Annotated in this window: 56 protein-coding genes and 1 tRNA gene (1 of these 57 running past the window's edge); 28 read left to right on the top strand and 29 right to left on the bottom strand. The window is 66.9% G+C overall.

Going from position 1 to position 54,518, the window contains the following annotated elements; genetic code table 11:
• Positions 1 to 790: the 5' portion of a PhoH family protein gene (locus tag AAHM44_RS12850; RefSeq protein ID WP_184161239.1), read on the bottom strand. It extends 212 nt beyond the left edge of the window; only the first 790 of its 1,002 coding nucleotides appear in the window; it begins with the start codon at positions 788 to 790; its stop codon lies off the left edge, out of view.
• Positions 791 to 1,015: 225 nt separating this feature from the next.
• Between AAHM44_RS12850 and AAHM44_RS12845 the strand changes: the two genes are divergently transcribed.
• A complete protein-coding gene (locus AAHM44_RS12845; RefSeq protein ID WP_342250221.1) occupies positions 1,016 to 1,450 on the top strand; it encodes a hypothetical protein in 435 nt (144 codons plus the stop codon).
• Here the strand turns inward: AAHM44_RS12845 and AAHM44_RS12840 are convergent.
• Positions 1,447 to 2,280, bottom strand: a complete 834-nt coding sequence (locus AAHM44_RS12840; protein WP_342250220.1) for an oxidoreductase — start codon at positions 2,278 to 2,280, stop codon at positions 1,447 to 1,449. The two genes, AAHM44_RS12845 and AAHM44_RS12840, sit on opposite strands and share 4 nt — an antisense overlap.
• Positions 2,281 to 2,354: 74 nt before the next feature.
• On the opposite strand from AAHM44_RS12840, the gene AAHM44_RS12835 reads away from it, so the two are divergent.
• On the top strand, positions 2,355 to 2,792 hold the full coding sequence (locus AAHM44_RS12835; RefSeq protein WP_269573916.1) for a MerR family transcriptional regulator: 438 nt from the start codon (positions 2,355 to 2,357) through the stop codon (positions 2,790 to 2,792).
• 8 nt (positions 2,793 to 2,800) lie between these two features.
• Here the strand turns inward: AAHM44_RS12835 and AAHM44_RS12830 are convergent, their stop codons facing one another.
• Positions 2,801 to 3,664 (bottom strand): GGDEF domain-containing protein, encoded by an 864-nt coding sequence (locus AAHM44_RS12830; RefSeq protein ID WP_342250219.1) that lies wholly within the window; start codon positions 3,662 to 3,664, stop codon positions 2,801 to 2,803.
• A gap of 277 nt (positions 3,665 to 3,941) precedes the next feature.
• Here AAHM44_RS12830 and AAHM44_RS12825 point away from each other — a divergent pair, with 277 nt between their 5' ends.
• Positions 3,942 to 4,685 carry an SDR family NAD(P)-dependent oxidoreductase gene (locus AAHM44_RS12825; RefSeq protein WP_342250218.1) on the top strand — a complete coding sequence of 248 codons (744 nt, stop codon included), beginning with the start codon at positions 3,942 to 3,944 and terminating at the stop codon, positions 4,683 to 4,685.
• A gap of 80 nt (positions 4,686 to 4,765) precedes the next feature.
• On the opposite strand, the gene miaB is transcribed toward AAHM44_RS12825, so the two are convergent.
• The 10 genes from miaB to AAHM44_RS12775 form a co-directional block, all read right to left on the bottom strand.
• Positions 4,766 to 6,100 (bottom strand): tRNA (N6-isopentenyl adenosine(37)-C2)-methylthiotransferase MiaB, encoded by a 1,335-nt coding sequence (miaB, locus tag AAHM44_RS12820; protein ID WP_342250217.1) that lies wholly within the window; start codon positions 6,098 to 6,100, stop codon positions 4,766 to 4,768.
• 162 nt (positions 6,101 to 6,262) lie between these two features.
• Positions 6,263 to 7,093 carry a lysophospholipid acyltransferase family protein gene (locus AAHM44_RS12815; protein ID WP_342250227.1) on the bottom strand — a complete coding sequence of 277 codons (831 nt, stop codon included), beginning with the start codon at positions 7,091 to 7,093 and terminating at the stop codon, positions 6,263 to 6,265.
• Positions 7,094 to 7,151: 58 nt separating this feature from the next.
• The gene (locus AAHM44_RS12810) at positions 7,152 to 7,574 is read right to left on the bottom strand and encodes a Fur family transcriptional regulator (protein WP_184161227.1); all 423 of its coding nucleotides are present in this window, start codon (positions 7,572 to 7,574) and stop codon (positions 7,152 to 7,154) included.
• 126 nt (positions 7,575 to 7,700) lie between these two features.
• The gene (locus AAHM44_RS12805) at positions 7,701 to 8,114 is read right to left on the bottom strand and encodes a MucR family transcriptional regulator (protein ID WP_342250216.1); all 414 of its coding nucleotides are present in this window, start codon (positions 8,112 to 8,114) and stop codon (positions 7,701 to 7,703) included.
• Between the two features lie 108 nt (positions 8,115 to 8,222).
• Positions 8,223 to 8,708 (bottom strand): GNAT family N-acetyltransferase, encoded by a 486-nt coding sequence (locus AAHM44_RS12800; protein ID WP_342250215.1) that lies wholly within the window; start codon positions 8,706 to 8,708, stop codon positions 8,223 to 8,225.
• Entirely contained in the window at positions 8,705 to 9,349 is a 645-nt protein-coding gene (gene tsaB / locus AAHM44_RS12795; protein ID WP_342250226.1) for a tRNA (adenosine(37)-N6)-threonylcarbamoyltransferase complex dimerization subunit type 1 TsaB, read from the bottom strand. Before tsaB ends, AAHM44_RS12800 begins: the two co-directional genes overlap by 4 nt.
• Positions 9,336 to 9,929, bottom strand: coding sequence for a malonic semialdehyde reductase (locus AAHM44_RS12790; protein ID WP_342250214.1), 594 nt, complete (start codon positions 9,927 to 9,929; stop codon positions 9,336 to 9,338). Before AAHM44_RS12790 ends, tsaB begins: the two co-directional genes overlap by 14 nt.
• Before the next feature lie 30 nt (positions 9,930 to 9,959).
• Positions 9,960 to 10,532, bottom strand: a complete 573-nt coding sequence (locus tag AAHM44_RS12785; protein WP_342250213.1) for a NifU family protein — start codon at positions 10,530 to 10,532, stop codon at positions 9,960 to 9,962.
• Between the two features lie 252 nt (positions 10,533 to 10,784).
• Complete coding sequence (locus tag AAHM44_RS12780; protein WP_269573923.1) at positions 10,785 to 11,054, bottom strand: hypothetical protein; 270 nt, start codon at positions 11,052 to 11,054, stop codon at positions 10,785 to 10,787.
• A 49-nt stretch (positions 11,055 to 11,103) separates the two neighbouring features.
• Complete coding sequence (locus AAHM44_RS12775; protein ID WP_269573924.1) at positions 11,104 to 11,934, bottom strand: aspartyl/asparaginyl beta-hydroxylase domain-containing protein; 831 nt, start codon at positions 11,932 to 11,934, stop codon at positions 11,104 to 11,106.
• 248 nt (positions 11,935 to 12,182) lie between these two features.
• Here AAHM44_RS12775 and AAHM44_RS12770 point away from each other — a divergent pair, with 248 nt between their 5' ends.
• Positions 12,183 to 15,077, top strand: coding sequence for a M16 family metallopeptidase (locus AAHM44_RS12770; RefSeq protein ID WP_342250212.1), 2,895 nt, complete (start codon positions 12,183 to 12,185; stop codon positions 15,075 to 15,077).
• 173 nt (positions 15,078 to 15,250) lie between these two features.
• Here the strand turns inward: AAHM44_RS12770 and AAHM44_RS12765 are convergent, their stop codons facing one another.
• Complete coding sequence (locus AAHM44_RS12765) at positions 15,251 to 17,068, bottom strand: AMP-dependent synthetase/ligase (RefSeq protein WP_342250211.1); 1,818 nt, start codon at positions 17,066 to 17,068, stop codon at positions 15,251 to 15,253.
• A gap of 42 nt (positions 17,069 to 17,110) precedes the next feature.
• Positions 17,111 to 18,829: a gamma-glutamyltransferase gene (ggt, locus tag AAHM44_RS12760; protein WP_269573927.1), complete on the bottom strand. Its 1,719-nt coding sequence runs from the start codon at positions 18,827 to 18,829 to the stop codon at positions 17,111 to 17,113.
• A gap of 129 nt (positions 18,830 to 18,958) precedes the next feature.
• On the opposite strand from ggt, the gene AAHM44_RS12755 reads away from it, so the two are divergent.
• Positions 18,959 to 19,531 carry an HdeD family acid-resistance protein gene (locus tag AAHM44_RS12755; RefSeq protein ID WP_269573928.1) on the top strand — a complete coding sequence of 191 codons (573 nt, stop codon included), beginning with the start codon at positions 18,959 to 18,961 and terminating at the stop codon, positions 19,529 to 19,531.
• Here AAHM44_RS12755 and AAHM44_RS12750 read toward each other — a convergent pair.
• Positions 19,528 to 20,502 (bottom strand): quinone-dependent dihydroorotate dehydrogenase, encoded by a 975-nt coding sequence (locus AAHM44_RS12750; protein ID WP_342250210.1) that lies wholly within the window; start codon positions 20,500 to 20,502, stop codon positions 19,528 to 19,530. The two genes, AAHM44_RS12755 and AAHM44_RS12750, sit on opposite strands and share 4 nt — an antisense overlap.
• Before the next feature lie 270 nt (positions 20,503 to 20,772).
• On the opposite strand from AAHM44_RS12750, the gene AAHM44_RS12745 reads away from it, so the two are divergent.
• The 12 genes from AAHM44_RS12745 to AAHM44_RS12690 all read left to right on the top strand — a co-directional run bounded on the left by AAHM44_RS12745 (position 20,773) and on the right by AAHM44_RS12690 (position 29,019).
• A complete protein-coding gene (locus AAHM44_RS12745; protein ID WP_269573930.1) occupies positions 20,773 to 21,684 on the top strand; it encodes a helix-turn-helix domain-containing protein in 912 nt (303 codons plus the stop codon).
• 79 nt (positions 21,685 to 21,763) lie between these two features.
• A complete protein-coding gene (locus AAHM44_RS12740; protein ID WP_269573931.1) occupies positions 21,764 to 22,240 on the top strand; it encodes an SUF system Fe-S cluster assembly regulator in 477 nt (158 codons plus the stop codon).
• A gap of 2 nt (positions 22,241 to 22,242) precedes the next feature.
• The gene (gene sufB / locus AAHM44_RS12735) at positions 22,243 to 23,706 is read left to right on the top strand and encodes a Fe-S cluster assembly protein SufB (RefSeq protein WP_269573932.1); all 1,464 of its coding nucleotides are present in this window, start codon (positions 22,243 to 22,245) and stop codon (positions 23,704 to 23,706) included.
• Positions 23,706 to 23,906 carry a hypothetical protein gene (locus AAHM44_RS12730; RefSeq protein ID WP_269573933.1) on the top strand — a complete coding sequence of 67 codons (201 nt, stop codon included), beginning with the start codon at positions 23,706 to 23,708 and terminating at the stop codon, positions 23,904 to 23,906. Before sufB ends, AAHM44_RS12730 begins: the two co-directional genes overlap by 1 nt.
• Positions 23,903 to 24,466, top strand: coding sequence for a hypothetical protein (locus tag AAHM44_RS12725; RefSeq protein ID WP_342250209.1), 564 nt, complete (start codon positions 23,903 to 23,905; stop codon positions 24,464 to 24,466). The genes AAHM44_RS12730 and AAHM44_RS12725 overlap by 4 nt, the downstream gene beginning before the upstream one ends.
• The gene (locus AAHM44_RS12720) at positions 24,463 to 24,777 is read left to right on the top strand and encodes a hypothetical protein (protein WP_342250208.1); all 315 of its coding nucleotides are present in this window, start codon (positions 24,463 to 24,465) and stop codon (positions 24,775 to 24,777) included. The genes AAHM44_RS12725 and AAHM44_RS12720 overlap by 4 nt, the downstream gene beginning before the upstream one ends.
• A complete protein-coding gene (locus tag AAHM44_RS12715) occupies positions 24,777 to 25,151 on the top strand; it encodes a hypothetical protein (protein ID WP_342250207.1) in 375 nt (124 codons plus the stop codon). Before AAHM44_RS12720 ends, AAHM44_RS12715 begins: the two co-directional genes overlap by 1 nt.
• 8 nt (positions 25,152 to 25,159) lie before the next feature.
• The gene (gene sufC, locus AAHM44_RS12710) at positions 25,160 to 25,903 is read left to right on the top strand and encodes a Fe-S cluster assembly ATPase SufC (RefSeq protein ID WP_269573937.1); all 744 of its coding nucleotides are present in this window, start codon (positions 25,160 to 25,162) and stop codon (positions 25,901 to 25,903) included.
• Positions 25,900 to 26,985, top strand: coding sequence for a SufD family Fe-S cluster assembly protein (locus AAHM44_RS12705; protein WP_269573938.1), 1,086 nt, complete (start codon positions 25,900 to 25,902; stop codon positions 26,983 to 26,985). Before sufC ends, AAHM44_RS12705 begins: the two co-directional genes overlap by 4 nt.
• On the top strand, positions 26,982 to 28,193 hold the full coding sequence (locus AAHM44_RS12700) for a cysteine desulfurase (protein WP_342250206.1): 1,212 nt from the start codon (positions 26,982 to 26,984) through the stop codon (positions 28,191 to 28,193). The genes AAHM44_RS12705 and AAHM44_RS12700 overlap by 4 nt, the downstream gene beginning before the upstream one ends.
• On the top strand, positions 28,190 to 28,666 hold the full coding sequence (locus AAHM44_RS12695) for an SUF system Fe-S cluster assembly protein (protein ID WP_184161165.1): 477 nt from the start codon (positions 28,190 to 28,192) through the stop codon (positions 28,664 to 28,666). Before AAHM44_RS12700 ends, AAHM44_RS12695 begins: the two co-directional genes overlap by 4 nt.
• Entirely contained in the window at positions 28,666 to 29,019 is a 354-nt protein-coding gene (locus AAHM44_RS12690; RefSeq protein ID WP_184161162.1) for a HesB/IscA family protein, read from the top strand. Before AAHM44_RS12695 ends, AAHM44_RS12690 begins: the two co-directional genes overlap by 1 nt.
• Positions 29,020 to 29,064: 45 nt before the next feature.
• On the opposite strand, the gene AAHM44_RS12685 is transcribed toward AAHM44_RS12690, so the two are convergent.
• A complete protein-coding gene (locus AAHM44_RS12685; RefSeq protein ID WP_269573940.1) occupies positions 29,065 to 30,132 on the bottom strand; it encodes a glycosyltransferase family 2 protein in 1,068 nt (355 codons plus the stop codon).
• A gap of 99 nt (positions 30,133 to 30,231) precedes the next feature.
• Here AAHM44_RS12685 and mgrA point away from each other — a divergent pair, with 99 nt between their 5' ends.
• From mgrA to AAHM44_RS12670, 3 genes are read left to right on the top strand one after another with little or no spacing between them, the layout of a single operon-like run.
• Positions 30,232 to 31,293 carry an L-glyceraldehyde 3-phosphate reductase gene (gene mgrA, locus AAHM44_RS12680; RefSeq protein ID WP_342250205.1) on the top strand — a complete coding sequence of 354 codons (1,062 nt, stop codon included), beginning with the start codon at positions 30,232 to 30,234 and terminating at the stop codon, positions 31,291 to 31,293.
• A complete protein-coding gene (locus AAHM44_RS12675) occupies positions 31,290 to 31,757 on the top strand; it encodes a GreA/GreB family elongation factor (protein ID WP_342250204.1) in 468 nt (155 codons plus the stop codon). The genes mgrA and AAHM44_RS12675 overlap by 4 nt, the downstream gene beginning before the upstream one ends.
• Positions 31,758 to 31,782: 25 nt before the next feature.
• Entirely contained in the window at positions 31,783 to 33,960 is a 2,178-nt protein-coding gene (locus AAHM44_RS12670) for a penicillin acylase family protein (protein ID WP_342250203.1), read from the top strand.
• Between the two features lie 93 nt (positions 33,961 to 34,053).
• Here AAHM44_RS12670 and dinB read toward each other — a convergent pair whose 3' ends face one another.
• On the bottom strand, positions 34,054 to 35,121 hold the full coding sequence (gene dinB, locus AAHM44_RS12665) for a DNA polymerase IV (RefSeq protein WP_342250202.1): 1,068 nt from the start codon (positions 35,119 to 35,121) through the stop codon (positions 34,054 to 34,056).
• Between the two features lies 1 nt (position 35,122).
• On the bottom strand, positions 35,123 to 35,722 hold the full coding sequence (locus AAHM44_RS12660) for a TetR/AcrR family transcriptional regulator (protein ID WP_269573946.1): 600 nt from the start codon (positions 35,720 to 35,722) through the stop codon (positions 35,123 to 35,125).
• A gap of 171 nt (positions 35,723 to 35,893) precedes the next feature.
• Between AAHM44_RS12660 and AAHM44_RS12655 the strand changes: the two genes are divergently transcribed.
• The 5 genes from AAHM44_RS12655 (at position 35,894) to AAHM44_RS12635 (ending at position 46,300) form a co-directional block, all read left to right on the top strand.
• Positions 35,894 to 37,078 (top strand): efflux RND transporter periplasmic adaptor subunit, encoded by a 1,185-nt coding sequence (locus tag AAHM44_RS12655; protein WP_342250201.1) that lies wholly within the window; start codon positions 35,894 to 35,896, stop codon positions 37,076 to 37,078.
• A gap of 11 nt (positions 37,079 to 37,089) precedes the next feature.
• Complete coding sequence (locus tag AAHM44_RS12650) at positions 37,090 to 40,344, top strand: efflux RND transporter permease subunit (protein ID WP_342250200.1); 3,255 nt, start codon at positions 37,090 to 37,092, stop codon at positions 40,342 to 40,344.
• Positions 40,341 to 41,756, top strand: a complete 1,416-nt coding sequence (locus AAHM44_RS12645) for an efflux transporter outer membrane subunit (protein ID WP_342250199.1) — start codon at positions 40,341 to 40,343, stop codon at positions 41,754 to 41,756. The genes AAHM44_RS12650 and AAHM44_RS12645 overlap by 4 nt, the downstream gene beginning before the upstream one ends.
• A gap of 321 nt (positions 41,757 to 42,077) precedes the next feature.
• Positions 42,078 to 45,176 carry a TonB-dependent receptor gene (locus AAHM44_RS12640; RefSeq protein WP_269573950.1) on the top strand — a complete coding sequence of 1,033 codons (3,099 nt, stop codon included), beginning with the start codon at positions 42,078 to 42,080 and terminating at the stop codon, positions 45,174 to 45,176.
• Between the two features lie 65 nt (positions 45,177 to 45,241).
• On the top strand, positions 45,242 to 46,300 hold the full coding sequence (locus tag AAHM44_RS12635; RefSeq protein ID WP_342250198.1) for an alginate lyase family protein: 1,059 nt from the start codon (positions 45,242 to 45,244) through the stop codon (positions 46,298 to 46,300).
• On the opposite strand, the gene AAHM44_RS12630 is transcribed toward AAHM44_RS12635, so the two are convergent.
• The gene (locus AAHM44_RS12630) at positions 46,297 to 47,082 is read right to left on the bottom strand and encodes a hypothetical protein (protein ID WP_342250197.1); all 786 of its coding nucleotides are present in this window, start codon (positions 47,080 to 47,082) and stop codon (positions 46,297 to 46,299) included. The two genes, AAHM44_RS12635 and AAHM44_RS12630, sit on opposite strands and share 4 nt — an antisense overlap.
• A 189-nt stretch (positions 47,083 to 47,271) precedes the next feature.
• Here AAHM44_RS12630 and AAHM44_RS12625 point away from each other — a divergent pair, with 189 nt between their 5' ends.
• The gene (locus tag AAHM44_RS12625) at positions 47,272 to 47,673 is read left to right on the top strand and encodes a hypothetical protein (RefSeq protein WP_342250196.1); all 402 of its coding nucleotides are present in this window, start codon (positions 47,272 to 47,274) and stop codon (positions 47,671 to 47,673) included.
• A 44-nt stretch (positions 47,674 to 47,717) separates the two neighbouring features.
• Positions 47,718 to 47,906, top strand: coding sequence for a hypothetical protein (locus AAHM44_RS12620; RefSeq protein WP_269573954.1), 189 nt, complete (start codon positions 47,718 to 47,720; stop codon positions 47,904 to 47,906).
• A 111-nt stretch (positions 47,907 to 48,017) separates the two neighbouring features.
• Here the strand turns inward: AAHM44_RS12620 and AAHM44_RS12615 are convergent, their stop codons facing one another.
• From AAHM44_RS12615 to AAHM44_RS12605, 3 genes are read right to left on the bottom strand one after another with little or no spacing between them, the layout of a single operon-like run.
• Entirely contained in the window at positions 48,018 to 48,731 is a 714-nt protein-coding gene (locus tag AAHM44_RS12615) for a gamma-glutamyl-gamma-aminobutyrate hydrolase family protein (RefSeq protein WP_342250195.1), read from the bottom strand.
• Complete coding sequence (gene epsC / locus AAHM44_RS12610; protein WP_269573956.1) at positions 48,728 to 49,684, bottom strand: serine O-acetyltransferase EpsC; 957 nt, start codon at positions 49,682 to 49,684, stop codon at positions 48,728 to 48,730. Before epsC ends, AAHM44_RS12615 begins: the two co-directional genes overlap by 4 nt.
• An 8-nt stretch (positions 49,685 to 49,692) precedes the next feature.
• On the bottom strand, positions 49,693 to 50,334 hold the full coding sequence (locus tag AAHM44_RS12605) for a peroxiredoxin (protein WP_342250194.1): 642 nt from the start codon (positions 50,332 to 50,334) through the stop codon (positions 49,693 to 49,695).
• 191 nt (positions 50,335 to 50,525) lie between these two features.
• Here AAHM44_RS12605 and AAHM44_RS12600 point away from each other — a divergent pair, with 191 nt between their 5' ends.
• Entirely contained in the window at positions 50,526 to 50,705 is a 180-nt protein-coding gene (locus tag AAHM44_RS12600; protein WP_446745986.1) for a hypothetical protein, read from the top strand.
• A gap of 14 nt (positions 50,706 to 50,719) precedes the next feature.
• Here AAHM44_RS12600 and AAHM44_RS12595 read toward each other — a convergent pair whose 3' ends face one another.
• The 6 genes from AAHM44_RS12595 to infA all read right to left on the bottom strand — a co-directional run bounded on the left by AAHM44_RS12595 (position 50,720) and on the right by infA (position 53,973).
• Positions 50,720 to 51,817 carry a LacI family DNA-binding transcriptional regulator gene (locus tag AAHM44_RS12595; RefSeq protein WP_342250193.1) on the bottom strand — a complete coding sequence of 366 codons (1,098 nt, stop codon included), beginning with the start codon at positions 51,815 to 51,817 and terminating at the stop codon, positions 50,720 to 50,722.
• Between the two features lie 73 nt (positions 51,818 to 51,890).
• Positions 51,891 to 51,966: transfer RNA gene (locus tag AAHM44_RS12590), tRNA-Phe, on the bottom strand.
• A gap of 30 nt (positions 51,967 to 51,996) precedes the next feature.
• A complete protein-coding gene (locus AAHM44_RS12585) occupies positions 51,997 to 52,182 on the bottom strand; it encodes a DNA gyrase inhibitor YacG (RefSeq protein WP_269573959.1) in 186 nt (61 codons plus the stop codon).
• A 1-nt stretch (position 52,183) separates the two neighbouring features.
• A complete protein-coding gene (locus AAHM44_RS12580; RefSeq protein ID WP_342250192.1) occupies positions 52,184 to 53,128 on the bottom strand; it encodes a ribonuclease in 945 nt (314 codons plus the stop codon).
• Entirely contained in the window at positions 53,121 to 53,690 is a 570-nt protein-coding gene (locus AAHM44_RS12575; protein ID WP_269573961.1) for a Maf family protein, read from the bottom strand. The genes AAHM44_RS12580 and AAHM44_RS12575 overlap by 8 nt, the downstream gene beginning before the upstream one ends.
• 64 nt (positions 53,691 to 53,754) lie before the next feature.
• Positions 53,755 to 53,973 (bottom strand): translation initiation factor IF-1, encoded by a 219-nt coding sequence (gene infA, locus AAHM44_RS12570; RefSeq protein WP_003049127.1) that lies wholly within the window; start codon positions 53,971 to 53,973, stop codon positions 53,755 to 53,757.
• Positions 53,974 to 54,518: the final 545 nt, after the last annotated feature.

Below are 54,518 nucleotides of genomic sequence, written 5' to 3'. Positions count from 1 at the left end.
TGAGGAACATCTTCATCTGCGCCGGCGTGGTGTTCTGCGCCTCGTCGAGGATGACGAAGGCATCGGCCAGGGTGCGGCCACGCATGAAGGCGATCGGCGCGATCTCGATCTCGCCGCTGGCGATGCGCCGCTCGACCTGCTCGGCGGGCAGGCAGTCATAGAGCGCGTCGTAGATCGGGCGGAGATAGGGATCGACCTTCTCCTTCATGTCGCCGGGCAGGAAGCCGAGCCGCTCGCCGGCCTCGACCGCGGGGCGCGACAGCACCAGCCGCTGGACGCTGCCGGTGATGAGCTGCGCCACCGCCTGGGCGACGGCGAGATAGGTCTTGCCGGTGCCCGCCGGCCCGAGCGCGAAGATCATGTCGTTCGACACCAGCTCGCGCATGTAGTGCGTCTGGGCGACCGAGCGGGGTACGATGGTCTTCTTTCGGGTGCGGATCATGATCGAGGCGGGGGCGTTGCCGTTGTCCGCCTTGACGATGCCGGTGAACATCGGCTCGCTCGACATCGCGATCACGGCGTCGATCAGGCCGGTGTCGATCACTTCGCCGCGGATGACCCGGGCATGGAGTTCCTGCAGCACCTCGCGGGCATGGGCGACGGCTTCGGTCGTCCCCTCGATCTGCACGCGCTGGCCGCGGGCATGGATATAGACGCCCAGCCGCTCCTCAAGCGCGAGGATATTGCTATCGAACTCGCCGAAAAGCTGGGGCAGGAGCTGGGGCTTGTCGAAATTCACCTCGGCGCGGGAGCGTTCACCGGACTGGGCGGGGACAGGCTTGCGGCTCATGCGGCTCCTTCGCGCTGAAAAATGTTGAATCTCTTGAGTGTCCCACGCGTATGCGAGGTCGCCAGTTGCACGGCGCACGTAGCGGCGCTGCGTGTCAAAGCGAAGACGATGCGGGCGGTTCCCTGTCGCATGCGATATGGGGAGAGTGACAGAGGTTTTCCAACTTGGACAGCGCCAATTTTGGCCTGACTTCAAGGAAGCCGGGGACTGTGCGATAGAGGCCACATGACCAGAGGTCGCCCGCCTGAGCAGAAGTCGCCGCAGCAGAAAAAGGCGCTGTCCTATGCGAAGGATCGCCGCAACGCCTATGGCGCCAACGACAAGGCGGCGCGCAAGGCCATCCCGGCACGCAAGGCCGGCGAGAATCGCAAGGTGCGGCGCAAGGCGGTGCATGCGCTCGCGGTGATCGAGCGGCTCGACGAAAGTGGGGCCGAGGCCGTCGAGAGCGCGCTTGCGCACGATATCGAACGCGTCAACGGCTGGACGAAGAGCGCGGACATGCCGCTTGGCGAACATGTCGCGGAGCAGACGCTCCGGGCGGAGCGCCGCACCGACAGCATTGCGCGGGTCCGCGCCGAGAAGGAGCGGCAGCGCGCCGCGCCCGATTTCGACGGCAGCATCGTGATCGGGAGCGGCGTTCGCTTTCCGCCCGGGGATTAGTCGATCCTGCCCGACTGACTCGCCTGCCACATCATCGCATCGAGCCAGCGATCGGGCAGCCAATGCGCCAGGAACAGGAAGACCGGCGCGCCGCCGCCGGTGCCGTAGCGGATGCGCGGACGGCGTGCGGCGGCGGCGCGTGCGATCGTCCTCGCCACCACCTCAGGCGGCGAGGCGAAGCGCATCGCATTGGCATTGCCGAGCATCGCGGCGTGACGGAGCGCCCAGGGCGCATAGGCGCTCTTGCCCGAGCGCTCGACCAGGCTCTGATGGGCAATACCGCTCCATTCGGTGCGGATCGCGCCGGGCTCGATCACCACGACGCGGATGCCGAAGGGGCGCAGCTCAAGGCGCAGGCAATCGCTGAAGCCCTCCACCGCGAACTTGGTGGCATGGTACCAGCCGCCGAACGGCTCGCCGAACTTGCCGCCGATCGAGGTGACGTTGACGATCGTCCCCGATTTCTGCGCGCGCATCAGCGGGGTGGCGAGCTGGCAGAGCCGGGCGAGGCCGAACACATTGACCTCCATCTGGCGGCGGGCCTCCTCCATCGGCACATCCTCGATCGCGCCATAGCTGCCATAGCCGGCATTGTTGACGAGCAGGTCGAGCCGGCCGGCGGCGGCGCGGATCGTCTCGATCGCCGCGACGATCGAGGCGTCGTCGGTCAGGTCGAGGTCGATCAGCTCGGCGCCGAGGCGCTTGAGCGGGGCCATCCGATCGAGGCGGCGGGCAGCGGCGAAGACCTTGTAGCCATCCTGGATCAGGCGCTGGACGGTGGCTTCGCCGATTCCGGCCGAGGCGCCGGTGACGAGGGCGGTTTTCTGCATTCTGGGCTCCGGTTGCGAGGTGGAGCCTGGCCATATAAGTGTGGACCATAGTCCATGGTCAAGGGATGAATCGCATGCTGATCTCTGAATTCGCCCGGCGGGCGGGCATGAGCACCGACACGGTGCGCTTCTACATCCGCAAGGGGCTGCTTGCGCCCGAAACGGGCGTGAAGGGCGGCTCCAACCCGTACCAGATCTTCACCGAGGAGCATCTGGAAGCGGCGCGGATGGTGCGGATGGCGCAGAGCCTAGGCTTCTCGCTGCGCGAGATCGCGACGCTGTCGGCCGAATATTATGCCGGCGGGATGACGCCCGAGCGCAGCCTGGAGCTGATGCGGATGCAGCTTGCCCGGCTGGAGGAGAAGGCAGCGCAGCTCAATGCGATGGTCGACTATACCCGTGCCAAGGTGAAGTGGCTGGAGACCGGGCAGAAGGGTTCGGAGCCGGTGTTCGGCGCGTTCGACGGCTGCTGGGCCGAGCCGGTGACGACATCGGCCAAGCAGGCCGCCTGAGCGGGTCCTCAGGCGTCGAGCATCCGCGCCTCGTCGAGCTCGATCCGATCGCGGCCGGCGCGCTTGGCGGCGTAGAGCGCCTTGTCGGCGCGCTGCATCGCCACCGCGATCTGCTCGGGCCCGCGCAGGAAGGCGAGGCCGCAGGAGAAGGTGACCGGTTCTTCCGGATTGGGACCGATCGGATCGGCATGGAGCGCGGTGCGTAGCCGTTCGATCAGCGCGCGGGCGTCGCGCGGGCCCATGCCGGGGATCAGGATGGCGAATTCCTCTCCGCCCCAGCGCGCGACCAGATCGGAGCGGCGCATCGTCTCGGTGAGGCGACTGGCGAATTCGCGCAGCACCAGATCGCCTTCGTCATGGCCGAAGATGTCGTTGATCCGCTTGAAGAAATCGATGTCGACCAGCGCGAGCGTGGCGCGGGTGCCGGCGCGCAGATGCGCTGCTGCGTCGAGGAAGCCGCGCCGGTTGCGCAGGCCGGTGAGCAGGTCGCGCTCGGCGGCATCGCGCAGCTGGCTGATCCGCGTATTGGTGGCGATCGCGGCAAGGCCGACGCTGTCGAGCAGCTCGCCGGCGAGATCGCGGCCGCCGGCGGGGACGTCGACCACGGGTTTCCCGTCCTGTACTTCGCGCAGCATCGCCGAGGCCTGGCGGATCGGGGCGAGCAGGGCGCCGAGCGCATAGATGGCCGCGAGGGTGCCCGCGAGCGTGGCGAGCAGCAGCGGCACGAAGATCTGCCATTCCCATTCGCCGATCACCGCCTGGCTGGCGATGAAGGTGATCAGCGGCAGGTGCACTGCCACGAAGCAGATGGTGAAGATGCGCAGGTGGAAGTGGCGCGGGAACAGGAACCGCGTGGCGAGATAGAAGCGCATTCTGGCGCGACCCCCTTCTTGTCTTTTGCGTCCGGCCGAATGGCGGGCGTTGGGACATAAGGAGCTAGGTTTCCGAAACTTACCAGGTGCTTGCCGGGGATCGTTAACGCGTCGGAGCGATGCGATACGGCGACGATTCGGAAAGGCGGCCCTCCGCGCCTCGCGCTTCGGTCCCTCGCAATCGGAAACACTGTGTTTCGCAGCCGTAATGGCGACTTTGCCGCCGCTCGGTGCGTTCCCCGAAGACCCTGGGGATCGACTAGCAAGGACGAAGATAATGCAGGATTTTGAAGGCAAGGTCGCCATTGTGACGGGCGCGGCGTCGGGCATCGGCGCGGCGGTGGCAAAGGACCTTGCGGAGCGCGGGGCGAAGGTGGTGGTCGCCGATTTCGACGGGGCGCATGCGAAGAGCTTTGCGGATAGCCTTGGCGGGAACGCGCGGTCGTTCCAGCTCGACGTCGCCGATCCCGAGGCGGTGCGTGCCATGGTCGACTTCGCGGTGGCCGAGTTCGGTGCGCTGCACCTGGCGGTGAACAATGCCGGCATCGGTGGGCCCGCCGCGCCGATCGCGGACATCTCGCTGGAGGATTGGCACCGGGTGATCGATGTCGACCTGAACAGCGTGTTCTACTGCCTGAAGTACCAGATCCCCGCGATCGTCGCGGCTGGTGGCGGTTCGATCGTCAACATGGCCTCGATCCTCGGCGCGGTCGGCTGGGGCGGCTCGGGCATCTACGTCACCGCCAAGCATGCGCTGCTCGGCCTCACCAAGAATGCCGCGATCGACTATGCCGACAAGGGCGTGCGCGTGAACGCGGTCGGCCCGGGCTTCATCCACACGCCGGCGATCGCGGCGAACATGACCGACGAGGCGATCGCGGGCCTGGCGGGCAAGCACCTGCTGGGTCGGCTGGGCACGCCCGAGGAAGTCGCGGCGCTGACCAGCTTCCTGCTCTCCGACAAGGCGAGCTTCATGACCGGCACCTATTATCCGGTCGATGGCGGCTATCTGGCCCGCTAGGCCTTGGCGCGCGCAGCGAACCCGTTGCTCAAGCTGTTCCCCGGCCTTCGCCGGGGAACTAAAATTCCGCACAAGCAGGTTCAGGCCGCGGCCTTGACCTTTTCCACGCCGGTCAGCGAGTTGCCGAAGCCGCCGGTGATCTCGACCTCGACCATGTCGCCGATCTTCGCGTCGGTGTTCAGATACACCGACTGGAGCCAGGGCGACTTGCCGAGCATCTGGCCGGGGAGCTTGCCCTGGCGCTCGATCAGCACGGCGCAGGTCTTGCCGATGGTCGCCTGGTTGAAGGCGAGCTGATCGCGGTTGAGCGCGGCCTGGAGGCGCTGGAGGCGCTCGTCCATCACTTCGGCGGGGATATACTGGTCGCGCAGCTCGGCTGCTGGGGTGCCGGGGCGCGGGCTGTACTTGAAGCTGAAGCATTGCGCGTAGCCGACCGCGTCGACCAGGCTCAAAGTCTCCTCGAATTCGGCATCGCTCTCGCCGGGGAAGCCGACGATGAAATCGCCCGACAGCGCGATGTCCGGGCGGGCCGCGCGGACGCGGTCGAGGATCTTCAGGTAGGAATCGCGGCTGTGGCTGCGGTTCATCGCCTTGAGGATGCGATCGCTGCCGGCTTGCACGGGCAAATGGAGGAACGGCATCAGCTTGCCGACCTCGGCATGGGCGCGGATCAGGCCCTCGCGCATGTCGTTGGGATGGCTGGTGGTGTAGCGGATGCGCTCAAGCCCCTCGATCCGGTCGAGCGCGTGGATCAGGCCGTGGAGGCCGGTGCCCGCGTCATCGTCCCAGGCGTTGACGTTCTGGCCGAGCAGGGTGATCTCGCGCGCGCCGGCATCGACCAGCGCCCTGGCCTCGTCGACCAGCTCGGCGAAGGGGCGGCTGATCTCGGCGCCGCGGGTATAGGGCACCACGCAATAGGTGCAGAACTTGTCGCAGCCTTCCTGCACGGTGAGGAAGGCGGTGGGGCCGACCTTGCGGCGCCTGGGCAGCGCGCCGAACTTGCTGTTGGCGGGCATGTCCGTGTCGAGCGCGGAAGTGCCGGCGGCGGCCTTGGCGACCAGTTCGGGCAGGTTGTGATAGGCCTGCGGGCCGACCACGACATCGACCTTGGCGCGGCGGACGATCTCCTCGCCCTCGGCCTGCGCGACGCAGCCGGCGACCGCGATCATCGGCGCGGCGCGATCGGCGGCGGCGGCCTGCTTGCGCAGGCGGCCGATGTCCGAGAACACCTTCTCGGTCGCCTTTTCGCGGATATGGCAGGTGTTGAGCACGATCAGGTCGGCACTGTCGGCGTCGGCAGTCGAAGTCATGCCCTGCGCGGCCATCAACTCGGCCATGCGCTCGCCGTCATAGACGTTCATCTGGCAGCCGAACGACTTGATGTGGAAGGTCTTGGGATTCTTGGGAGCGTTCATCGGGCGGGCATATAGCTGCGAAAATCGACAACATTAAGCCCCTCCCTGGAAGGGAGGGGTTGGGGTGGGTCGATGATCGCGATGCGGCTGGGGTGCGCGCATGGCTTCAGTATCGCCAGGCCGCCACCCACCCCCGACCCCTCCCTTCCAGGGAGGGGAGTTTCAGGACGTCGCCCCCGGCTTCGGCTTGTAGCCGATCGGGTCCTCGGCGAAGCGGAAGGTGCGAAGCGGCTCGCCCAGAACCTTGACCAGCGCTTCCTCGATCCGGCGGCGGCTTTCGGCGGCGATCACCTTGCGGCCGGGGAAGTCGCGCGGGTGGAAGGGCTCGAGGAAATGGACGTCGAGGCGGAAGCTGCCCTTGCGGCTGAGGATGCGCCTGGCGTTGTTGAGGCCGGTTTCCTGGCCGATCCAGCAGATGTCGTCGGCCGCCGCGCCATAGTGCAGCATCACCGGCTGGACCATCACGCCGGGCGGCGGCGGTTCGAGCACGCGCAGCATCGGCGTCTTGAACGGGAGCAACGACTTGCCGTCGGTCGTCGTGCCTTCGGGAAAGACGGTGATCGCCCAGGTCTCGGCCAGCGCGTCGCGCAGCTCGTTGATCTGCTCGGCGACGCCGAGGCGGTTCTCGCGCTTCACATAGACGGTGCGGTTGAGCCCGGCGAGCCAGCCGACCACCGGAGCGGTCTCGATCTCGGCCTTGGCGATGAAGGCGGTGCCGCTGGCGCCGCCCAGCGCGAGGATGTCGATCCAGCTCAAATGGTTCGAGATGTAGAAGACGTCGCGCTTCAGGTGCGTGCCGACGCGGTTGACCCGCGCGCCGCAGATCCGCGCGGCGGTGCCGAGGAAATGGCGCGGCCAGGGGGAGGGCAGGCGGAAGAGGCGGAACAGATAATGGAGCGGCACGAAGACCAGCAGCGCCAGCACCAGCCCGGCGATGCGCAGGCCCATGCGGCACTTGCCGGCGAGGCTGATTGGCGTGGTGAGTCCCTCCATCGCCTCTTCACGGCGACGGGCGGCGCGCTGTTCCCTGGTCTCGCCCGCGGGCGCCACCTCAGTTCTTGCGGTCGAGGGCGACGCCGTAGAGTTCCATCCGGTGATCGACCAGGCGGAAGCCCAGTCGCTCGGCGATCTGCTTCTGCAGCAGCTCGAGCTCCGGATCGACGAACTCGATCACTTCGCCGGTCTCGACGTTGATCAGGTGATCGTGATGCGCTTCGGGCGCGGGCTCGTAGCGGGCGCGGCCGTCGCCGAAATCATGGCGATCGAGGATGCCGGCTTCTTCGAACAGGCGCACGGTGCGATAGACCGTGGCGATCGAGATGCCCGGGTCGATTGCCGAGGCGCGCTCATAGACTTTCTCGACGTCCGGATGATCCTCCGCATCGGAGAGGACGCGCGCAATCACCTTGCGCTGTTCGGTAATGCGCAGCCCCTTTTCGTGGCAAAGCGCTTCGAGATCGATCTTACGGCCCATGTTCGCGATGTAGCGTGCACGGGCGGAAGTTGGAAGACTGTGGCCGCGAAAAGGCGCGATCGCGAAACGAAAAGGCCGGCCCGGAGCGATCCGGACCGGCCTTTGCCTGTTTCAGATTGTTGCGGCTCAGCGCTTGCGGCGCTTGGTGCCGAGGCCGATCTTCTTCGCCAGGCTGCGGCGCTGTTCGGCATAATTCGGGGCGACCATCGGATAGTCGGCCGGCAGGTTCCACTTGGCGCGGTACTGCTCGGGGGTCATCTGATAGTGCGTCATCAGGTGACGCTTCAACATCTTGAGCTTCTTGCCGTCCTCGAGGCACACGATATAGTCGGGCTTCACCGAGGCGCGAATGGAAACGGCCGGCTCCTGCTTGACTTCCGGCTCGACGGTGGCGCGGCCAAGACCTGCAAGGGCACCATGCACGTTCGAGATCAGAGTCGGAAGGTCGGAGACCGACACGCTGTTGTTGCTGACATGAGCTGCAACAATATCCGCGGTCAGCGTGACCAGCGTTTCATCAATCTCAGCTTGCGTTTCCATTTTTTTCCTTTCGACCCGGGTAAGACGACTATTCGTTGTCGTCTGAGATCGCCCTATCGGACCATTTCGGATCAAACGCAAGACCAAACTTGCATGTTTCCGTAAGTTTCAGGTCAGATCGGCAATATCCCGAGCATAAGTATGTGCGTCAAACAATTGCCCGGCACGCCCACGATAATAATCGCGACGTTCGCCGACCTTTTCGAAGCCTTCGCGACGGTAGAGCTGAACGGCATCGTTTCCTGAGCGAACCTCAAGATGCACGCGTACAGTGTTGCGGCCGCGCGCTTCTTCAATCACGGCACGCAGCAGCGCGCCACCCACGCCGCGCCGCCGCGCGATCGGGCGGGTGGCGAGCAGCAGCAGCTCGACTTCATCGACCGTCGCGCGGGACAGGGCGAAGCCGACATCCTCGCCATCGACACTGGCCACCACCAGCCAGACGCCGGGCAACGAGAGCATGCCCAGGCACTGCGCGCTGGTCCAGGCCTCGCCGAAGCGCGGGTCAAAGGCCTCCTGCATGATGTTGTTGACGCTGTAGAGATCCTGCGAGCCGCCTTCGCGCAGCTCGACGAGGTGCACCGTTCCGCTCATGCCAGGCCCCGCTCGGCGAGCGTCTTGGCATCGGGCGCGCGGCCATAGATCGGTCGCGCGGGCAAGGCGGCAAAGGCGGCGGGGAGCAGCCGGGCATCAGCGGCATTGGGCAGCGTCTCGTGCAGCTCCAGCCCTTCGCCGAGCGCGGCAAGGTGGCGCACGCCGCTGCCGAACGCAGGCAGCGCGCCCAGCGCTTCGCGGGCGGCGGCGGGAACGAGCGAGCGGAACGGCCCGTCTTCCCCAAATGGCTGGGAGTGGAACGCCTGCATGAACACCTCACCGTGCCCCCCTTCGAGGATCACGGCAAGCTGTGGCATACCCGCATTGACGGCAAAGCCGGACGCGGCGAGCAGCGCGAGCGACGAATAGCCCTGCACCTCGACGCCCCAGCCGATCGACAGGCCAAGCGCGGCGGCCAGCCCGACGCGCACGCCGGTGAAGCTGCCCGGGCCGACATCGACCAAAATGCGTGCGGCACGGCCTTCGCCCGGCAGCGATGCGATCATCGGCACCAGGCGCTCGGCATGGCCACGGCCCACCACCTCATGGGCCGCGGCTACCAGGGTCGTCCCGTCGAGAAGCGCTACCGAACAGGCGGCAGTCGCGGTCTCGATGACGAGAGTCAGGTCAGAGGAGCTGATTGAACTTCTCGAATTCCGGGCGGGGGAGGCGATCGAAGATGGTGGAGGGGTCGCCATGTCCCAGCGTCGAGATGAAGTTGGACTTCACATTGGGCTGGTCTGCAAAGAACGCTTCGTCAACCTTGGAGTTGTCGAAACCCGACATCGGGCCGGTGTCGAAGCCGAGCGCGCGAGCGGCGAGGAGCAGATACGCGCCCTGCAGCGACGAGTTGCGGAACGCCGTGGTGTAGCGGGCTTCCTCGGTCGGGAACCAGTCCTTGGCGGTCGGCGCGTGCGGGAAGAGCCAGGGGAGATGCTCGTTGAACGCGAGGTCCATGCCGATGATCACCGTGGCGGGCGCCTTGCGGATCTTGTCCGCATTGGCGGCGCTGGCGAGCTGAGCGAGCTTTTCCTTGGCTTCCGGAGTGGTCACCCAGACGAAGCGCGCGGCCTGGTTGTTGGCCGAGGTCGGGCCCATCTTGGTGAGCTCGTAGATGGCGCGGATATCGGCCTCGGTTACCGGGGCGTCGGTATAGCCGTTATAGGAGCGCGCGGTACGGAAGAGCGTATCCAGCGCCGCATCGTCGAGCGGAGTGGCCATGAAAACAGTCCTTTCGGAGAAGATTGGGGCTCAGACGGCCCGGACTTCGGTAACTTCGGGAACGTAGTATTTGAGCAGCTGCTCGATGCCGTTCTTGAGCGTGGCGGTCGAGCTGGGGCAGCCCGAACAGGCGCCCTGCATCTGGAGATAGACCTTGCCGGCGTCGAAGCCGCGATAGACGATGTCGCCGCCGTCATTGGCGACGGCCGGGCGCACGCGCGTCTCGATCAGTTCCTTGATCTGCGCGACGATCTCCGCGTCCTCGGGATTGTCGCCGAAATCGGCGCTTTCCGGCGGCACGCTGAAGCCGGCCGACGCGGCATGGAACAGCGGCATGTTGGCGGCGAAGTGATCGAGCAGGATGCCGAGGACATCGGGCTTCACGTCACGCCAGTCGCTGCTCGGCGCGATCGTTACCGAGATGAAGTCGCGGCCGAAGAACACGCCGGTCACGTCGCCCAGAGTAAACAGCGCCACGGCGAGAGGCGAGGCTTCGGCCTCTTCCGGGCTCGCAAAGTCGCGCGTGCCCGCTTCCATCACGGTGCGACCCGGAAGGAACTTGAGCGTCGCCGGATTGGGCGTGGCTTCGGTTTCGATCAGCATGATCGCCATTTGGGCGCTTGGGCGGCGCGGATCAAGCGGGACGCGGGAAACGAAAGGTTTCCGGTGGGGTAGGCGTCGTGCGCAGGTTCGGTTTTGGCGAGGTGCTTTTCCGAAGAGCCCCTTCGTCACCCTGAACTTGTTTCAGCGTCCAAGCCTCCACGGGCGATATCGCTGGTGGTGAGTTGGATGCTGAAACAAGTTCAGCATGACGAACTATGATGGAGGCCGATCCCGGGGGTGGCGGGCCGGACCTCAGGCCTGCTCGTCCTCATGCGTGGTCGCGTCGCTCACGCTCTGGTCGTGGCCGCTCTTGTCGCTGAAGAAGGCGGCGGCGAACAGGCCGCAGCCGAGCAGCGTCGAGATGAACACGCCGCCCACCGTCGCCGCGATCGCGGAAGGATAGAGCGCGTCGTAGAGCGAGAGATACCAGAGCGCACCCGCGACCATCAGCACGCCGGCAAGTGCGATCCACACGATCATCCGGCGAAATTCAGCCCAGGCCTTGGTTTGGTCAGTAGCCATTTCGGCAACTCCTTTTCGGAGGCGCATGTGGGCACGCATTTGCGCTGGATCAATTGGTCGAATTGACCACCCGGTTCCAGCGGATCAGGTTGGCCCGCGCATCCTGGACGAAGGCCGAATGGCGGATCCAGGCGAGGAACCTGTCGACGAACCAGCGGCCGGGCTGGCGCAGCGGCCGGCGGAACTGGATGAGCAGCACGACGCGGGTGCCGCTCGTGTCGTTCCAGACCTCATGGTCATAGGTATCGTCGAACACCAGGGTCTCGCCCTCGGACCAGCGGACGACGCGGTCGTCGATCCGCATCCGCGCATCGCCATCGCGCGGCACGACCAGCCCGAGATGGCAGGTGATCAGCCCCTTGGTGACGCCGCGATGCGCCGGAATATGGGTGCCTGGCGCGAGGATCGAGAAGAAAGCGCTGTTCAGCCCCGGGATCGATTCGACCAGCCGGGTGGTTTCTGGGCAGCGATTCAGATTCTCCTCCACGAAATATCCATATCCGTAGAGAAAGAAGCTGCGCCACTTGTTCGCCGGCGCGATCGCGCGGTGATCGGGGGAGATGTGCGCCAAACTCGGCGCCTGGTGCGGATCGAGCGCGGCGGCGATCGCCTCGGCGCGGATCGCCTGCCAGTTCGCGCGCAGCGCCTGGGTCCAGGCGAAGTCGCGCACGTCGAGCACCGGATCGTTCGAGACCAGCGAGAAGCGCGCGATGAACCGGTCGAAGGTGCCGCGCAGATATTTGCCATATTTGATCAGGAAGGGCCGGTCGCGCTCGGCCCGAAGCGGCGAATCGGGCATGACCGCGCCCGACATCACCGTCAGATCGGGAATCATCTCCCGGGCTTCGCCGACTTCCACTTCGCCTGCGTCCCGCCACATTGCGCTGCCCCGCGCGCTCGGCTCGACCTTCACTGCACCTGACCTTGCTGACTGACTCGCTGTTACGCTGCCTCTTCGACTCGCGGGACTTGCCCACAGGCTGTTTTCTAGGCGGGCGATGGGTCCAAAACATGGCCCTGACGCGGCGCATGGGGGCGGGTTCGTAACGTAGCCGTCCCGGCTTTTCATACATCTGGGAGCAAGGTTCGCGCTGGCATGCCCGGCGCTTCGCTCCTAGATGGACAGCTATGCACTCTTTCCTGCGTGCGCCTCTCGCGCTCCTCGCCCTTGCCTCGCTCGCCCCGGTGCTGCCGGCCCAGGCCCAGCAGAATACCAACCCCCCGGGCGTGCCCGACACCAAGACGGTGGGGCGGCCGGTCCAGACCGCCAAGGATCCCTGGCTCTACGAGAAGAGCGACCTGGTCCATGACGATGCCTGGAAGTTCGGCCGGCTTTCCAACGGCGTGCGCTATGCGGTGCGCAAGAACGGCGTGCCGCCGGGGCAGGTCTCGGTCCGCGTCCGCATGGATGTCGGCTCGCTGATGGAGCAGGACAGCGAGCGGGGCTTCGCGCATTTGCTCGAGCATCTCTCGTTCCGCGGCTCGGTGCACGTGCCCGACGGCGAATCGAAGCGCATCTGGCAGCGGCTGGGCGTGACCTTCGGCTCGGACTCGAACGCGAGCACCACCTTCACCGCCACCACCTACAAGCTCGACCTGCCGATGGCGACGCCGGCCGGGCTCGACGAGAGCTTCAAGATCCTGGCCGGCATGATGTCCGGCCCCGAGATCACCCAGCCGATCCTCAATTCGGAGCGCCCGGTGGTGCTGGCCGAGCAGCGCGAGCAGCCGGGCCCGCAGGTGCGCCTGCGCGACGCGATGCTGGACCTGATGTTCGCCGGCCAGCCGCTCGCCCAGCGCGACCCGATCGGCACGGTGGAGACGCTGAACGACGCCACCCCGGCGAGCGTCCAGGCCTTCCATGACCGCTGGTACCGCCCCGAGCGTGCCACGATCATCGCGATCGGCGATGTCGATCCGGCGCTGCTCGAGCAGATGATCGTCAAGCATTTCTCGGACTGGAAGGGCACCGGCCCGGCCGTGCCGAGTCCCGATTTCGGCAAGCCCGTGGCGGGCAAGCCGGTCTCGGCCAGCATCGTCGAGCCCGCGCTGCCGGTGCTCACCACGATCACGATCGTCCGCCCCTGGACCGTCGATGGCGACACGGTGATCTTCAACCAGAAGCGGATGATCGACCTGGTCGCGATCCGAATCATCAATCGCCGGCTCGAGACCCGGGCCCGCTCGGGCGGCACCTATATCGCCGCCGGCGCGGATCTGAGCGACCTGGCGCGATCGGCCAACATCACCACGGTGCAGGTGCTGCCGGTCGGCGACGACTGGGAAGCCGCGCTGCGCGACGTGCGCGCGGTGATCGCCGATGCCCAGGCGACCGCGCCGACCCAGGCCGAGATCGACCGCGAAGTCGCCGAGATCGCATCGTCGATGCAGCAGCGGATCAACACCGCGCCGGTGGATGCAGGCGCCAAGCTCGCCGACGACCTGGCCGAGGCGGTCGACATCAACGAGACGGTGACGACCCCCGAATTCTCCTATGCGATCTTCAAGGGCGCGGTGGACGGCAAGATGTTCACCCCCGCCACCGTGCTCGCTTCGTCGAAGACGGTGTTCCAGGGTACCGCGACGCGCGCGATCGTGAACCTGCACGCGCCCGATCCGGCGATCACCACCAAGGTGGCCTCGGCGCTCGAGGCCAATGTCGCCGGTGCCGGCAAGCGCAAGGTGCTGGGCAATGTCAGCTTCGCGGCGCTGCCCAAGCTTGGCCTGCCGGGCAAGGTGGCCAGCCGCGAGCAGATCCTGCCGGGCACCGGCATCGAGAAGCTCGCCTTTGCCAATGGCGTCACGCTGCTGATGCGCCAGGACCCGTCGGAGACCGGCAAGGTCTATGTGAACGTGCGCTTCGGCGGCGGCCTGTCGAGCCTGCCCAACAAGGGCGCGACCCCGGCCTGGGCCGGTGAGCCGGCGCTCGTCGCCAGCGGCGTCGGCAAGTACGGACAGGAGGAGCTCGACTATCTGACGGGCAACCGCCAGATCGGCGCCGACTTCGACATCGACGACGATGCCTTCACCCTGCGCGCGCAGACGACCAAGGACGACCTGTCCGACCAGCTCAGGCTGCTCGCCACCAAGCTGTCCGCGCCGGCCTGGGATCCGAACCCGGTCAACCGCGCCAAGGCGGGCATCCTGTCGGGCTATGCCGGCCTCTCGGCCTCGCCGGACGCGGTGATGAGCCGCGACCTGGAGCGGCTGCTCCACAATGGCGATCCGCGCTGGGGCGTGCCGTCCAAGTCAGTGATCGAGGCGACCACCCCGGCCAGCTTCCGCAAGTTCTGGGAGCCGCTGCTGGCGACCGGCCCGATCGAAGTCGAGGTGTTCGGCGACATGGATGCCGAGGCGACGGTGAAGGCCGTGGCCGCCACCTTCGGCGCGCTCAAGCCGCGCGTCGCCAGCATGGCGCCGCCCGTGCCGTTCGAGTTCCCCGCGCATGTCGCCACCCCGGTGACGCTGACCCATACCGGCCAGCCCAACCAGGCGGCGGCGGTGATCGCCTGGCCGACCGGCGGCGGCACCGCCAATGGCGGCATTACCGAGAGCCGCAAGCTCGAGGTGCTCGCCGCGATCTTCCGCGACCGGCTGCTCGACCAGCTGCGCAGCCAGGCGGGCGTCAGCTACTCGCCGCAGGTGGCGAGCCAGTGGCCGCTCGGCCTGTCGACCGGCGGCAAGATCATGGCGCTCGGCATGGTGCCGCCGGACAAGGTCGACTTCTTCTTCGAGCTGTCGCGCAAGATCGCGGCCGATCTCGTCGCGAAGCCGGTCGATGCCGACGAGCTCAACCGCGCGCTGACTCCGCTCAAGCAGCAGATCCTGCGCATGTCGTCGGGCAACATGTTCTGGATGCGCCTGGTCGAGGGCGGCACCTATGACCCGGCACGCATCGCCGCGGTCGAGACGCTGGCCCAGGACTATTCGCGGGTGAGCCCGGCCGATGTGCAGGGCCTGGCGATGAAGTATCTCCGCCCGGACAAGGACTGGACGGTGAAGGTGGTGCCGGAGGCGAAGTGAGGCTCCGGCGGCCCGACTGAAATGCGAAAGGCCGGGGTGGAAGCCCCGGCCTTTTTCGTTTCGTCGTCCCGGTTTCCTATCGTCATCCCGGCGAAAGCCGGGATCTCAGGCGAAGGCGCGGGGGAAAGAGCCGCACGAGATCCCGGCTTTCGCCGGGATGACGCGTGCGGCGATCAATCCTTCTTCGGATCTTCCATCGGCGGGGTGTTCGTGCGGTAGAGCGCGTCGAGCCGGTCGCCATAGACCGCCTTCAGGATGTGGCGGCGGATCTTGAGCGAGGGGGTCAACTGCTCGTTCTCGATCGTGAAGGGTTCGTCGGCGACGATGAACTTGCGGACGCGCTCGATCACCGACAGGTCCTTGTTGACCCGCTCCACCGCCGCGCCGAGCGCCGCCTTGTAGTCGGGATCGTGCGACAGCTCCTTGAAGTCGCACTTGGTCGCCGTGTGGGCGCACCATTCGGCGGTCCATTCGGGATCGGGGACGATCACCGCGGACATATAGGGCTTCTTGTCGCCGGCGATCATCGCCTGGACGATCTCGGGCTGCAGCGTCAGCATGCCCTCGACCTTCTGGGGCGCGACATTGTCGCCCTTGTCGTTGACGATGATGTCCTTCTTGCGATCGGTGATCTTGATGCGGCCCTTCTCGTCGATATGGCCGATGTCGCCGGTATAGAGCCAGCCGTCCTTGAGGACGCGCCTGGTCTCTTCCTCGTTGCGCCAATAGCCGTGCATCACGAGCTCGCCGCGCACCAGGATCTCGCCGTCATCGGCGATGCGGACCTCGACATCGGGCAAGGGCGGGCCGACCGTGTCCATCTTGAGCCCGGCCTTGGGCCGGTTGCACGAGATCACAGGGGCGGCCTCGGTCTGGCCATAGCCCTGGAGGAAGGTGATGCCGAGGCTCTGGAAGAAGATGCCGACTTCCGGATTGAGCGGCGCGCCGCCCGAGACCATCGCCTTGATCCGCCCGCCGAACTTCCTGGCGAGCTTGGGCTTGAGCGTGGCGCCGAGCAGCAGGTTCATCGGCAGGTCGCGGAGCCCCGAATTGCCCGCCGCCTTGCGTCCGCCGATCGCCACCGCCTTGTCGAGCAGGAAATTGGCGAAATTGCCCTGCTTCTCGACCTGCTTGACGATGCGGGTGCGCAGCACCTCGAACAGGCGGGGTACGACGACCATCAGCGTCGGGCGCACTTCCTCGATGTTCGAGGCGAGCTTCTCCAGCCCTTCGGAATAATAGATCTGCGCGCCGAGCCCGATCGGGAAGAACTGGCCGCCGGTATGCTCATAGGCGTGGCTGAGCGGCAGGAAGCTGAGGAACACTTCGTCCTCCCAGCCGAAATCCTCGGAGATGATCGTGCAGCAGCCCTCGACGTTGCACAGGATCGCGCCGTGGTGCTGCATCACGCCGCGCGGGGAGCCGCCGGTGCCGCTGGTGTAGATGATGCAGGCCAGGTCTTCGCGCCGCCAGTTGCACGAGACGCCGCGCGGATCGGTGTCGTGCTTCGCGATCAACGCGCGCCAGTCATGGAATTCCAGGCTGCTCTGCTGCCCGACGCGCAGGTCTTCCAGCCCGATGATCATCCGGGCGGTGGACGCGCGGATCGCCGCCGGCAGCAGCGTCTTGGCCAGCTTGCCGTTCGAGACGATGATCGCGCAGGCGCCCGAGTTCTCGATGATGTGCTGGTGGTCGCGCTCGGTGTTGGTCGTGTAGGTCGGCACCGTCACGCAGCCCGCGGCCATGATCGCCAGGTCGCTGATGCAGAATTCCGGGCGGTTCTCCGAGACGAGCATCACCCGGTCGCCGCGCTTCAGGCCGAGCGCGGTGAGCGCCGCCGACAGGCTTGCCACCTGCCGCGCGGCTTCCGCCCAGCTGGTCGGCTGCCATTTCCCGCCCGCCTTGTGCCAGAGGAAGGGCGCGTCGCCCTTTTCCCGCGCGCGCGCGAAGAACATCTGGACCAGGTTCTCAAACCGTTCGAGCCTACGCATTCCCTCTCCCCATACGGGCACCCCTTTCCGGGGCGTCCCGCCTTATTCCGACGGCCGGTTCGGCTGCGCGCCCACGCGGGTGATAACGGTCGTGTGGCCCTGTTGGTCCATCACGACGCCCTCGCTGCGCGGATCGGCGCCGCCGGTCCAGCGGCCCTTCACCCGCTCGACCGCATTCATCTTGAGCCCGAGCGGGCCCGATTGCACCTTCTCGCCCAACGCCTGCAGCGCCGGGACCATCGCGTCAAGCTGGGTGCCCTTCTCGGCAGTCGCCATCATGCCCGGCGCATAGAGCAGGCCGAGGCCGATCGCGTCCTGGGCCGAAAGCTTCCAGTCGACCACGCCGATGATGCCCTTCGCCACCTGTGCGATGATCGTCGAGCCGCCGGCCGCGCCGATCGCGAGGCGGACCTTACCATCCGGGCCATAGACGATCGTCGGCGCCATCGAGCTGCGCGGGCGCTTGCCGCCCTCGACCCGGTTGGCGACGAGATAGCCGTCCTTCTCGGGGACGATGTCGAAATCGGTCAGCTCGTTGTTCAGCATCGTGCCGTCGACCGACAGGCCCGAGCCGAACGGGCTCTCGATCGTGGTTGTCACCTGGGTGACATTGCCGGCCTTGTCGACGATGGAGAGCGAGGTGGTGCCGTGCACTTCCATGCTCTGCGCCTTGATCCGCTTCGGCGCGCCCACGGGCTTGCCGGCCTCGACCACGGCCATGCTCTTGTCGGGCGAGATCAGCGCCGAGCGGCCGGCGAGATACTTGCGGTTGAGCAGGCCGGCCAGCGGCACCTGCACATAGTCCGGATCGCCGACATACATGTCGCGGTCGGCATAGGCGAGGCGCGAGCTCTCGGCGAACAGGTGCCAGGCGACGGGATTGTCCTTGCCGAGCTTCGCCATGTCGAAGCGCTCAAGCTGCGCCAGGATCATCAGCACGGTGACGCCGCCCGAGGAGGGCGGGCCCATCGAGCAGATCTTGTAGGCGCGGTAGGTGCCGCAGAGCACCGGGCGGTCCTTGGCGGCATAGGCGGCGAGGTCGCCGGTCGTCATCTTCGACGGGTTGCGCGCGGCGTTGTTGACGGTGGCGACCAGCTTCTCGGCCTGGGGGCCGACATAGAAGCTGTCAGGGCCGAGCTTCGCGACGCGCTCGAGCAGCGCGGCCTGTTGCGGGTTGGTGACGCGGGTGCCGGTGGCGATCGGCTTGCCGTCGGCGCCGTAATAGATGGCGCGGGTGCCGACATCGACATGCGGGGCATAGCTGCGCAGGGCGTTGTTGAGGCGGGGCGAGACGTCGAAGCCGTCGCGGGCGAGCCGGATCGCGGGCTGGAACAGCCGGGCCCAGGGCAGCCTGCCGCCGCGGGCATGCGCCAGCGCCATGGCGCGCAGCGTACCGGGCACGCCGACGCTGCGCCCGCCGGGGACCGCGGCGCGGTGGTCGAGCGGCTGGCCGTCCGGGCCGTAGAACCAGCGATTGTCCGCCGCCATGGGGGCTGCCTCGCGCCCGTCGATCGTGCGGATCTTGCCGGTCTTCACATTGTACTGGAGGAAGAAGGCGCCGCCGCCGATGCCGGCGCTCTGCGGCTCCACCACGTTGAGCGCGAGCATCGTCGCGATCGCCGCGTCGGTGGCGCTGCCGCCCGCGTTGAGGATCTCGGTGCCGGCGGCCGCCGCGCGGGGGTCCGCCGCACTCACCACACCCTGGGCCGAAGCCGCGACGGGCGCGGCAAGGAACGCGAACAGCAGGATCAGCTTCTTCATGGCCCTAGCCGTAGCGGGCTTTGACCGGGGCGCAAAGACGCTACGGCCAGGGGCAAACGATCGGATGGTTGCGTGGGGGTATAACCGGGCGCAATCTCTCCGGGTATCGCGGTCAACAGGAGGGTTCGCATGACCACCGCCTCGACATTCGCATCTCCCTCGCTCCTGCGCGCACTCGCCAAGCGCTGGTGGCTGTTCACCCTGCGCGGCGCGGCGGGCATCGCCTTCGGCTTCCTCGCGCTGCTGTGGCCGGGGGTGGCGCTGCTCACCCTGGCGATCGTCTGGGGCGCCTATGCGCTGACCGACGGCGCGTTCGCGCTCGCCGCCGCGATGTCGGGCATGCGCAGCGGCGACACGCCGCGCTGGTGGCTGGTGCTGACCGGCCTGGCGGGCATTGCCGCCGGCCTGCTAACCTTCATCTGGCCGGGGGTTACCGTGCAGGTCCTCCTCCTGCTCATCGCCGCCTGGGCGCTGGTCACCGGCGTGATGGAAGTCGCCGGCGCGATCGCGCTGCGCAAGGAGATCGAGGGCGAGATCTTCCTGATCCTCGCCGGCCTCGCCTCGATCGCCTTCGGCATCGCGTTGCTGGCCTGGCCGGTCGCGGGCGCGATCAGTCTGGTATGGCTGATCGCCTGGGTGTCGATCTTCGCCGGCGCGACCTATGTCGCGCTGTCGCTGCGGCTGAAGAAGCTGGCCGGCTAGGCCAGCGCCTTCGCGATCGCCCGGGCCAGGCCGGGGCCCTTGTAGACCAGCGCTGAATAGACCTGGACGAGCGTCGCCCCCGCATCGATGCGGCGCTTGGCCTCGTCCGGGCTGTCGATCCCGCCCGCCGAGATCAGCGGCAGCGCGCCGCCGGCGATCTCCCGTGCCTCGACCAGCTTGGCGCGGGAGAGCTCGGTGAGCGGCTTGCCCGACAGGCCGCCCGCTTCCCCGCCATGGGCCGAGCGCAGCGGCGGGCGCGAGATGGTGGTGTTCGAGACGATCAGCGCATCGATATGATTGTCGACCGCCGCCTGGATCGCACCCTCCAGCCCGGCGCGGTCGAGATCGGGCGCGACCTTGAGGAAGATCGGCGTCTTGCCGCGCGCGGCATGGCTGGCGGCGAGCAGCTCGTCGAGCGCCGGGCGGCTCTGCAGGTCGCGCAGGCCCGGCGTGTTGGGCGAGCTGACATTGATCGTGATGTAATCGGCGAGCGCCGCTGCCTTGCCGACGCCCAGCGCATAGTCGGCGACGCGGTCGTCGCTGTCCTTGTTGGCGCCGACATTGATGCCGAGCAGCCCCTTGCGCGGGCCGAGCTTCGCAATGCGCGCGAGCGCCGCGTCGATCCCGCCATTGTTGAAGCCCATGCGGTTGATCACCGCTTCGTCCTCGACCAGGCGGAACAGCCGCGGCCTGGGATTGCCCGGCTGGGGACGGGGGGTGAGGGTGCCGACTTCGACCGCGCCGAAGCCCAGCGCGAACAGCCCCGGAATCGCCTCGGCATCCTTGTCGAGCCCGGCCGCGAGCCCGATTCGGTTCGGAAAGGTCAATCCTCCCAATTGGATGGGCGATTGCACCATTTCGGATGAAAAAGGCGTGCCGAGCGATCCCCAGAGCGCGAGGGCGCGGATCGCGGCGCGGTGCGCCTTCTCGGCATCGAGCGCGAACAGCGCGGAGCGGAAGCCATAGGTCATGGGCATGGCCTTCGCATCGGATTTTCCCTCCGTAAAGCTGCGTATGTCGATTCCTTCCAATACGCTGGCCGAGGGGCGGGCTAGAGGAGAACTGCGACCCGAGGGGTTTCCGCTCAATGGGGGAACCCTTTCCTTTTGGCCCGGTTGGCTTCGGCTAACCGGGCCACTTTTCTATTTGGCGACCACGCGGTATATTTGGCCCACAAAAGAGGGAATCCGAGGAGGGGAAAACTCGGATGAACAGGGCATAACATGCGGGGCGCAACCAGGATGAAACCGGCCCATCCGGCCGCTGAGAATGACCGCGATCCGCGGCCTCAGATCGAATTCCGCAAGGCGGAGGGCGCGCTGCTCCCGCACGTGGAATCCTACTATCTCTATCGCCATGACGGCGCGGACCTGGAGGGGATCGAGCGCGTCGATCTCGGCCAGCTGCGCTTCGTCATCAAGGGCAGTGGCACGGTCCACTTCCCGGACGGGCATAGCGAGAGCACCAAGAAGGTGATGATCAACGGCCCGGGCACGGCCGCCGCCTCCTATCGCATGCAGGGCCCGTTCCACTGTTTCGGCGTGTCGCTGCGCGCGATCGGCTGGAAGGCGCTGATCGGCCTGCCGGCCTACAAGGTCGCCGACCATATCGTCGATGGCGAGAAGCTGTTCTGCGAGCAGGCCGGCCTGCTCTGGCACCGTCTCCACAAGATGGAGACGCTCGACGAGATGATCGATGCGATCGAGCCGCTGCTCAAGATGCGCCAGCACGAAGTGAAACCGGTGCCGGCGGCGCATCTCGTCTTCCTGCGCGCGGTGCGCGAATGGGCGGCGACCAAGGATCCGACGATCGACGATCTCTATGCGCGCATCCGCAAGAGCTCGAACATCGGCGAGCGCCAGGTCCAGCGGCTGTGCAAGGACTATTTCGCCGGCAGCCCGGCGCACCTGAAGCGCAAGTTTCGCGCGATCGGCGCGGCGATGCGCATCTATCAGGGCGCGAGCGTGGACGAAGTGGTCGAGCCCTTCTCGGACCAGTCGCACATGATCAACGAGATCCGGCAGTTCACGGGGCACACGCCGACGTCGCTGCGCGCGGCTATCGATCCGATACTGGCGGTGACGCTCGACAACGAAACCTTCCATTTCCTGCCGGATGTGATCCCCGAATCGGTTGACCTTCGCCGCCGCTGAGCCCATTTGGCCAATCGGAACATATTTGTCCGATTGAGCCCGGAGCGCGGTTGCGCGAAGGGGCGGCAAGGGAATTCAAGTGCGCCTGTCGAGCCTCGCTGACTATGCGGTCGTGATGATGTCCGCCGCGGCGCGCCATTGCGGCGCGACGTGCCGGCTCAACGCGACCCTGCTCGCCGAGGATACCGGGCTGCCGCTTCCCACCGTGCAGAAGCTGGTGAGCAAGCTCTCCGGCGCGGGCCTGATCGAGAGCGCGCGCGGCACCGGCGGCGGCTTCCGCCTGGCGCGTCCGGCGGCGGCGATCACCCTAGCCGACATTGTCGAGGCCGTCGAAGGCCCGATCGCGCTGACCAGCTGCGTTGATGCCGGCAAGCAGGATTGCTGCGTGCAGGACAGCTGCAAGGTGAAGCCGCACTGGAATGTCGTGAACGGTGCTGTAAAGGGCGCGCTCGCGGGCATTTCCCTCGCCCAGATTTCCAGCGTCCCGGCCGAGGCCGTGGCGCACACTCCGGCAGACTCGATCCGGACCCCGGCGCTGGCCGGGGAGCAGGTGTAAGCATGGCTACGAAGAACGCGGAAGCACTGGCGGCCGCCAACAAGAAGTATGAATGGGGCTTCGCCTCGGACGTCGAACAGGAGTTCGCGCCCAAGGGGCTGAGCGAGGACACCGTCCGCTACATCTCGGGCAAGAAGGGCGAGCCCGAGTGGATGCTCGACTGGCGGCTGAAGGCGTTCCGCATCTGGCAGGAAATGACCCTGCCGGAATGGGCGAAGCTGCAGATCCCGCACATCGACTACCAGGACGCGTATTATTACGCGGAGCCGAAGCAGAAGAAGACGATCAACAGCCTCGACGATCTCGATCCCGAGATCCGGCGGACCTATGAGAAGCTCGGCATCCCGATCGAGGAGCAGAAGGTGCTCGCCGGCGTGGAAGGCGCGCGCAAGATCGCGGTCGACGCGGTATTCGACAGCGTCTCGGTCGCCACCACCTTCCGCAAGGAGCTCGAGGAAGCGGGCGTCATCTTCCGCTCGATCAGCGAGGCGATTCGCGAATATCCCGAGCTGGTGAAGAAGTGGCTCGGCAAGGTCGTGCCGGTGCGCGACAATTTCTTCTCCGCGCTGAACGCCGCCGTCTTCTCCGACGGCACCTTCGTCTACATTCCCGAAGGCGTGCGCTGCCCGATGGAGCTGAGCACCTATTTCCGGATCAATGCCGAGAATACCGGCCAGTTCGAGCGCACCCTGATCGTCGCCGACAAGGGCGCCTATGTCTCGTATCTCGAGGGCTGCACCGCCCCGATGCGCGACGAGAACCAGCTCCATGCCGCGGTGGTCGAGCTGGTCGCGCTCGACGATGCCGAGATCAAGTACAGCACTGTGCAGAACTGGTATCCGGGCGACGAGAACGGCGTCGGCGGCATCTTCAACTTCGTCACCAAGCGCGCGCTGTGCGAGGGCAAGAACTCGAAGGTGAGCTGGACCCAGGTCGAGACCGGCAGCGCGATCACCTGGAAATATCCCAGCTGCGTGCTCAAGGGTGACGGCTCGGTCGGCGAATTCTACTCGGTCGCAGTCACCAATGGCCGCCAGCAGGCCGATACCGGCACCAAGATGCTGCACATCGGCAAGAACACCCGCTCGACGATCGTGTCGAAGGGCATCTCGGCCGGGCGCTCGGACAATACCTATCGCGGCAAGGTGCTGGTCAATGCCGGCGCCGAGAATGTCCGCAACTTCACGCAGTGCGACAGCCTGCTGCTCGGCGACCAGTGCGGCGCGCATACGGTGCCCTATATCGAAGTGAAGAACCCTACCGCGCAGATCGAGCATGAGGCGACCACCTCGAAGATCAGCGAGGACCAGATGTTCTACGCGATGCAGCGCGGGCTGGATCAAGAAGCCGCGGTGGCGCTGATCGTCAACGGCTTCGCCAAGGAAGTGCTCCAGCAGCTGCCGATGGAATTCGCCGTCGAGGCGCAGAAGCTGCTGGGAATCAGCCTGGAGGGCAGCGTCGGGTGATGTCCGCTATGCCGTGGCTGGTGTTCATGTTGTTTGGCGCAGGCATCATGGCCTGGTCGCTGAAGACTGAACGCGCCTGGCATTGGGGGGCGCTCATTACCAAGGCAGACAACCCGTTCGGCTATTACCAGTTTCTGCTGGGTGCCGGGCTCCCGGTCGCCATCATTCTGATAGCCCTGCTGTTCGGATGGCTTTCATGATCCTCGCCGCCGCCCTTCTTCTCCTCGCCCAGGACGTGCCCGCCACCCAGGCGGTCGGCGCGCCGGTGGAGGACGAAGCGCAGATCGTCGTGCGCGCCACGTTTGGCCGCACCACGATGCTGTTCGACAAAGGGGCGGACGGCAAGTTGCGCAATTGCCGGGTGATGGTTTCCAGCGGTAGCCAGCGGCGCGACACCACGGCGTGCCAGGCGACGCCGGTTTGCTATGCGAAGACCGCCGACGAAGTGACCGATTGCCGCGAGCTGAGCGTGCTCGAGCAGGCCGCGATCGCCGCGCCGGCGCCTGCTGCCGCGACGACCACCAGCGCCCCCGGCAAGCAGCTGTTCGAGCTGCCCAAGCTCGTCCAGCCCAAGGTCGCGTTCCCGACCAACGGGATCGGCCCTGTCGCCAATGGCGAGGAGACCCGCGAGACCGAACGCCAGCGCGTCAAGCCGATCTCGCCACCGACCAATCCCGCGTCGGACGGCCCGGTGGTGCGCTTCACCACCGGCAACAGCCAGCAGCGCGACGACACCGACAAGTCGGAGCGTCGGCCATGATCGCGGCTTTGCTCCTCCTCTTCGTCGCGCAGGACGTGCCGGAATCGCCCGAGAACGAGATCGTCGTGGTCGGCAAGCGGCTCGAGGGCATCTCGGTCCATGTTTCGCGCGGGGCCGACGGCAAGTTCGGCTGCAGCCTCAGCCAGTCGAGCGGCAGCGCGTCGGTCGATGGCCAGCTGTGCAAGGCGGCGGCGAAGTGCGCCAGGCAGGGCGCGCTCAGCCAGGATGCGATGCGCGGCTGCATCGAGGCGCGCAAGCCGGCGATCCTCGAGGATTTCAGCCGACGCATCCGCGCGGGGAAGCGCGGATGATGGCACTCGCCCTTCTCCTTACCGCCCAGGACGCCACGCTCGCGCAGGATGCGCGGGCGGACGAGATCACCGTGATCGGCCGCAAGCTCAAGGACTGGCGCGGCCATGCCGATTTCAAGAAGGGCAGGGCAAGCTGCCGCACCCGCAAGTCGACCGGCGATGCCGCGATCGACCGGATCGGCTGCGAGTCCACCGTGCAGTGCTTCACCGCGATGCAGCCGCGCTTCGATGCCAGCCAGGACAAGGCGCTCGCGGCTGACGAGCGCAAGCGCCGGCTCGACGCGCTCAACCAGGAACTCGGCCAATGCTTCGCGGACAAGCGCGAAGCGATGATTGCGGCGCTCGCCGATGCGCGCGCCACCCAAGGGAACTGACGCAAGACATGTTGAAGATCACCGACCTCCGCGCCGAAATCGACGGCAAGGAAATCCTCAAGGGGCTCAGCCTCGAAGTGAACGCGGGCGAAGTCCATGCGATCATGGGCCCGAACGGCGCGGGCAAGTCGACGCTCGGCTATACGCTGGGCGGCCGCCCGGGCTATGAGCCGACCGGCGGCAGCGCGATCTTCGAGGGACAGGACCTACTCGAGCTGGCGCCGCACGAGCGCGCTGCCGCCGGCCTATTCCTCGGCTTCCAGTATCCGGTCGAGATCCCCGGTATCTCGAACCTGCAGTTCGTTCGCGAGGCGCTCAACAGCCAGCGCCGCGCGCGGGGCGAGGCGCCGCTCTCGGGCGGCGAGTTCCTCAAGCTGGCCCGTGCTCAGGCCGACGCGCTCGGCATGGACGTCGAGATGCTCAAGCGCCCGGTCAATGTCGGCTTCTCGGGCGGCGAGAAGAAGCGCAACGAGATGGTCCAGATGGGCATCATCAGCCCCAAGCTGGCGATCCTCGACGAGACCGATTCGGGCCTCGACATCGACGCGCTGCGTGCGGTGGGCGAGGGGATCAACCGGATCATGCGCGCGCCCGACAAGGCGGTGCTGCTGATCACCCACTACCAGCGGCTGCTCGACTATGTGCAGCCCGATTTCGTGCACATCCTCGCCGATGGCCGCATCGTCCGTTCGGGCGGGCCGGAGCTCGCGCTCGAGCTGGAGCGCGAAGGCTATGGGATCCTGGCGGCGTGAACACGCTGCTCGAACTCCCCACGCCGCGCCAGGAGGAATGGCGCTGGGCCGACATGGGCGCGCTCAAGGCGGCGGCCGCGACGCCGCAGCATGCGACCGGCGTCGATCCGGCCGGCCTGTTCCTCGACATCGAGGGGCCGCGCCTGTTGTTCGTCGATGGTCGCTTCGAGCCCGCGCATTCGCAGCCCGGCCCGGTGCAGGTGACGCAGCAGCTGGCGACGACCGACCATCCGCTTGGCAGCCTCACCGATGGCGAGGGCTGGTCGCTGCATCTCGGTCCCGAGCATGCCGCGCTCACTGTGCAGATCGTCCATATCGGCACGGGCGGCGAGAGCCATGTGCCCGCCCGCCTGATGCTCGGCGCCGACGCGGTGGCGAGCGTGGTCGAGACCTATGCGGGGTCGGGCTGGGCCAACCGGTTGACCACCCTGTGCCTGGAGACCGGCGCGCGGCTGATGCGCTCGGTGCGGCTGCTGCAGTCCGACGGCTTCGTCTCGCTGCGCGAGGAAGCCGAAGTGGGCGAGGCGGCGAGCCTGGTCTCGGTGTTCCTCGGCGCCGGCGGCATGGGCAGCCGGATCGACGGTTCGCTGCTGGTCAACGGCAAGGGCGGATTCGCCGAGATGGGCGGCGCGCTGCTTACCTCGGGTTCGCAGAAGCAGGAAGCCGCGGTGGTGGTGCGCCACGACGCGCTCGAAGGCACGTCGCGCCAGCTGTGGCGCGCGGTGGCGGCGGACAAGTCGGCCGCCAGCCTGGCTGCCCGGGTCGAAGTGGCGCGCGGTGCGCAGCAGACCGATGGCGAGCAGTCGCTGCGCGGCTTGCTGCTCCAGCGCTCGGCGACGGTGAACCTGAAGCCCGAGCTCGAGATCTTCGCCGACGACGTGAAGTGCGCCCACGGCGCGACGGTCGGCGAGCTCGACAAGATGGCGCTCTTCTACCTACAGAGCCGCGGCATCGATCATGCCCGCGCCCAGGCGCTGCTCACCCGCGCCTTTGTCGGCGATGCGATCGCCCGGATCGGCGAGGAGGCGGTGCGCGAAGCCTTTGCCGCCGATGCGGACCGCTGGCTGGACACAGCGCTATGACCGTGACTGCCGACACCCGCCCGCTCGATGTGCTCGCCGATTTCCCGGCGATCCCGGCCGGCTGGCATTATCTCGATACCGCCGCGACCTCGCAGAAGCCCAAGCCGGTGCTCGACGCGATCAATCGCGCATATGGCGAGACCTATGCCACCGTGCATCGCGGCGTCTACCAGCGCTCCGCGGACATGACGCTGGCCTATGAGGCGGCGCGCAAGCGGGTGGCGAAGTTCCTGGGTGGAGCCGAGAACGAAGTCGTGTTCGTGCGCGGCGCGACCGAGGGGATCAACCTCGTCGCGCAGTGCTGGGCCGGCACCCAGTTGAAGGCTGGCGACCGCATCCTGCTTTCCGCGCTCGAGCATCATTCGAACATCGTGCCCTGGCAGATGGTCGCCGAGCGCATCGGCGCCGAGATCGACGTGGTGCCGCTCACCGCCGACCAGCGGATCGACCTCGACGCGATGGAAGCCATGCTCACCGAGCGCCACAAGCTGGTCGCACTCGCCCATGTCTCGAACGTGCTCGGCTCGGTGCTCGACGCCAAGCGCGCGACCGAACTGGCGCACAGGGTCGGCGCCAAGGTGCTGCTCGACGGCTGCCAGGCCGTGCCGCGCATGCCCGTCGACGTGGCCGAGATCGGCTGCGACTTCTATGTGATGTCGGGCCACAAGCTCTACGGGCCGACCGGTATCGGCGTGCTCTGGGGGCGCTACGCGCTGCTCGACGCGATGCCGCCCTATCAGGGGGGCGGCTCGATGATCGACCGGGTGACCTTCGCGAAGACGACCTATGCCCCGCCGCCCGGACGGTTCGAGGCGGGGACGCCGCATATCGTCGGCGTGGTCGGGCTGCATGCGGCGATCGATTACGTGGATAGCATCGGGCTGGAGCGCATCCATGCGCACGAGGCGGCGCTGGTGACGCGCGCGCGCGAGGCGCTGTCGCAGCTCAATTCGGTCAAGCTGTTCGGCCCGGCCGACAGCGCCGGCATCGTCAGTTTCGCGGTGGAGGGGGTGCACCCGCACGACGTCGCCACCATATTGGATGAAGCCAATGTCGCGATCCGCGCCGGGCACCACTGCGCCCAGCCGCTGATGGACTTGCTCGGCGTGCCGGCCACGGCGCGGGCGAGCTTCGGAGTGTACAACGGCGCGGACGACATCGCCGCGCTGGTTGCTGGAATAGAACGGGTCACAAGGATCTTCGGATGAACGAAGAGCGTAAGATTGAAGTCGAGCAGGTGGACGCAGTCGCGCCGCCGCCCAAGGCGCGCGTGGACGATGCGGTTGAGGACGTGAGCGAGACGTTCGAGCGCAAGCGCGATTATCTCGCCGGTTTCCTCTCGCAGAAGCCGCAGGCGCTGTCGGGCACCGAGCCGGGCGGCGCGCTGTACGAAGCGGTGATCGACGCGCTCAAGGAGATCTATGATCCCGAGATCCCGGTGAACATCTATGATCTCGGCCTGATCTACGGCGTCGACATCACCAGTGACGGCCATGCCGCGGTGACGATGACGTTGACCACGCCGCATTGCCCGGTGGCGGAATCGATGCCCGGCGAAGTCGAGCTGCGCGTCGGTTCGGTCGCGGGGATCGGCCACGCCGAAGTCAATCTAGTCTGGGATCCGCCATGGGATCCGCAGAAGATGAGCGACGAGGCCAAGCTCGAACTGGGGATGCTGTGATGACCACCGCCACCCGTACCCGCCCTGCCGCGCTGATCCTGACGCCGGCCGCCGAGCAGCGTATCGCCGACCTGATGGCCAAGGCGCCGGAGGGCACGGTGGGCGTCAAGCTGTCGACTCCGCGGCGCGGCTGCTCGGGGCTGGCCTATTCGGTCGACTATGTCAGCGAGGCCAAGCCGTTCGACGAGAAGATCGAGACGCCCGGCGGCATTTTCTATGTCGATAGCGGCTCGATCCTCTACCTGATCGGCTCGACGATGGACTGGCAGGAAGACGACTTCACCGCCGGCTTCGTGTTCCAGAACCCGAATGCCAAGGGCAGCTGCGGCTGCGGCGAGAGCTTTACCGTTTAAGCCTTTCTCGATTCCCCGGCGAAAGCCGGGTAGCAGTTGCCTCCCCTATGCCGTGATCCGCTGGCGCATGCTGGTGGCCATCTCGGCATAAACCCGCGCTTCGTCGTCGATCCCCAGCGTCTCGTAGAGCATTGCGAGATTGCCTGCGGCGAGATGGCTGCCGCAGCCTTCCACCGACCCATCCAGATCCGGCTGCTCGCCGATCTCGAGGCAACGCTTCCACGACATCTCGGCGATCGGCAGCAGCTCGCTCATCGCAGTTGCCGGATTGCGGCTCGCCCAGTCGAGATAGAGGTCGGCGACAGCGAAATAGAAGTCGGGCGAACGCTGCCAGTTGCGATGCTCCAGGTCGGCGAATGCCAGCGCTTCCTCGAACCGTTCGGCGCGCTTGAGCGCCTGCAGCGCGCCGACGACGGTGCCGTGGTGCCATGCATTGCCCGCAGCGCCGGTGCGGTGGGCGGTGAGCAGCGCATCGGCGGCCTCGCCTGGCTTGCCGCGCACCAGATGCTCGCGGCCGAGCTGGTACCAGAGATAGGAATCCCCGGGGGTCTCGGCGAGCTGAGCGACCAGCAGCGCTTCGTTGCGCCCGGCCTTGCGGGCGAGCTGCGCCTCGTCGAATCCGTCATGCCTCAACGACAGCGACAGCGGCACCAGCGGTAGCGAGGAGGCCGGCTGCTCATGGATGCGCCCTTCATAGCGCACCCCGCGCGGCAGCACGCGCGGCACCAGCCTGCGCACTCCCGGGCCTTCAGCCGGATCCTGGTTGATCATGTGTGCGCAGCCGAGGAAGCGCTGTGCCGCGATGAAGGCGGGCGGCAGCGTCTCGGGCCCGAGCGCGTCGGCATCGCCCTCGATCCACTGGTCGGCATCGAGGATCAGGTTCCAGTCGGCATCCGAAAGGTCGAGCGCGGCATTGCGGGCGGCGGCGAAATCGTCGCACCAGGTGAAGTGGTGCACCGTGGCGCCGCAGCGCTCGGCGATCGCGACCGTGTCGTCGGTCGATCCGGTATCGACCACGATCATCGTGTCGACATGGTCGCGGGCGCTTTCCAGGCAGCGCGCCAGGCACCTTTCCTCGTCTCGCACGATCATCACGAGCGCCAATCGGGGCATGTACGCGCATCCTTCACTGCTGGCCGGGAATCATTATAGGACGCGGCGAAGCCGATGCGCGCCAGGCGGCGCGTCGCAAGGTTCATGCGGAGAGACCAGATGCCCTATCCCCAGCCCTATGTCGCCGATCCCGCGCGCTATGACGGGCGCATGCCCTATCGCCGCTGCGGCCGTTCCGGTCTCGACCTGCCGGCGATCAGCCTGGGCCTCTGGCAGAATTTCGGCGGCACCGACGTGTTCGAGACCGGCCGCGCGATGCTGCGCCGCGCGTTCGACCGGGGCGTGACCCACTTCGATCTCGCGAACAATTACGGCCCGCCCTATGGCTCGGCCGAGGAGAATTTCGGCCGCGTCATGGCGACCGACTTCGCCAGCCATCGCGACGAACTGATCGTCTCGACCAAGGCGGGCTGGGACATGTGGCCCGGGCCCTATGGCGATGTCGGCGGTTCGAAGAAGTATCTGATCGCCTCGTGCGACCAGAGCCTGAAGCGGATGGGGCTCGACTATGTCGACATCTTCTACTCGCACCGCGTCGATCCCAAGACGCCGCTCGAGGAGACGATGGGCGCGCTCGCCCAGATCCACCGCCAGGGTAAGGCGCTGTATGTCGGCATCTCCAGCTATTCGCCCGAGCTGACCCGCCAGGCGGCGGCGATCCTTGCCGAATACAAGGTGCCGCTGCTGATCCATCAGCCGAGCTATTCGATGCTCAACCGCTGGGTCGAAGGCGAGCTGCTCGACACGCTGGGCGAGCTCGGCACCGGCTGCATCGCCTTCTCGCCGCTGGCGCAGGGCATGCTGAGCAACAAATACCTCAACGGCGTGCCCGAGGATGCGCGTGCCTCGAAGGGCGGCTCGCTCAACCAGCGGCTGCTGTCGGACGACAATATCGCCCGCATTCGTGCCCTCCACGCCATCGCCCAGAAGCGCGGCCAGACGCTGGCGCAGATGGCGATCGCCTGGGTGCTGCGCGATCCACGCGTCACCTCCGCGCTGATCGGCGCACGCACGGTGGAGCAGCTCGACAACTCGCTGGACGCGGTCAACAATCTCGATTTCAGCGCGGATGAACTGGCTGAGATCGATCAGCATGCAACCGATGGCAGCCTCGATCTTTGGAAGATCTCGTCGAGCATCGAGGAAACCCCCGGCCAATGAGCGTCGCCTTCCGCCGCGAGAGCGACGAGGAACATAAGGAACCGAAGTTCGAGCTGCCGCTGCCGCCGGGACCCAATATGGTCACGGCGCGCGGGCTGGCGCTGATCGAGGCGAAGGTCGCCGAGCTGGAGGCCGCGGTTGCGGCGGGCGGCGAGGAAGAGGCGCTCGAGGGCCTGAAGCGCGAGCTGCGCTACTGGAACACCCGCCGAACCACTGCCCAGATCGCGCCCGAGCCTGAGGAAGGCGTGGTCGGCATCGGCTCGCGCGTGCGGATCCGCATGACCGGCAAGAAGCGGGTGATCGATATTGTCGGGCATGACGAGGCGGATCCCTCGGCGGACCGGCTCTCCTTCCAGGCCCCGCTCGCCAAGGCGCTGATCGGTGCCGAGGAAGGCGAGAAGGTCGATTTCGCGGGCAAGCCCCAGGCAATCGAGATTGTCGAGATCGAAACGATTCCGGACTGAGCCCAAGCCGGTCTAGGGTGCGGGCATGACTCGCCTGCTCCTCGCCGCCGCGCTGCTCGCCTCCACCGCCGCCCATGCCCAGACCGATGCCGCTCGCTGGAGGGCGACCGCGTCGCGGGTGACGATCACCCGTGACGACTGGGGCGTCGCGCATATCCACGGCAGGAGCGACGCCGATGCGGTGTTCGGGATGATCTATGCCCAGGCCGAGGACGACTTCAACCGGATCGAGACCAACTATCTGGTCAGCCTGGGGCGTCTGGCGGAAGCGGAGGGCGAGGGCGCGATCTGGCAGGATCTGCGCCAACGGCTGTTCGTCGACCCCGAGGTGCTGAAGGCGGACTATGCGAAGAGCCCGGAATGGCTGCGCACGCTGATGCAGGCCTGGGCGGACGGGATGAACTATTATCTCGCCACCCACCCTGAGGTGAAGCCGCGGGTGCTCACCCGGTTCGAGCCGTGGATGGCGCTGAGCTTCTCCGAAGGCAGCATCGGCGGCGATATCGAGCGGGTGCCACTCAGCCAGATCGAGGCGTTCTACGGCAGGCAGAAGCTGGCGATGACCGATGCCGAGAAGGGTCTGCTCTACAAGGAGCCCAAGGGCTCGAACGGCTTCGCGATCGCGCCGAGCCACACGAAGAACGGCCATGCGCTGCTGCTGATCAACCCGCACACCAGCTTCTTCTTCCGATCGGAGCAGCAGGTGACGAGCGGCGAGGGGCTCAATGCCTATGGCGCGGCAACCTGGGGGCAGTTCTTCATCTACCAGGGTTTCAACCCGCACGCCGGCTGGATGCACACCTCGAGCGGCGTCGACAATGTCGACGAGTTCGCGGAGACGGTTGATCGGGGTGGTTGGGAGAAGGAGCTCTTCTATCTCTATGGTGGCGAGAAGCGGCGGATAACGCTCAAGCCGATCATCATCGCCTATCGGACGGCGGACGGGGAGCGGGGGCGGCGCAGCTTCACCACCTATTCGACGCATCACGGCCCGATCGTCCGCGAAACGGCGGACGGCAAGTGGATTGCCGTCTCATTGATGAACAAGCCGGTCGAGGCGCTGCAGCAGAGCTTCCTGCGCACCAAGGCCGGCGACTATGCGAGCTTCCTGAAGATTGCCGGGCTCAAGGCCAACAGCTCGAACAACACCTTGTTCGCCGATTCGAAGGGCGAGATCGCGTTCCTGATGCCGCAGTTCATGCCGGTGCGCGACAATCGCTTCGATTATCGCAAGCCGGTCGATGGCAGCGATCCGGCGACCGACTGGCGGGGGCTGCACAGCCTTGCCAGCCTGCCGCAGGTGGTGAACCCGCGAAACGGCTGGGCCTTCAACACGAACAACTGGCCCTGGACCGCGGCCGGTGCCGACAGTCCGAAGGCGACGGACTATCCGCGCTATTTCGACCAGGCGGGCGAGAATCCGCGCGGCGCACATGCGCTGCGGGTGCTGAACGCGCGCAGGGATTTCACGCCGGAGACGCTGCGCCAAGCGGCTTATGACAGCTTCCTGCCCGCCTTCGACCGGCTGCTGCCGGGACTGATATCGGCCTGGGAGAAGCTGCTCGAGGGGGATGCCCGCAAGGCCAGGCTTGCCGAGCCGGTGGCGCTGTTGAAGGGCTGGGACCGCCGCTGGAATGCTGACTCGACCGCGACGTCGCTCGCGGTGTTCTGGGGGGAGGCGCTATGGGTTCCCTCGGCGACGCCGGCCAAGGAGGCAGGCCTGTCGGTATGGGACTGGATGGCCGAGCGCGCGACCGACGCGCAGCGGATCGACGCGCTGGCCTCGGCGGTCGATCGCCTCACCCAGGATTTCGGCAGCTGGCAGGTGCCCTGGGGCGAGATCAACCGCTTCCAGCGCAACGACGGCGCGATCGCCCAGCAGTTCGACGATGCGAAGCCGAGCATCCAGGTGCCCTTCACCTCGGCGCAATGGGGCTCGCTCGCCTCGTTCGGCGCCAAGCGCTGGCCGGGGACGAAGCGCTATTACGGCACGCTCGGCAACAGCTTCGTCGCGGCGGTGGAGTTCGGGCCGAAGGTGCGCGCCTGGGCGGTGACCGCCGGCGGCGAGAGCGGGCACCCTGAGTCTAAGCACTTCAAGGACCAGGCCGAACGCTATGCGGCGGGCGCCCTGCGGCCGGTGTATTTCTACCCCGAGGATCTGAAGGGGCATGTCGAGCGGGTGTATCGGCCGGGAGCCCGATAACCGTCATCCCCGCGAAGGCGGGGATCCAGGGTAATAAGGCGACTCCGTTCTTGGCTCTGGATCCCCGCCTTCGTGGGGATGACTAAGACAAAGTCAGAACGGCAGCTCGTCACCAAGCCGCTCCTCGAAGTTCGACACCGTCACCCCCACCAGCCTTATCCCCTTGGGCGTGGGCAGCACCGATCGGATCAGCGACAGGCTCATGTCGCGCAGCACCTCGCGGCGGTCGACCAGGCCGGCGGTCAGGCTGCGGCTGCGGGTGATGATCTGGAAATCGGCATATTTCACCTTCACCGTGACGGTGCGGCCGAACTCCTGCGCCTTTTCGCACCAGGCCCAGACGTCCTCCGCCATTTCCAGCACGCCGGCCTCGATCTCTTCATTGCCCGTCAGGTCGGTGTTGAAGGTGGTCTCCGAGCCTGAGGACTTGCGGATGCGCTCGGCATCGACCGGGCGATCGTCCTCGCCGCGGGCGATCGCGTGATACCATTCGGCCGAGCTGCCGAAATGGGCGCGCAGGAACTCGATCGACTTGGCGCGCAGGTCCGCGCCGGTCTCGATGCCGAGTCCCTGCATCTTCTTCGCGGTCACCGGCCCCACGCCGTGGAAACGCTTGACCGGGAGCGTCTCCACCCAGGCGGCGCCCATGTCCGGCGTCACCGCGAATTGGCCGTTGGGCTTGCGCTGGTCCGAGGCGAGCTTGGCGAGGAACTTGTTGTACGAGATGCCCGCCGAGGCAGTGAGCCCGGTTTCCTCCAGGATGCGCGCGCGGATTTCCTTGGCCGTCGCCCAGGCGGTCTCGATCCCGCGCAGATTGGCGGTCACGTCGAGATAGGCCTCGTCGAGCGAGAGCGGCTGGATGATCGGGGTATAGTCGGCGAAGATCGCGTGGATCTGCTTCGAGACCGCGCGATAGACGTCGAAACGCGGCTTGACGAACACCAGCTCGGGGCAGCGCCGCAATGCGGTGACCGAGGGCAGGGCGCTGCGCACCCCGAACTTGCGTGCCTCGTAGCTCGCCGCCGCGACCACGCCGCGTGCCGCTGCGTACCCGACCGCGACCGGCTTGCCCCGAAGCGCCGGATCGTCGCGCTGCTCCACCGATGCGTAAAAGGCATCCATATCGACATGGATGATCTTGCGGACCGGCGCTGCGGTCATGTCAGTCGTCCATGGGCTCCAGCGCGGCGGCGAAGATGCGGGTGAGGCGCTTTTCGAAGCGTGCATCCTCTTCGGGGCTGCATTCAAGCGTGTCGATGGAGAGCATGTTGTGCATGATGCCCATGCCCATCAGCACCGCAAGCGCCATCGCCGCGCGCATCTCGGTATCCTGGCCGACCAGTTCCTGGGAAACCGGGTCGAGGATATCAGCCTGTACCGCGTCGTGGATGATCTGCCCCGCCTTGGGCGAGCCGATCGAGTGGAGCAGGATCAGAATGCGCTCGATATGGATATCGCGCTCGCCCGGCGGCGTGTCGCCCTTCTCGAGAAAGAGATCGGCGAAATGCTGGGCGAGCGTCTCCCGCGTCGCCCCGTCCATGATGTCCTTCTCGTCATCATCGCGCAGCGTCTCGCGGAACAGCGCTTCCTTGCTGCCGAAATAGCGGCTGACCAATGCGGGATCGACGCCGGCATCGCCCGCGATCTCGCGCAGGCCGACATTCTCGTAATTCTCGCGTGCGAAATGCTTCCGGGCCGAGGCGAGAATTGCCTGGCGCGTCGCAACGGCATTGCGATGCCGGGACGGAACCGGTGGGATCATGGACAGTTTCCCTAACATGGCGGTGAGCATAGTCAACCGCTGTGGACATATGTCATCACTCGTTGACAAGTTCCCTGAACCCGCTTAGCGGGACCAAATCGGAAGTCGTTCGTTTCGAGCAACGACACCGCGGAGGATGTCCGGCCAGAGGCACGGATTTAGGGATCGAAAATGCACTCGAAGAACCGTCAGCTGCTCATCCCGGCTCTTGCAGCCGCGCTTGTCCTTTCCGGCTGCGGTGGAGGCGGTGCGCAGCCGCCCCAGCAGGGTGCGCCGCCCGTGACCGTTGCCGCCCCGCTGGTGCGCGACGTCGTCGACTGGGACGAGTTCGTCGGCCGCTTCGAGGCGATCCAGAGCGTCGAAGTGCGTCCGCGCGCCACGGGCTATCTGCAGGGCATCTGGTTCAAGGATGGCCAGTATGTCCGCAAGGGCCAGCTGCTCTTCACCATCGATCCGCGTCCGGCCCAGGCCGCCGTCGCCCAGGCCGCGGCGCAGGTCGCCCAGGCAAAGGCGACGCTCGCCAACGCGCAGACCGAATATGCCCGCTCGGAAGCGCTGGTCGCGCAGCGCGCCGCCAGCCAGGAAGAGCTGGAGCAGCGCCGCGCCGCGTTGCGCTCGGGTAGCGCGCAGGTCGCCGCAGCCGAGGCCAATCTCCGCGCCCGCCAGCTCGATCTCGGCTTCACCCGGGTCGTTGCGCCGATCAGCGGCCGCATCTCGGAGCGCAAGGTCGACGTCGGCAACACGGTCGCGACCGACCAGACTGTGCTGACCACGATCGTTTCGGTCGATCCGGTGCATTTCGTGTTCCAGGGCTCGGAAGCGCTGCTGCTCAAGTACCAGCGCGACGGGTCGGGCACCCAGAACGGCACCCCGATCAAGGTCAAGCTCTCGGACGAGAGCGACTATACCCATAACGGCACGATCGACTTCGTCGACAACGCGCTCGATGCCGGTGCCGGCACGATCCGCGCCCGTGCGGTCATCGCCAATCCCGGCGGCTTCCTGAAGGCCGGCATGTTCGGCTCGGCCCGCCTCGAGGCATCCAAGCCCTATCCGGCGATGCTGGTGCCAGACACGGCGATCATGGCCGATGCGGCCCGCCAGATCGTATTCGTTGTCGACAAGACCAACACGGTGACGGCGCGTCCGGTGCAGACCGGCCCGCTCCAGGGCAGCCTGCGCGTGATCCGCTCGGGCCTGAACAAGGACGACCGGGTCGTGATCGACGGTGCCCAGCGCGCCCGTCCGGGCGTGAAGGTCACGCCGCAGCCGGGCCAGGTCAAGGAAGCGGCGCCGGCCGCCAAGGGCCCCAACGACGCGCCTGACTACGCCGCCCAGCCCGCGAACAAGCGCTGAGGAACGGGTCGATGAGTGACAACCAGGCCACAACGGCCGCCCAGTCCGCGCCGCCGGTCGAGCATCGCGGCTTCTCGAGCTTCTTCATCGAGCGGCCGATCTTCGCGGCCGTGATCTCGGTGTTCATCACCCTGATCGGCGCCTTCTGCTATCCGCTGCTGCCGCTGTCGCAGTATCCGGAGATCGCCCCGCCGACGATCTCGGTCCAGGCCGCCTATGCCGGCGCCTCGCCGGAGATCATCGCCGAGACGGTCGCCGCGCCGCTGGAGCAGGAGATCAACGGCGTCGAGGGCATGCTCTACATGAGCTCGTCCTCCACCCAGGGCGCGGGCCAGATCACCGTCACCTTCAAGCCCGGCACCGATCTCGATGCCGCGCAGGTGCTGGTGCAGAACCGCGTCAACCTCGCGCTGCCGCGCCTGCCCGAGCAGGTCCGCCAGATCGGCGTGACGGTGAACAAGCAGGAATCGGGCTTCCTGATGATCGTGGCGCTGACGTCGCCCGACAACAGCCTCGATGTCGATTACATGGGCAACTACGCCAACACGGTGATCCGTGACCGGCTGCTGCGCCTCGAAGGCGTCGGCTCGGTGCAGATCTTCGGCGGCGGCAACTACTCGATGCGTGTCTGGATCGATCCGGACAAGGCGGCCGCGCGCAACCTGACCTCCACGGAGATCATCGCCGCGTTGCAGGCGCAGAACGTCCAGACCGCGGGCGGTGCGCTCGGCTCGTCGCCCTCGGGCAAGGACAAGCCCTCGTTCGAAGTGCCGGTCGATGTGCAGGGCCGTCTCGCCAGCGTCGAGCAGTTCTCGAACATCGTCATCAAGTCCGATCCCTCGGGCGCCGCGCTCACCAAGCTGGGCGACGTCGCGCGGGTCGAGCTGGGCAGCCAGGATTATTCGATCCAGGGCTCGTTCGGCGGCAAGCGCGGCATCGCGCTCGCCATCGTCCAGCAGCCGGGCGCCAACTCGCTCAACGCAGCCGAGCTCGTGCTGAAGGAAATGGACGTCCTCAAGAAGGACTTCCCGGCCGGCCTGCAGTACAGCATCCCCTACAACCCGACCGAATATGTCTCGGCCTCGGTGGAAGCCGTGCAGCACACGCTGTTCGAAGCGGTCGTCCTAGTCGTCGTCGTGGTGCTGATTTTCCTCCAGACCTGGCGCGCTGCGGTGATCCCGATCGTCGCCATCCCGATCGCGCTGGTCGGCACCTTCGCGGTGCAGCTCGCGCTCGGCTTCTCGATCAACTCGCTTTCGTTGTTCGCGCTCGTGCTCGCCGTGGGCATCGTGGTCGACGACGCGATCGTCGTGGTCGAGGCGGTGGAAAAGCATATCCGCGAGGGCAAGAACCCGCGCGAGGCCGCGCACCTGACGATGCGCGAAGTGTCCGGCGCGCTGGTCGCGATCGGCCTGGTGCTCGTCTCGGTGTTCATCCCGACCGCGATGGTCGGCGGCATTCCCGGCATCTTCTACCGCCAGTTCGCGGTGACGATCGCCGCTGCCTCGGCGATCTCGCTGCTCGTCTCGCTCACCCTGTCGCCGGCCCTCGCAGCCCTGCTGCTCAAACCGCACGAGCATATGGATGCGAACAAGGGTCCGCGCTGGATGCGCCCGATCAAGATCGGCGCCGAGAAGTTCAATCAGGGCTTTGACTGGCTGTCGGATCGCTATGGGCATGTGACCAGCCGCCTGATCCGCATGGGCCTGATCATGATGATCATCTATGCGGGCCTGCTCGCGCTGACCGGCTGGCGCCTGACCGCCACGCCGACCGGCTTCATCCCCGAGCAGGATCAGGGCTTCCTGATCGGCGTCGTCCAGCTGCCGCCGGGCTCGTCGCTCGACCGCACCAGCGAAGTCGTCGCCAAGGCCTATGACATCGCCGCCAAGACCGATGGCGTGATCGACGGCGCGGCGTTCGCAGGCCTTGACGGCGCGAGCTTCAGCCAGGCGTCGAACGCGGGCGTGATCTTCATCAAGCTCAAGGACTGGTCCGAGCGCGGCAAGAAGCAGAGCGCGGAAGCGCTGGCCGGCCAGCTCACCGGCGCGATCGCCGGGCAGATCAGCGGCGCCAACATCTTCATGATCGCACCGCCCGCGGTGCAGGGCCTCGGCAACGGTTCGGGCTTCGTGATGATGATCGAGGACAAGTCGGCCAATGGCGGCTGGCGCGGGCTCGAGGGCGCGACCGGCGCGATGATGGGCGCCGCGATGCAGGAGCATAAGGTCAGCCAGGTCTTCTCGCTGTTCAACACCGCGACGCCGAAGATCCGTGCCGATGTCGACCGCGACAAGGCGCAACTGCTCGGCGTGCAGCCCAGCCAGGTGTTCGACGCGATCGGCACCTATATCGGTTCGACCTATGTCAACGACTTCAACCTGCTCGGCCGCACCTTCCGCGTGACCGCGCAGGCGGAGCCGAACGCCCGCGACCAGATGGACGATATCGGCCGTCTCCAGGTCCGGTCGTCGAGCGGGCAGATGGTGCCGGTCTCGGCAGTGGCGAACCTGGTGCGCGATTCCGGATCGTCGCGCGTGGTGCGCTACAACCTGCTCCCCGCAGTCGAACTGCAGGGCCAGGCGGCGCCGGGCGTCTCCTCGGGCGATGCGCTCGCGGCGATGGAAGCGATGGCGACCAAGGTGTTGCCGCAGGGCTATGGCTATGAATGGACCGGCCTTGCCTATCAGCAGAAGGCGGCGGGCAGTTCCTCGGCGCTGATCTTCGTCCTCGCCGTGGTGTTCGTGTTCCTCGTGCTGGCAGCCCAGTATGAAGCGCTCACGCTGCCGCTTGCGGTGATCCTGATCGTGCCGATGTGTATCCTCGCGGCATTGCTCGGCGTGAACCTGCGTGGGATGGACAACAACATCCTCACCCAGGTCGGTCTCGTCGTGCTCATCGCGCTGGCCGCGAAGAACGCGATCCTGATCGTCGAGTTCGCCAAGCAGGGCGAGGAAGAGGGCATGAACCGGTTCGATGCGGCGATCCATGCGGCCCGTTCGCGTCTTCGCCCGATCCTGATGACTTCGTTCGCCTTCATCTTCGGCGTGATCCCGCTGGCGATCGCCAGCGGCCCGGGCCAGGAAATGCGCCAGTCGCTCGGCACCGCGGTGGTGTTCGGCATGGTCGGCGTGACCATCTTCGGCCTGGTCTTCACGCCGATCTTCTATGTGCTGATGCGCAAATGGGGCGGTGGCCGGGTGAGCGAGCAAGCCCCGCCGGAGCCGACCCAGACGCCTGCACCCGCGACGGGAGAAGCCCAATGAAGCGGACCCTCATCCTGACCGCCGCCGGCCTGTCCCTGGCCGGTTGCGCGGTCGGCCCCAACTATGTCTCGCCCGCGCCCAAGGCGCCGGCACAGGGCGAGCTCAGCCAGGCGAACGCGCCGGGCTTCGTGCCCGACGAGCCGCCGGCCGACTGGTGGAAGCTCTACGACACGCCGGTGATCGACCGGCTGGTCGGCGAGGCGCTGGCGGCGAACACCGATCTGCGCGTCGCCGCGGCGAACCTGCGCCAGGCCCGCGCCGTGCTGCGCGAGACCCGGTCCCAGATCCTGCCCAGCACCACGGTCAACTCGCAGGCGACGCATGCCCGTACCCCGGGCGCGGCGATGGGTATCCCCAACGCCTCGTTCGAGGGCGAGACCTACACCGTGGGCCTCGACGCGAGCTATCAGGTCGATCTGTTCGGCAAGATCGCCCGCGGGATCGAAGCGGGGCGGGCGGATGTCGCTGCCAGCCAGGCCGCCTATGACCTCGCCCGCGTCACCGTCGTCGCCGAGACGATCCGCGCCTATTCGGATGCCTGCGCCGCAGGCCAGCAGCTCAAGGTCGCCTCGCAGACGCTCAAGCTGCAGGAAGACACGTTCGACCTGACCCGCCGGCTCGAGGCCGGTGGCCGCGGCACCGGGCTGGAGACAGCCCAGGGCGGCGCGCTGCTCGAGCAGACCCGCGCAACCGTCCCGGTGTTCGAAGCGCAGCGCAAGGCGGCGCTGTTCCGCCTCGCCACGCTCACCGGCAAGCCGCCGGCAGAGGCTCCGGCCGACGTCGCAGGCTGCGAGACGGTTCCCGTCGTGAAGCAGGCAATCCCGGTCGGCAACGGCGCGACCCTGCTCGCCCGCCGTGCCGATGTCCGCGCCGCCGAACGCCGCCTGGCCTCGGCCACCGCGCAGATCGGCGTCGCCACCGCGGATCTCTATCCGAACATCTCGATCGGCGGCTCGATCGGCTCGACCGCGCTCGATCCGAAGGACCTGTTCAAGAGTTCGTCGTTCCGGTTCAGCGTCGGCCCGCTGCTCTCGTTCAGCTTCCCGAACATGACCGTGGCTCGTGCCCGCATCGCCCAGGCCAAGGCCGGGGCGGACGCTGCGCTCGCCACGTTCGACGGCACCTGGCTCACGGCATTGCGCGATACCGAGACGGCGCTCGCTGCCTATGTCGCGCAGGGCCAGCGGGTCGAGGCGCTGCGCCGCGGCCGTGACCAGAGCGGCGAAGCGGCGCGCATCGCGCGCCTGCGCTACCGTGCCGGTGCCGAGCCGTTTCAGACCGTGCTGGATGCCGAGCGTTCGCTCGCTTCGAACGAACTGAGCCTCGCACAGGCCGAATCGGACTTCTCCGATGCGACCGTGACCCTGTTCCTCGCGCTTGGCGGGGGGTGGCAGCAGTCTCCCCAGGGCTGAACCTACCAACCCCCGCCCCCGCGCCCCGCGTGCCTCATGGCGCGCGGGGACGCGGCTGTTTCAACGGCATGCGTGCCGCGAACACTCCCTACTACCCGAAAGTGTAGCTGGACACAGCCTGCTTGGCCGTGACCAAAATGCCCGCGCGCGAAGGCCCGCCGCGGCCCGTTTTCGTGCCCGTAGCGCATCCTGCCCGACCAATAATGCAATGTGGCCTGACCATTCTATTGACACTTGTCGCCGTATCGGCCTTATTGGCCTGACACCGGTGGCCAGCCTGTCTGGCAAAACAAGCCGGGAAACAGATGGGGAGGGAGAGTCATGCGAAGGACTGCTCTATTTGCCGGCTCGGCGCTCTGCGCCGTCCTGATGGCTACGCCTGCGCTCGCGCAGAACACTGACAGCAGCAACCAGAACACAGCGCCGCAGGCCGAGGAGCCGACGCCGACCGACCAGATCGTGGTCACCGGTTTCCGTCGCGCCTATGCCGATGCGCTCAACATCAAGCGCGAATCCGATCAGATCACCGATTCGATCTCGTCCGATGGCCTTGGCCGCTTCCCGGACCTGAACGTCGGCGAAGCGGTGCAGCGCATCCCGGGTGTGCAGATCAACCGCGAGGCGGATTCGCGCAACGCGACGATCTCGCTGCGCGGCCTGCCGGGCTCGTTCGCGCGCACCACGCTGAACGGCGGCGGCTTCGCCGATCCGATCCTGGGCAGCGCAACCAACACCTCGTCCACGCCGCTCGGCGCGTTCAATTCGGACATCTTCACCGCGATCACCGTGATCAAGTCGCCCTCAGCGGCGAACCTGGCCGGCGGCCTCTCGGGCAATGTGGATCTGCGCATCGCCCCGGCGCTCGGCCGCAAGCAGGGCGGCTGGGCCAAGGCGTCTTACGAGTATAACGATCTCGGCGACCTCGGCAGCCCGGCGCTCTCCGCCGGCTACAATGCGCACATCACCGACAATTTCGCGGTGTTCGGCGTCGTCGCCTACAAGGACGAGAAGTTCCGCCGCGACTCCATCTCGGTCAACACCTGGGCTAATCGCCTCGGTGCGATCCAGGTCGGCAACCAGCAGGCGGCGGCCACCAACCCGACCTACCAGGCGCTGATCGCCCAATATCCGGGCGGTGTCTATTATCCGAGCCAGGTCCGCCAGTTCGTCCGCATGAACCAGGGACATCTGCTCACCGGCGCCGCGGGCTATGAGTGGCAGGCGACCGACAAGATCAAGTTCGGCGCGACGGGCTTCTATACCGAGCGCAATCTCGACAAGGGCCTGAACCACCTCCTCTACATCGACACTTCGGCGGGCAACAACACCAACACCGCGCTCGCGGCGACTTCAGCCGTGGCGCATTTCACCAGCCTCGGCACGCCCTATGTCGTCCAGACCTCGAGCGGTCCGCGCGCCTATATCAACCAGTTCTCGGCCGAGAATCTGCAGACCTACGACTCGATCCGTTCCGAGCCGGCCAAGCAGAAGACCTGGGCGATCAACCCGACGATCGAATTCAAGGACGATCAGTGGCGGGTGACCGCGCAGGGTACGATCTCGCGCGCCCAGGTGCTTGCCAACCAGATCGAGCTCGACATCATTCAGAACCCGTACCGCAATCTCGGTACCGCCGGGCTGAACGGCATCACCGCTTCGATCTTCACCGGCGGCGCCAGCCTGCAGGATGCCAAGTTCATCCTGAACACGCCCAATGCCTCGCACATCCCGACCGGCGGCTATCCGCTGCCCTCGGCGGCGAACCAGGCCACCCAGGCCGGTGCGCAGATGCCGGGCGCGACGGCGGGCACCCAGGGCGATCGCTTCGGCGTCACCGGCACCAACGGTCAGTCGTGGAATGCGCTCGACGCGATCCAGCTCGATTTCGAGCGCAGCTTCGAAGGCAGCTTCCTGTCGAGTGTGCAGGCGGGCCTGCGCTACGAGCGCAACGAATATACCTCGATCGGCTCGCGCAACACCTCGCTCGGCGCCAACACCGGGAACGTTACCCCGGCGATGTCGGTGGTGAACCCCTATGTGTCCGATTTCTTCGGTGGCACCGCGGGAGGCTATACCCAGAACTGGCGCGACCTGAACATCAACCAGGTGCTCGGCGCGGTCACCCCGGTGAACACCGGCCCGCGCACCACCGCCAATCCCAACGGCCTGCCCGGCCAGTTCGTCTATGGCAGCGGCGGCGTGTTCCTCACCCCCTATGGGCTGGTGAACAACTATTGGGACGCCAATTACTGGAACAACAACTTCACCAACTCGAAGAAGGTGATGTCGGCCTATCTCATGGGCAAGTTCGATACCGACATCTTCGGCATCCATGTCCGCGGCAATGCCGGCGTCCGCTACGAGACCACGGACCAGCGGATCGACGCGCTCGATTGCCGCAACTGCGCCAGCGCGCTCTCGACGCTGGCCGGGCCGGTCAACCACAGCATGTCGAACCGGACCTACAAGGATCATTACGACTATTGGCTGCCCTCGGCGATGTTCGCGGCGGACCTCGCCAAGAACCTCGTCCTGCGCGGCGCCTACTACAAGACCTATGTCCGCCCGCAGCCGCGCGACACCGTGCCGATCTCCTTCGTCCAGGTGCCCGAAGTGCTCACTCCGGCGGTCGATCCGGTCTACACGGTCACGATCGGCGCGACGAGCATCAAGCCCTACACCTCCAACTCGTTCGACCTGTCGCTCGAATGGTATAACCGGCCCGGCGGCGCCTTCGCGGTCGCGGTCTACCAGAAGAACGTCAACGGCTATATTGGCCCGATCACCGACCAGAACGTGCTCTGCCCGTCGGACGGCCGCATCAACGGCGTCGACTACGGGCTGGGCAACCTCAGCATCGTCGGTCCGAACTGTGTGAGCTCGAACCAGTTCATTGGCGCCGGCGGCACGCTGGTCAACGCGATCGTCCGGGCGAGCGGTCTGACCAACCAGAACCCGATGCGGGTGCGCGGCGTCGAGGTCTCGATCCAGCAGAACCTCGATTTCCTGCCGGGCTTCCTCAAGTATCTCGGCGGCGCGGCGAACTACACCTATACCCAGATCGACGGGAAGGACACGGCGGGCAACCCGATCACGCTGCCCAGCGTCGCCAAGCACAACATCAACCTGATCGGCTATTACGAGACCAAGCTGTTCGGCCTGCGCATGGTCTTCAACCATCGCGGCAAGTACGATCTGGCCGCCGGCAACAGCTTCGTCGGCGATGCCCGCACTGTGAAGGCGCGCAGCCAGCTCGATGCCTCGGCCTCGCTCAACATAAGCAAGAACTTCTCGCTCTCGCTCGATGCGTTCAACCTCACCAACGCGACCCGCTCGGAATATGAGAACGACCCGATGCTGCCGCGCCGCATCGACTATGACGGCCGCACTTACACGCTGACGGTGCGCACCAACTTCTAGCCTCCCTGCATGCGGAGCGGCTATGCGTGCAGCCGCTCCGCCCCCTTTTCGGTGAGACCCGCCCGATGAAGTTGCTTCTCTCCAGCGCCGTCGCCCTGCTGGCGTTCGGCGCCGTTCCCGCATTCGCGCAGGACAATGCGATCCTCGGCCCGGGTTTTGCCAAGGGCATTCCGGCGAGCGATCCGGTGGCGCGCCAGATCCTCGCCCGCGCCAATGCCGCGCTGGACCGTGCGCCAGGCGCCATCCCCCAGCTCCACACCGAAGGGACGCTCCCCGGCAAGGGCATTCGCGAGATCAGCCTCAAGGCCAAGCAGGACCAGCCGATCGTGATCGCGCTGGCGCTTGCCTGGCGGCTGACCGGTGACAGGCGCTATCTCGACCAGACCGCACGCTATCTCGAGAATTGGGCGGATATCTACCAGATGTCGTTCAACCCGATCGACGAGACCGGATTCGACACGCTGATCCTCGCCACCGACCTGACCGAGGACGACCTGTCGCCCGTGCTCAAGGCAAAGCTCGATGCGTTCTGGCGCAAGATGGCCAAGGGCTATCTCGACGCGATGGACGGCACGGTGAAGAATTCCCACACCAACTGGCAGAGCCACCGTATCAAGCTGGCGACGATGGCGGCGTTCGAGGTCGGTGACGCACAGCTGATCGATCGTGCCCGCGCGGCCTTTCGCAAGCAGGTCACCGGCAATATCCGCCCCGACGGTTCGGTATTCGACTTCTACGAGCGCGATGCGCTCCATTATGTCACCTACAATCTCGATCCGATGCTGATGGCCGCGCTGTCGGCACAGGTGCACGACCAGGATTGGTACGCGTGGCAGAGTCCCACGGGATCGAGCCTCGCCGGCGCGCTCAAATGGCTCGAGCCCTATGCGCTCGGCGAGAAGAGCCATATCGAGTTCGCCAATTCGCAGATCGCCTTCGATCGCGAGCGCGCGGCAGCGGGGCAGAAGGAATATGCCCCGCACCCCTGGGACCCGGGCAACGCGGTGAACACCTATGCGCTCGCCGCAGCCATCACCGGCATTCCCTATCGCGATTTCGCCGCGAAGCTGGCCGAGCGCACCGGCAAGAAGCCGATCGACTGGGTGACGCTGATCGGGCGCTAGGGCGAAAGTTCGACGTGGACGGACTGGAACCTGCCCGCCCAGGAGACGCACTGGCCACCGGCCTTGGCGGCGTCGGCGCAGGTCTCGTTCATAACCTTCTGCACGAGCGCTTCGGAAAAGCGCATGCTCGCGTCGAAGGTTAGCGAGCGATCGTCGGCGGCGGGCGTCAGCTTCACGGTGACATTGTCGAGGCGCTTGTTGCGCAGTGCGACCGCAAGCGCCTGACTCTGCGCCGGGCTGTCGGTGTCGATCTTCAGCTTGAGTTCCACGGTCCGGGCTTCCGCCGGCGGGACCTTGGCGCCGAAAAGCGTGCGCTGAAGTTCCGCCTGCGAGGTGGCGCTCCTGGCGATGAACCGAGAGAAGTCCGGGATGCTGATCGAGCGCAGCATCGTCCAGTCCTGGGCGGTGGCTTCACCCAGCGTGGCTTTCGGAAACTGGAACTTCGCGGCGAGCGCGGCATGATCGCCGTTGAAATAGAAGCGGATCAGGTCCCGGCCCGAGGTGAACGCAACGGAATCCTTGGCCATGAACGCGGTGTTCGCCTTCAGATATTTGAACAGTGCATCCATGTCCTCCTTGGGACTGTTGCGGGGGTCCCCCGGATTGGCGCGGCGGATCGTCACGACGTTCAGCGGTTGCGGCGCGATAGGCGCGGACTTCCTGAAATCGTCGGTGATGTAGACGATGAGGTCGCCCGCTCCCGGTTCGGTGATCCAGGCAGGCCGCATGCTGAGCTCGGGCGTCGTCGATTGTGCGGATGCCGGAGCGAACTGCAGCGGCATCACGAGCGCGCAAGCGGCCACAATCGATCCAAGACGCACGACAGTCCTCCCCCGAACCGCGCAATGGCGCGACTATCCCATCGGTGTCGGCATCCAGGCATCTTGCGTCAAGCCCCGCGGAGATGCCGGGCTTGCGGTCCTTCATACCGGCAGGGATAAGACTCAGGCGAGCCTTTGGAGGATGAGAGGATGATTGGACTTGCCTTGATCGCTGCCGTCCTGCCTCCGACTTTGGCGGATATCCCTAGCGCTGATACGCGCAGCCCCTTCATATGCTGGGTCACCGATGTCGTTACCTCGGAGAACGGCGTCCGGATCTATTTCAACCGGAAAGGCGGCCCGGGTTTCGTCTCCACGCCGAATGGGGGCTTCAGGCCGGACGCGGCGCCGGCCGATCCGGCGCGGCCCGAGGAAGCTGGGGTAGAGGCTCGCCTGGGCGACAAGCTCTTCCCCCAGAACTCGCCGGAAGACGGTTGCTCCCTCGAAATAGTCCGGCGGAACGGGCGGATCGGCGTCCGGGCCATGGCGTATTTCCATCCCGTGGGCCTGCCGGCGCAGAAGAAAACCGAGTTCATTCCCGCACACGACTGAAGGGGTGCACGGAACCGGAAGCCCCGCTCGCTGGTATCTCCTGCATGGAACCGCAGCAGGAATCCCCGCCGCTCACGCCCCGCCGCAAGCGCGGCTTCGTGCTTGTCGTCGCGATCATCCTCGCGCTGGTCGTGCTGATCTTCGTCGGCATGAACCTCGGCCATTACAAGCAGGCCAAGGAAGGCGAGCCCGTCGGCAGCTCAGCGAACGTTGCCGGCCCGGACAATCGCTAGCGGGTCCGTAGCACCGGCATTGATTGCTTCCGTTCCCCGGCCTTCGCCGGGGAGCAGCTTGGGCAGGGGGGGGCCGTACGGTGTTGCAAATCCCATAACCGCCGCCAGCGTTCAGGCCGCCAGCGCTTCCCCAACCAGCCGGAAGAAGGCCTGGCTACCCTGCTGGCGCGCAACGTCCCATTCGGGATGCCACTGCACCGCCAGCACCTGCCCGCCATTGGGGCGCGCGGAGAAGCCCTCGACCAGCCCGTCCTCGGGCGACAGCGCTTCGATCGTCAACCCGCTCCCCAGCCGGTCGATCCCCTGGCGGTGCACCGAATTGACCGCGAGCCGGTCCGCGCCGGTGGCGCCGGCAAGCACGCCGTCCCGGGTCAGCGTCACGTCATGGCCGTGGGTGAACAGGCACTCGAAGCTGCGCTCCTCACCTTCGAGATGATGCCCGTCCAGGTCGCCACGCAGCGTGCCGCCGAACAGCACGTTGAGCTCCTGCAGCCCGCGGCAGATGCCGAACACCGGCCGCCCGGCGTCGATCATCGCGCCGCTCAGCGCCAGCGCCACTTCGTCGCGCTGCTCGTCGAGCGGGGTCTGGTCCCAGCCGCTGTCGCTGTAGCGATGCCCGGCGACGTTCGATCGCGAGCCGGTGAGCAGCAACCCGTCAAGCTTGCGGGCGAGCGAACGCGCGTCCACAGTGTCGGGCAGCGCAGGTACCAGCAGAACGGTCGCGTCGGAAAGCTGGGCGAGCGGCGCGATGAAGCGGCTCGCCACGGTCTGGATCGGCCGTTCCGAAAACTCGTTGCAGCAAAGGACTCCGATCAGGGGTTTCATGCGCCATGCTCCGCCAGCCGGGCGCCGATGCTGTCGGCTTCCGCCGAATCCAGTCGGATCGCGCCGGGCTGCACGACAAGGCTATGCGGCGGGACATCGTCGAGCAACCAGACATTGCCGCCGATCTTGCTGCCGCGCCCGATGGTGACCCGGCCCAGTATCGTCGCCCCGGCATAGACGATCACGTCATCCTCCAGGATCGGATGCCGGGCGAAGCGGCTGCGCGGCCCCGCCGGCGCCAGCCCCAGCGGACTGCGCCCGCCCAGCGTGACATGTTGGAACAGCCGCACGTTGCGCCCGATGATCGCGGTCTCGCCGATCACCACGCCGGTGCCATGGTCGATGAAGAAGCTCTGCCCGATCGTCGCGCCCGGATGGATGTCGATGCCGGTGCGGGCATTGGCCAGCTCGGAGATGATCCGCGCGACGATCGCTGCGCCCAGTTCGTGCAGTTCGTGCGCGATCCGGTGATAGCGGATCGCCAACGCCCCGGGATAGCTCACCAGGATCTCGTCGACGCTGCGCGCGGCGGGATCGCCGACGAACGCCGCCTCCACGTCCGCATCGATCGCCGCGCGGATGTCGGAGAGGGTCGCGGAGAACAGGCGGACTATCGCTTCCGGCTGGTCGGGATCGAAGGGCTGGTCGGCCTCGCGCTGCCAATAGTCGAGCTCGGCGGCGATTTCCTCGCGCAGCAGCGCAAAGGCCTGGGCGAGTTGCTCGGCGACGAAGTCGTCCTCGCGCGCCGGGCCGCCGCGAAAGCCACCGAGCCGGGCGGGGAATAGCGCGGCCGAGAGATGCTCGATCGCCTCGGCCAGTGCCGTGGGCGAGGGGAAGCGTGTGACGGCATGGCGCCCGGCCTGGCGTTCCCGCCAGGCCGAGCGTGCCGCATTGAGCGCGGAGACCGCCTGGGCGATCTCGCCCGTGAACGGCGACAGGGCAGGAGCCGTCACGGTCTCGTTCACGGCGCGGGCACCGGCTGCGCGACGGTGCGCAGATACGGGGTGTGCTCGGTCCAGCCCTGCGGGAACAGCGCGCGCGCTTCTTCCTCGCCCACCGCGGGAACGATGATCACATCCTCGCCCTGCTTCCAGTCGGCCGGGGTCGCCACCTTGTGGCTGTCGGTCAGCTGCAGGCTGTCGATCGTGCGCAATATCTCGTCGAAGTTGCGCCCGGTCGAGGCGGGGTAGGTAAGGGTGAGCCGCACGCGCTTCTGCGGGTCGATCACGAACACCGTGCGCACCGTGGTCGTGTCCGAGGCATTGGGATGGATCAGCCCGAGCAGCTCCGAGATGCGCCGGTCGACATCGGCGAGCAGCGGGAAGTTGAGCGCCGCGCCTTGCGTGCGGGCAATGTCGTTCGCCCAGTCGAGATGGCGGTCCACCGGATCCACCGACAGGCCGATCACCTTCACCCCGCGCTTGTCGAATTCGGGCTTCAGCCGCGCGACCGTGCCCAGCTCGGTGGTGCACACCGGGGTGAAATCCTTGGGGTGCGAGAACAGCACCACCCAGTCCCTGCCGACCCAGTCGTAGAAGTTGAGCGTGCCGAAGGTCGATTCCTGGGTGAAGTCGGGGACGGTATCAAAAAGCTTGAGCGACATGGGTTAGCCTCGCGCGGTGAGTCTTAGGCCGGTTACGAGGGGCTAGAATATCCCACTGAATTAGTAGGTGAATAAACAAATGCTTCATCAGGGGCATGCCGAAACTAGGCTGTGGATAGCGCGCCATCGCTACTGGACACCCGCCGCGCCGGCTGGCTACGGCCACGCGAATGCCCGTTATTGCTACCGTCATGAATTCGACCACCGGCCAGCCGATCCAGAAGATGAGCTTCGGCCGCATGCCCAAGCCCTGGGCCTCGTTCAACCTCGAGAGCGGCGAACTGGTCGCGATCGATCGCGTCGATGTGGGCAAGCCCGCGCCGGGCAAGGTGGTGGTGCCGGTATCGGTCTGGGTCACCCCCAAGAAGTAGCGTCGGGCTGCCGCTCAGTTCCTGGGCGGCGCCACCGAATCGCGCGGCACCAGATGGTGCGCGACCAGTTCCAGTCCTGGCGTCATCACGCCGTGCCCACGCAGCAGCGTCTCGACCAGGCGCTCGACCGCGCGTGCCGCCATCTGGCGGATCGGCTGGTGGATCGTGGTCAGTGGCGGCCAGATATAGCCGGTCACCGGTGCATCGTCGAAGCCGACCACGGTAAGGTCGGCCGGCAGCGCCAGCCCCATGCGCTGCGCGGCGAACATCGTGCCCACCGCCATGTCGTCATTGGCGCAGACGATCGCGGTCGGGCGCTGCGGCCCGGCCAGCATTTCTTCGGCCAGGTCGACGCCCGACTTGAAGCTGAAATCGCCGCGCAGGGCGGTTACCGCATCGGCGCTCAGTCCGGCCTCGGCCAGTGCGCGCATAAAGCCGTCATGGCGCCGCTCGGCCGCCGGATGGCCTTCGATGCCCAGCATATAGCCGAAGCGCCGGTGACCGGCCGCGATCACGTGCCGGGCGATTTCATAGCCGGCCGCCTCCTCGTCGAAGCCGATGCTCGGCAGCAGCGCGGAGACGTCGTTGCCTGGCGAGATGCACACGGCGGGGCAGCCCTGGGCGATCAGCCGGAGGGCGAGCGCGACATCGGCGGAAAGCGGCGGCGACAGGACCAGCCCGGCGGTACGTCCTGCGGCAAACAACTCGACGACGCGATCGTCGCGATCCTCGTCCTCGATATGCAGGCTGTAGGTCAGCAGCTCGAAGCCGGCGGCGGCGGCGGCGCGTAGGGCTCCCATCTCGATCGCGGCGAAGTAATGCGAGTTGGGCGGGGCGTCGCGCGAGTTGCAGTTGATCAGGGTGAGCGTCTTGCTCGTCCGGCTCGCCAGGTTGCGTGCCTGCGGGTTCACCCGATAGTCGAGCGCCTCGACCGCGCGCAGTACCTTCTCGCGCATGCGGGGGCTGACATGTGCCTGGTCGTTGAGGGCGCGGGAGACGGTGGCGCGGCCGACGCCGGCCAGGGCCGCCACATCATCGATCGTCGGGGCCCGGCGGGCGGGCTCGGATCCAGGGGCGCCGATCAGCGGCGAGGATTTTGGGAGCGACGACATTTTCGCGGCGATTCGTGGCACAGCCGCCGGCGGATCACCACCTGAAAACGCGTTCCGTACCATCTGGGAGACGTGGTGCCCGGGGACGGAGTCGAACCGCCGACACTGCGATTTTCAATCGCATGCTCTACCAACTGAGCTACCCGGGCACGCCCGGCGAGTGCCGGGGAGCGCGCCTCTTAGTCGGGCGAATCGGGGCTGTCCACCCCCGAATTTACATCCCGGGGCGCCGGCTCTGCAGGGATTCGATATCCCTCTCCCAGCCACTGCAATAAATCGCGGTCCTTGCAGCCCTTGCTGCAGAAAGGCGCGTGTTCGATTACCACCTGCTGCCCACAGACCGGGCAGCCCTTGTTCCGGCTCATTTCAATCCCCTGCCGAGGTGAACACCGTCACCCCGCCGATTCGCCGTGCCAGTTCCGCGGTCCAGCCAGGCTGCTGGGCGAGGCGGCGGGCGATGTTCCTGGTCACCATATGGGTAGTCGGCGGCGGCGGGGGAAGACGCTCGAGCACGCGAAGCTCCGCGCGTGTCGCCGCGCCCGCCAGATCGGCGCGCAGCAATTCGGGGAGCGAAGGCCGCACCCGCCGCCGCACGATCTGCAGGAAGCCGAACCCGTTCACCGCGGTCCGCTCGAACGGCTGGGGCAAGGCCGCGTCGATCGCTTCGGCCACCGCATTGCGCGCGTCCTTGCCGACCAGCGTGGGGAAATCGATACCGATGGACCCCGCGATCCCGAGCCGCTCGATCGCCCGCGCCACCGCATGCGCGGCCGCGACCGACAAGGTCTCGAGATTGCCCGAGCCATCGACGTCGAACAGCGCCATCGCCGGGGTAGGGGAGAGGCGCAGCGCGCCGCCCGCGAACCCGATCTCGCCGGTGATCGCCTCGTCGAGCACTTCGGACCAGCCCGCTTCCTCCAGCGCATCGGGCCCGTGCGCGCGCAGCACCCGCACCGGCAGGCCGCTCGCGGTGATCCGATCGAGCAGCGTCGGCCCGTCGGACAGGGGCTCGTCGCTCGGCACCGCCTTGGGCAGCTTGGCGCGGCCGGGCTCGGGAATCGCCTCGCGGGTGATCTTCACCCGCAGCCTGGCGCCCTGGGTCACGGTCCTGGGGATATGGTCGCACAGCGCCTCGCTGCCGCCGTCGAGCGCGATCAGCTTGGCGGCCTTGTCGACCAGCCGCGCCTCGAGCACCGCATCGACGCGCGGACCGGTGTCCTCAAGCTCGATCCGTGCCTTCCAGATGGCGCCGCGCGAGACCAGCGCGGCGCGGTTCTCGCCGATCCCGGCCTCGTAGAGCCACTCAGCCAAGTACGAGGCCTGCCGAGACGAGCAGCGCCCGCGTCTCGAACACGGGCAGGCCGACCACGCCCGAATGGCTGCCGGCGATATAGCGGACGAACGCCTCGGCCTTGCCCTGGATGGCATAGCCGCCCGCCTTGCCCATGCCTTCGCCGGACGCGACGTACCAGTCGATCTCGGCATCGGTCAGCCGCTTGAAGGTGACGATCGTGTCGGAGATGCGGGTGCGCGCCTTGCCGTCGAGCCCGATCAGGCAGATTGCGGACAGGCAATGGTGGCGGCGGCCGGACAGCAGCTTCAGCATGCGGCGCAGATCGGCCTCGTCCTCGGGCTTGGCGAGGATGCGCTTGCCGACCGCGATCGTGGTGTCGCCGGCGAGGACGATCTCATCGGCCGCGCGCTCCACCGCATGAGCCTTGTCGACCGCGACGCGCAGCACATAGGCGCGCGGGCTCTCGCCGGTGCGGACATCCTCGTCCACATCGGGGGCCGCGACCCGCGCGGGCTCGGCCCCGATCCGCTTGAGCAGATCGAGTCGGCGCGGCGATGTGGAGGCTAGTACGAGCCGCACGGGGCGGACCTTCAGGCTTCAGGTGCCCGGCCAGCGCCGGGACGATCCGGTGCTGTGCCCCGGATCACTTGAAGCGATAGGTGATACGGCCCTTGGTCAGGTCGTAGGGCGTCAGCTCGACGAGCACTTCGTCGCCCACCAGCACGCGGATGCGGTTCTTGCGCATCTTGCCGGCGGTGTGGCCGAGAATCTCATGGTCGTTCTCGAGGCGAACACGGAACATGGCGTTGGGCAAAAGCTCAACGACCTGGCCCCGCATTTCAAGCAGTTCTTCTTTGGCCAAAAATATGCCTCTCTAGTCAGCGCGCGCTTAAAGTGGCGGTGCCTTTACAGCGCAAGACGGGAAAAGGAAAGGCGGAGAACCCGATGAGGTTCCCCGCCTTGCACCGATATGGGGTGCGGGAGTGGGATTGTCAGCCGGTTAGGCGGGGATTTTGGGTGCGGGGCCAAACCATCTTTCGATCGGCGCTCTTCTTGCTCCCCTCCCTGCAAGGGAGGGGCCGGGGGTGGGTTGCGACCCCGGCGAAGGCCGGGGGAGCCCAGCTAACCGGTGGAGATAAAGAAAAGACCGGGCATCGAGCCCGGCCTTTTCTCACCCACCCCTAACCCCTCCCTTGCAGGGAGGGGAATTAGTTCCTGCTCCCCCGGGGGGGGGGGGGGGGGCGGGCGGGGGGGGGGGGGCGGGGGCGCGGAGCCGGGGGGGGGGGCCGGCGGGGGGGGGGCGCGCGGGGCGGGGGGGGGGGGCGGGGGCGCGGCCGCCCGCGTTGCGGACCGCGGGGCCGGCGGCCGCCGCGGGGGGGTCCGCCGCACTCACCACACCCTGGGCCG

This window comes from Sphingomonas sp. OTU376, from assembly GCF_038440415.1.
Lineage (GTDB): Bacteria > Pseudomonadota > Alphaproteobacteria > Sphingomonadales > Sphingomonadaceae > Sphingomonas > Sphingomonas kyeonggiensis_A.
This window is presented reverse-complemented; position numbering and strand designations above follow the sequence as displayed.

Excerpts from the sequence above, each read along its gene's own strand:
- AAHM44_RS12845 (WP_342250221.1), top strand. The coding sequence starts at position 1,016 with ATGACCAGAGGTCGCCCGCCTGAGCAGAAGTCGCCGCAGCAGAAAAAG.
- AAHM44_RS12840 (WP_342250220.1), bottom strand. The coding sequence starts at position 2,280 with ATGCAGAAAACCGCCCTCGTCACCGGCGCCTCGGCCGGAATCGGCGAA.
- AAHM44_RS12835 (WP_269573916.1), top strand. The coding sequence starts at position 2,355 with ATGCTGATCTCTGAATTCGCCCGGCGGGCGGGCATGAGCACCGACACG.
- AAHM44_RS12830 (WP_342250219.1), bottom strand. The coding sequence starts at position 3,664 with ATGCGCTTCTATCTCGCCACGCGGTTCCTGTTCCCGCGCCACTTCCAC.
- AAHM44_RS12825 (WP_342250218.1), top strand. The coding sequence starts at position 3,942 with ATGCAGGATTTTGAAGGCAAGGTCGCCATTGTGACGGGCGCGGCGTCG.
- miaB (WP_342250217.1), bottom strand. The coding sequence starts at position 6,100 with ATGAACGCTCCCAAGAATCCCAAGACCTTCCACATCAAGTCGTTCGGC.
- AAHM44_RS12815 (WP_342250227.1), bottom strand. The coding sequence starts at position 7,093 with ATGGAGGGACTCACCACGCCAATCAGCCTCGCCGGCAAGTGCCGCATG.
- AAHM44_RS12810 (WP_184161227.1), bottom strand. The coding sequence starts at position 7,574 with ATGGGCCGTAAGATCGATCTCGAAGCGCTTTGCCACGAAAAGGGGCTG.
- AAHM44_RS12805 (WP_342250216.1), bottom strand. The coding sequence starts at position 8,114 with ATGGAAACGCAAGCTGAGATTGATGAAACGCTGGTCACGCTGACCGCG.
- AAHM44_RS12800 (WP_342250215.1), bottom strand. The coding sequence starts at position 8,708 with ATGAGCGGAACGGTGCACCTCGTCGAGCTGCGCGAAGGCGGCTCGCAG.
- AAHM44_RS12790 (WP_342250214.1), bottom strand. The coding sequence starts at position 9,929 with ATGGCCACTCCGCTCGACGATGCGGCGCTGGATACGCTCTTCCGTACC.
- AAHM44_RS12785 (WP_342250213.1), bottom strand. The coding sequence starts at position 10,532 with ATGCTGATCGAAACCGAAGCCACGCCCAATCCGGCGACGCTCAAGTTC.
- AAHM44_RS12780 (WP_269573923.1), bottom strand. The coding sequence starts at position 11,054 with ATGGCTACTGACCAAACCAAGGCCTGGGCTGAATTTCGCCGGATGATC.
- AAHM44_RS12775 (WP_269573924.1), bottom strand. The coding sequence starts at position 11,934 with ATGTGGCGGGACGCAGGCGAAGTGGAAGTCGGCGAAGCCCGGGAGATG.
- AAHM44_RS12770 (WP_342250212.1), top strand. The coding sequence starts at position 12,183 with ATGCACTCTTTCCTGCGTGCGCCTCTCGCGCTCCTCGCCCTTGCCTCG.
- AAHM44_RS12765 (WP_342250211.1), bottom strand. The coding sequence starts at position 17,068 with ATGCGTAGGCTCGAACGGTTTGAGAACCTGGTCCAGATGTTCTTCGCG.
- ggt (WP_269573927.1), bottom strand. The coding sequence starts at position 18,829 with ATGAAGAAGCTGATCCTGCTGTTCGCGTTCCTTGCCGCGCCCGTCGCG.
- AAHM44_RS12755 (WP_269573928.1), top strand. The coding sequence starts at position 18,959 with ATGACCACCGCCTCGACATTCGCATCTCCCTCGCTCCTGCGCGCACTC.
- AAHM44_RS12750 (WP_342250210.1), bottom strand. The coding sequence starts at position 20,502 with ATGACCTATGGCTTCCGCTCCGCGCTGTTCGCGCTCGATGCCGAGAAG.
- AAHM44_RS12745 (WP_269573930.1), top strand. The coding sequence starts at position 20,773 with ATGAAACCGGCCCATCCGGCCGCTGAGAATGACCGCGATCCGCGGCCT.
- sufB (WP_269573932.1), top strand. The coding sequence starts at position 22,243 with ATGGCTACGAAGAACGCGGAAGCACTGGCGGCCGCCAACAAGAAGTAT.
- AAHM44_RS12730 (WP_269573933.1), top strand. The coding sequence starts at position 23,706 with ATGTCCGCTATGCCGTGGCTGGTGTTCATGTTGTTTGGCGCAGGCATC.
- AAHM44_RS12725 (WP_342250209.1), top strand. The coding sequence starts at position 23,903 with ATGATCCTCGCCGCCGCCCTTCTTCTCCTCGCCCAGGACGTGCCCGCC.
- AAHM44_RS12720 (WP_342250208.1), top strand. The coding sequence starts at position 24,463 with ATGATCGCGGCTTTGCTCCTCCTCTTCGTCGCGCAGGACGTGCCGGAA.
- AAHM44_RS12715 (WP_342250207.1), top strand. The coding sequence starts at position 24,777 with ATGGCACTCGCCCTTCTCCTTACCGCCCAGGACGCCACGCTCGCGCAG.
- sufC (WP_269573937.1), top strand. The coding sequence starts at position 25,160 with ATGTTGAAGATCACCGACCTCCGCGCCGAAATCGACGGCAAGGAAATC.
- AAHM44_RS12700 (WP_342250206.1), top strand. The coding sequence starts at position 26,982 with ATGACCGTGACTGCCGACACCCGCCCGCTCGATGTGCTCGCCGATTTC.
- AAHM44_RS12695 (WP_184161165.1), top strand. The coding sequence starts at position 28,190 with ATGAACGAAGAGCGTAAGATTGAAGTCGAGCAGGTGGACGCAGTCGCG.
- AAHM44_RS12690 (WP_184161162.1), top strand. The coding sequence starts at position 28,666 with ATGACCACCGCCACCCGTACCCGCCCTGCCGCGCTGATCCTGACGCCG.
- AAHM44_RS12685 (WP_269573940.1), bottom strand. The coding sequence starts at position 30,132 with ATGCCCCGATTGGCGCTCGTGATGATCGTGCGAGACGAGGAAAGGTGC.
- mgrA (WP_342250205.1), top strand. The coding sequence starts at position 30,232 with ATGCCCTATCCCCAGCCCTATGTCGCCGATCCCGCGCGCTATGACGGG.
- AAHM44_RS12675 (WP_342250204.1), top strand. The coding sequence starts at position 31,290 with ATGAGCGTCGCCTTCCGCCGCGAGAGCGACGAGGAACATAAGGAACCG.
- AAHM44_RS12670 (WP_342250203.1), top strand. The coding sequence starts at position 31,783 with ATGACTCGCCTGCTCCTCGCCGCCGCGCTGCTCGCCTCCACCGCCGCC.
- dinB (WP_342250202.1), bottom strand. The coding sequence starts at position 35,121 with ATGACCGCAGCGCCGGTCCGCAAGATCATCCATGTCGATATGGATGCC.
- AAHM44_RS12660 (WP_269573946.1), bottom strand. The coding sequence starts at position 35,722 with ATGATCCCACCGGTTCCGTCCCGGCATCGCAATGCCGTTGCGACGCGC.
- AAHM44_RS12655 (WP_342250201.1), top strand. The coding sequence starts at position 35,894 with ATGCACTCGAAGAACCGTCAGCTGCTCATCCCGGCTCTTGCAGCCGCG.
- AAHM44_RS12650 (WP_342250200.1), top strand. The coding sequence starts at position 37,090 with ATGAGTGACAACCAGGCCACAACGGCCGCCCAGTCCGCGCCGCCGGTC.
- AAHM44_RS12645 (WP_342250199.1), top strand. The coding sequence starts at position 40,341 with ATGAAGCGGACCCTCATCCTGACCGCCGCCGGCCTGTCCCTGGCCGGT.
- AAHM44_RS12640 (WP_269573950.1), top strand. The coding sequence starts at position 42,078 with ATGCGAAGGACTGCTCTATTTGCCGGCTCGGCGCTCTGCGCCGTCCTG.
- AAHM44_RS12635 (WP_342250198.1), top strand. The coding sequence starts at position 45,242 with ATGAAGTTGCTTCTCTCCAGCGCCGTCGCCCTGCTGGCGTTCGGCGCC.
- AAHM44_RS12630 (WP_342250197.1), bottom strand. The coding sequence starts at position 47,082 with ATGCCGCTGCAGTTCGCTCCGGCATCCGCACAATCGACGACGCCCGAG.
- AAHM44_RS12625 (WP_342250196.1), top strand. The coding sequence starts at position 47,272 with ATGATTGGACTTGCCTTGATCGCTGCCGTCCTGCCTCCGACTTTGGCG.
- AAHM44_RS12620 (WP_269573954.1), top strand. The coding sequence starts at position 47,718 with ATGGAACCGCAGCAGGAATCCCCGCCGCTCACGCCCCGCCGCAAGCGC.
- AAHM44_RS12615 (WP_342250195.1), bottom strand. The coding sequence starts at position 48,731 with ATGAAACCCCTGATCGGAGTCCTTTGCTGCAACGAGTTTTCGGAACGG.
- AAHM44_RS12605 (WP_342250194.1), bottom strand. The coding sequence starts at position 50,334 with ATGTCGCTCAAGCTTTTTGATACCGTCCCCGACTTCACCCAGGAATCG.
- AAHM44_RS12600 (WP_446745986.1), top strand. The coding sequence starts at position 50,526 with ATGAATTCGACCACCGGCCAGCCGATCCAGAAGATGAGCTTCGGCCGC.
- AAHM44_RS12595 (WP_342250193.1), bottom strand. The coding sequence starts at position 51,817 with ATGTCGTCGCTCCCAAAATCCTCGCCGCTGATCGGCGCCCCTGGATCC.
- AAHM44_RS12585 (WP_269573959.1), bottom strand. The coding sequence starts at position 52,182 with ATGAGCCGGAACAAGGGCTGCCCGGTCTGTGGGCAGCAGGTGGTAATC.